This window comes from Muriicola sp., assembly GCF_049669965.1.
Lineage (GTDB): Bacteria > Bacteroidota > Bacteroidia > Flavobacteriales > Flavobacteriaceae > Muriicola.
Genome location: NZ_JBATLB010000033.1, coordinates 1 through 44,164, shown reverse-complemented (window position 1 = coordinate 44,164; position 44,164 = coordinate 1). Strand labels below are relative to the sequence as shown.

Here is a 44,164-nt window from a genome sequence, read left to right as displayed (position 1 = left end):
CCCTAAGACTCCTTTAGCAATTATAAAATATTGTTTTAACTATCCGTCACGCCCTGTTGAACCACCGTGACTATTCCCATCGGTAGATTGTTCGTAGAGGTTTTGGTCTTCGGCAGTATCGTTGGTGCAGGAAAACATAGAAGAGCTTAAAAGGGCTATGGCAAAAATACAGGCTAATTTTTTCATCGTTGTTCGTTTTAGTGGATTAAATTATTTGCTACTAAACTAGCCGGAGTTCGCAAAGCATATTGTATAAAAACCAATGTTTTAGTAAACCCATCACCTCTGTGAGGAAACCTGGCCTTTTTGAGAGAATTTTATTATTTAAGGGTAGAAATGGCGTTCCTGGAGAGCACCTTTTTAAGACTGTCTATATTGTCTTTATAGGTCTTGGAGAAGGGAAGTTGCTTTTTGCCGGTTTTTAAGGCACAGATACTTTTGCCATAGTTGATCCTGGAGACGTAGTCCATATTCAGGATATAACTCTGATGCACGCGAATAAAATTCTTTGGCAAGGAATTTTCAAAGGTCTTTAAGGTTTTAAAGGCACTGATTACACTGCCGTCTTTCATGATAAAATCGGTCGCGTTATTATCAGCCTGAAGATACAGGATCTCGTCTGTATTGAGATATTGAAAATCTTTATATGATTTAAGGCAAAGGGTATGAGAACTTACCTCTTTTGGGTGTTGTTTTTTGAGCCGCAGCAGGGTTTTCCGAATGTCTAGTTCATTATAGGGCAACAGCCAATAATCATAAAAACCATTTTTTATAGCGTGATAGGCATATTCCTTGCTTTTCGCGATCCCAATGATCAAGGGGAGTTCATTCATGTATTGATGCAATTCAGACACCATCATGAAATAATCCATGGCCAAATCGTTCAAATTAATAAATACCAGATCCGGTAAGTGTTTTAAGATAGCATTGATACCTTCCCTGCTATCTAGTACCCTGTCTACACAGACAAAATCACCATGATCTTCCAGATAGTGCTGTAGTTGCAAATTGGAAGTGGCGTCTGCATCAATTATGGTGTATGTGTACTCCATAGACAGAACATTGTGGGAAAAGTAATAAACCTTTGTGAGAAAGGACTATATATTTCCCTTAGAATATATATGGTTTTGGTAGCTAATATACTGAAAATCAGTATAAAAGAAAGAATATTCTTACAAATGAAGAAAAAATATAATTTCCAGGCTAAAGTTCTGGCTGATATGCCCCTACAGCGGGCGATGTATTTCGTTCTCTTCCAAGGAGATCAAAGGGTACTAATAAGGCGGCATCCAGGTCTCCTATTCCAGCTGCGGAAGAGTTCGGATTTATTCGAAAATCATTATCTACCGCATCCAGAAAATTCACAGCCGTATTGAGGAGAACAGTATCATACATACTGGTATCCGCAAAATCATAGAGGGGATTACTGGTGAATTGCCCGCCCGTATCCACAAATTTTAGCAGTACATGAGAAAATAGAAAGTTAAAATCAAACTCCGCCGTGCTTAGGAGTGTTAGTTCTCTGCTGGTATTTCCATCAATGATGCAATTGATAAAATCTGCTTTTAGTAAATCCGCTCCTGAAGGGTTTCCTGAGTTATCAATTTCATAGGAATCGAGCTTTAAAGCCGTACCTGTTCTGAAACTATTACTCCAATAATTGGCAATGGTGGTATGAATAAAACTATAGGTTCCACCCAGATTACAATACAAGCTGTGACTTCCAGAATTGCCCAGAATAAGGTTCTCTGCCGTGATGGAGGTATTTCTAGCCCACAAATTAACAAGTGTGCTATTGTAGACTTGTGAGTTCCTGATTCTCAGCGTAGGGGAGGAGGCTCCGGGGTTGCCCTCCGCCAGGATACCTATGGTCGCATTTTTTAAGGTAAGGTAGGAGATTTCGTTTTCCACACTACCGGGAGCCAGCCATAGGGTGCCCCATTGCCCGGGGACATCAGAAAATTCGGGTTCTAACCTATCTCCTTCGAATATGACCTCTTTATCTAATAGGACAGGGTCGTCGCTTGCGGATCCAAGGATCTTTATACTCCCGCCACTACCCACAAGAATTCCCGAATCTTTGTGAAAATGCAATCGGGCACCTTCCTGAATACTTAGTGTCTTCCCTGCAGAAACGGCTGCATATCCGTAGATAACATAAGGCTTCTCATTGGTAATATTGAGTTCATCATCGGTTAAAATAAACCCTTCTATCCTCAATTCGTTGCCTTGCTCATCTAATCCCAGCAACAAACTCTCTTTACTGCCATTGGCCAGGGTGGAAGGATAGAGGAAAACAGCATCCTTTACAAGAGTTACCAGCGGGATGCGTTGTTCATTCGCTCCGCTATCGAAAAGGAGATCGTCAATATATAAGAATTCAGTAAGGTTATCTGGTGCAATATCGTAGGTAGTTTCAATAAAAATATACAAACTATCGCGTGCATACAATGGAACATTCACAAAAGAGTTCCCGGCCACTCCTTCTACGTTGAGCCGGTATTTGCTGTTATCCCCATCCTGAAGCCTAATACTTGGAATTTCGATATCCTTACCGCTTCGGTTCAACACTTTTAAGCTATATGTGCTGCTTCCAATATTGGTAAAGACCGTATCGAGAAAGACTGTATCTTTTGAAAATTGAAGATCGCCATTGCTTGCGTCAACCTCAAAATCTTTTCTGCAGGAGGATACCCAGCTAAGGCAGCTCACCAGAACAATTATGGTTACAAGGTAGCGGACAGACACAGACTAGGAGTTTTGGGTGTCAATAAAAATAGCACTGACCTTCTCTGATATCCTCATAGGCTTAAAGGTCAATGCGTTTAACAGGCACCATTGGGTTTCTGATCGCAACAAAGGTGCTTTTGAGTTTTGGTTGGTCATTGTCACCACCCTGGTGGAGATAGCCCCTTCAGACTTCTCAATATGAGTGCTCATTAAAACGGTATCTCCCAGCTTTGCAGAGTTCTTATATTCAATAAGATGTTGTTTTACCACCCAAATGGCTCCTTTGCGCATGGCTTCGGGAGCGCGCGACTGCCAATGTGCCTTGGAAATGTCCTGTATCCATTGCACGTAGCGAACATTATTCACATGTTCCAGATCATCCAGATCTTCTTCCGTAACTACCCTGGTCATTTCAAAGGTCATTTATTCCTTCTTTTTAAGTTGTATCTCAAACAGCGTATCCCAATTCTTTCCGGTCACAAAAAAGGTTTTACGGCCAGGATGGTAGGCAATACCATTGAGCACATCTAGTTTTGCATGCTGTTTTACCTTTTCTTTGAGTCCGCCGAGATTTACTACCCCCTCAATGGCCCCACTGCCGGCATCAATAATCATCATACTTTCTTTTTGCCATACATTGGCATAGATCTTCCCATCTACGTATTCCAGTTCGTTGGCTTTGTTGAAAATCGACTTATTCGTAACGATCTGGATATTGTCTTCTTCCACTAATGTCTCAGGATTTAGCAACCATATGCGTTCGGTGCCGTCGCTCTTATAAATACGTGAACCGTCATTACACAGACCCCAGCCTTCTTTGCTTTGGCCATATTGAAAACGATCTATTTGTTTGAGATCGGATACACGGTAGAGGAACCCAAGCTTGCTTTGCCAGGTAAGTTGGTATACTTTGTCATGAAGCAAGGTAATCCCTTCGCCAAAATATTTAGTATCAAGGTCTACCTGTTGGTATATGCCACCGGTCTTAAAATCTAGTTTTCGGATAAAAGATTTAGCCCCACCTCCAGAGCCCGTACTCTCATAGAGCGTATCCTGATAGAACTCCAGTCCCTGGGTAAATGCCTTTATATCATGAGGATATTCATTGATGATCTCATAGGTGTACAATTCTGGTGCAGCGGGGGCCAGGATCTTTATGTCTGTTTCAACCACTATTGGGTTTCCTTCCGATCTGAAATGAACTTTTATGGTTTGTAATCCTAATTTGGAGCCTTGTAAGACCAATTGGTCATTCCGGAATGGGATCTCTTCTCCCGCTATCGTAAACCGAATAGAATCTATTGGTAAATCCTTTCTATTTTCAATGACCGGGCGGATGGTATCGAATTGCTGGAATTCCTTTTCGCCTGAGGTAAATTGAAGTGAAAACAAGGAAGAAGGGTCTTTCTCCCCTCCGCAACTAACAACAAAAAGGATCAGGCCATTAAGGATAAAATACTTAATGAAATTCATAGGCAAGAGTAGATTTAAGGCAAGTTAATTTAATAATTTAAGATTCTAAAACGATTGTCTCAAATTTAAAAGGTTGTATATTTGCATGAGGCAAGTCCTACACGACCAGCTCCTGTAGAATCCCCCAGGGTGGGAACGCAGCAAGGGTATATGGTTGTAGCGGTGCGATGTAGGTAGCTTGCCTTTTTTTTGTGCCCAATAGCGAGCAATCTCCTCTCCAATTTATTGTTACCTCTTGTTTGTCCCCGCTGTCAAATATTTGTTTCTTTGTGAGACATATGGATAAGATTGTTGTATTGATCACAGGAGGTTCTTCTGGCATAGGGAGAGCTATAGGGAATTACCTGAAAACCAAGGGATATACCGTCTACGGTACGACGCGTGATCTTAAAAAGAACGCTGCCTTTTCGGATTTTGAACTATTTGAGCTCGATGTACGCAACACGGATAGCATACAAAAGGCACTGGGATTACTGCTGACCAAAGAAGAACAGCTCCATGTATTGATCAACAATGCAGGGGTTGGCATAACCGGACCCATAGAGGAAACCCCCAATGAGGCCATTCAAAATGCCTTTGAACCTAATTTTACAGGGCCCTTGAACATGATGAAAGCTACTTTGCCCATCATGAGAAAACAAGGGAAGGGACGCATTGTCAATATTACCTCAATTGCAGGAAAAATGGGACTACCGTATCGGGGAATTTATTCTGCCAGCAAAGGAGCTCTGGATTTGGCCACCGAGGCTATTAGGCTAGAAACCATGAATTTTGGGATCCATATAAGTACTCTTGCTCCTGGCGATTTTGCCACTAATATTGCCGCGGGCCGCTTTCATGTGCCTGTGAAGGCTACCTCACCCTACAAAACCCCTTATGAGCAAACCTTACAAATGATCAACGAGGATGTGGATACGGCCGGGGATCCTGTTGAAGTTGCCAAAAAAATTCATAATATTCTTAAGAGTCCTTCACCAAAAGTGCATTACAAAGTGGGCAGTTTTATGCAGAAATTTTCCACTGTCCTTAAAAATATACTTCCCGGTAAAGTTTATGAGAACCTATTGCGAAACCATTATAAATTGTAGCTTTGTATCGCATTTTATTAAATGTTAAGACAGATCGTTAAGCAAAACATAGAACTATGAAATTTTTTATTGATACCGCGAATTTAGATCAGATTAGGGATGCGCAGGAATTAGGCGTGCTAGATGGTGTAACCACCAATCCGTCACTTATGGCAAAAGAAGGGATCACCGGGAGAAATAATATCCTTAAACACTATGTAGATATCTGCAATATTGTAGACGGAGACGTCTCTGCTGAGGTAATTGCGACCGATCTAAAAGGAATGATCAAGGAAGGAGAGGAGTTGGCAGAGCTTCATGATCAAATTGTAGTAAAGGTACCAATGATCAGAGACGGGGTAAAAGCCCTTAAATATTTTTCAGATAAAGGCATCAGGACTAATTGTACCCTTGTATTCTCAGCAGGACAAGCTTTGTTGGCCGCTAAAGCAGGTGCCACCTATGTGTCGCCTTTCCTTGGAAGATTAGATGATATTTCTACGGATGGACTTAATTTAATCGCAGAAATCAGGCTAATCTATGATAATTACGATTTTCAAACTCAAATCCTTGCTGCCTCTATCCGGCATACCATGCACGTAATAGATTGTGCAAAATTAGGAGCCGATGTAATGACCGGACCACTTTCGTCTATTGAAGGCCTGTTAAAGCACCCGCTTACAGATATAGGTTTGGCAAAGTTCCTGGAAGATTATAAGAAAGGAAACTAGAAGAGTCTCTAAGTTCCGTTTAAAAAGGATTGTAAATATTAGCAAAGGCATCAACAATTACCCCATTCCTGGCAATGATCGTCTTGTTGGGGTTATAAATTATTAGAGTCTGTACTGCCTTTTCATAATTATTGGTCCAGAATTGTTCGGAATGTTCTAGTTTATTGGTGTCTACCATACCTTTCCATTTGCTATGATCTGTACGTAGGTTGATACCTATAAAATGATATTCCGGATGTTCTTGTTTCAATTCTGTAACCCTTTTGGTAATGTTCTTGAAATGCCCAGGTTCTGAACCAGACCAGAAATAGAATACCACCGGCCCCTTATTTTCAAGATCATTCAATTTTACTTCATCCCCATTATAGGTGTATAAGGTGAAATCCGGGAGGGTCTTGGTGGGCTGCATATTGATGATACCTTCATATAAGGTATTGATCTCCTCATTATGGACGTTATTGTGAGATAGTCTTTTAAAATCCTTTATGAATATTTTATTGTGTTCCTCCGTATCGTGTTTTAAGAGATAGTCTATCGCTACATTTCTAAAAAGATTATCACGAAGTTCTTTTTGGGTGATCAGGCTGTCTATAAGCTTTAACTTATGCTCATTAAAATGTAAATGCCTGCTGGCCTTTTCAATATCTTCACAATTAGACTTACACATAGTATAGGCTAAGTTTCCGAGGTGAAACTTCATAAAATTATAATAAGGTCTTAGGTACGTAAGATCTTCATCATTGTAATTTACCTCATTGCGATATCCGTAGAAGGAATCGGGTAACTGATGTATTGCTGGCTCGCCGCTGCGTCTTCTGTGGTAGAAGGGGTAGGCCTCCATAGAAATATTGGAGCTGTAAACTATAAAGGATTTCGCCAAATCAAATGCCTTTGGCGATATTTCAAACTCGGTATTTGTTTGTTCTAATAATGCTAATTTGTTGTTTTTCAGAGAATCGATTTTTAACCGAAACTCTTCCGGCTCCAGTTCGTACATGGAGTTAATTAGGAATTCTTCTTCTTCCCGCAGCAGGAACATTTCCAACATAAAATTGTTGATCTCCTCTCCTTTTCCGGAAAAGACCAATGACTCATCAAAATCAGATGTATTTAAACGTACCTGCAGACTGTCTCCGTTCTCGAGGTACACATACTGTAGTTCCGGGTTGTGGTAAAAATGGTGAAGTCCTTCTGAAACGGAATCTAATTTAAATACAAAGCGATTATCTGCATCTAATTTTACGGAATCTAAGGCCTCTTCTCCTTTAAAGAGTACTACCTGGTCGCTGGTTGGATTTACAATCTCCCCGGCGAAAATAACATACTTCTCATCACCTTTATCTCTTAGGCAACTTCCTGCGATCAAACCAACAAGAATATAAAGTAGATATTTATTCATGTATAATCAGCACTTATTATAACGACAAATCTAAGCATTGCAAGGGGTAGGGCTTGTTAATAGGGCGTTAAAAATGAATAATAGAATAAGAGTTTCGATGTAAACCCAGAAAGAAAGGTTTATTGGCACAACGCGTTATTTTGACTACTTTTGCAAAAAAATTTAAAAAAATCTGATATGCTGTCTGTTTCAAATTTATCGGTACAATTTGGCAAACGAATTTTGTTCGATGAAGTAAACGTTAGCTTTACACAAGGCAATTGTTATGGGGTCATTGGAGCAAACGGAGCCGGTAAGTCTACTTTTTTAAAGATACTCTCCGGTTCAGTAGATCCTACATCGGGGCATGTTCATCTGGAACATGGAAAACGAATGTCTGTCTTAGAGCAAAATCACAACGCCTATGATGAAAACAGCGTTTTGGAAACAGTGGTTATTGGAAATAGGCCCTTGTACAAGATCAAAAAGGAAATAGATGCCTTGTATGCCGACTATTCTGACGAAAATGCTGATAGAATAGGGGAATTACAAGTCACGTTCGAGGAAATGAATGGTTGGAATGCCGATAGTGATGCTGCAGCACTGCTCTCCAGTCTTGGGATCAGGGAGGAATATCATTTTACACAAATGTCTGATCTAGATTCCAAACTAAAAGTAAGAGTTTTGCTGGCGCAGGCTTTATTTGGATCTCCGGATGTATTGGTGATGGATGAGCCTACGAACGACCTAGATTATGAAACTATTGAATGGCTCGAAAACTTTCTGGCCAATTATGAGAACACCGTCATCGTGGTATCTCATGACAGGCATTTTCTAGATGCTGTGTGTACTCATGTGGTAGATATCGATTTTGGGAAACTCAATCTGTATTCCGGGAACTACACTTTTTGGTATGAAAGCAGCCAGCTTGCTGCCAGACAAAGAGCTCAGCAGAATAAAAAGTCAGAGGAGAAAGCCAAAGAATTACAAGAATTTATCATGAGATTCAGTGCCAATGTGGCCAAGAGTAAACAGGCCACCTCTCGCAAGAAGATGCTCGAAAAACTAAAAATTGAAGATATTAAACCCTCCTCTCGCAGATATCCCGCCATTATATTCGACCGGGAACGAGAGGCAGGAGATCAGATCCTGAATATTGAAGGCATGTCTGCCAGCAGTGATGATGGTAGTTTGTTATTTGATAATTTAAATCTGAATCTGGCCAAAGGTGACAAAGTGGCTTTACTCTCAAGAGATTCCAGGGCTACAACGGCCCTATATGAGATCCTCAACGGCCATAGAAAACCAGATAGTGGAAAGTTTCAGTGGGGAGTTACCACTGCTCAATCCTATCTGCCGGCAGATAACGCCTCTTATTTTACGGAAAATATAAGTTTAGTAGATTGGCTGAGACAGTGGGCAAAGACTGAAGAGGAGCGGGAAGAAGTTTATCTGCGTGGCTTTCTCGGGAAAATGCTTTTTAGTGGGGAAGAAGCGCTGAAAAAATGTACCGTATTATCCGGGGGAGAAAAAGTGCGCTGTATGTTGAGTAGGATGATGCTTCTCAGGGCCAATGTTTTAATGTTAGATGAACCCACCAACCATTTGGATCTGGAAAGTATTACCGCCTTTAACAACTCTCTGAAGAATTTTAAGGGCACCGTATTGTTTACTACGCATGATCATCAGTTTGCGGAAACTGTGGCCAACAGGATCGTGGAACTAACTCCGAAACAAACAATAGATCGCTACCTGAGCTTTGATGACTATATGTCCGACAAAAGTATCCGGGAACAGCGCGAAAAGATGTATGCAGTGCCGGTGTAACTGCAAGTTTTAAGAACAAAAAAAAGCATTCATATGAATGCTTTTTTTTGTACCAGCTATTACGCATTGAAATATTTGCTATTCCAAATGGCGGGATTAAAATTCTTGCCCAACGCAAATCCGTAAAAGATGACCACAGAAGCAATGGACTTGAACATAAAGAAGTAAACTATCCAGAACTCTGCCTGTGAACTACTTTTGGAAAACAGGCCTTCAGGAACCATCAAGGTGATCAGATAAGCGATCATAAGGACTATAGCCGTTAGATTGACTATATTCTTGAAGGGCCAGGCAAATACCTTTCTCAAAGGGTGAAGGTCATTTCCCCAGCGGTGTATCAAATAGAAATAATCGTTGCCTATGGGAGCAAACAATAAGGGATCGTCCTTATCTTCTAACCTGAATAACTTAGAGGGGGCTATGATCTTAAAACCTTCTATTGAAATACGGTGTGACCTTTCAAGTGCTTTGATCCTGGAAATGCCTTCCTGCGGGATCTCTCCTTTAAAATATTTAGAATCGAGAAAACGAAGTCTGTAATCTATACAAATCTGTTTTATTTGATCTATGTGATATATCTTATTAGTTTCGAGCAGATCAAAATCAAAATTGTTTGCAATACCCTTTTGTCCTCCAGCAAGTTTTTGATGAATGCGTTCCTCATTTTCAGAGTCTTTTTGTAAAAGCGCATAGACATTTTTGATCAAATTAACCTGGGCCTCTTCTTTTTGGGTAAGCAAAGAGAGTTTCTCCTCAATATTGGTTCTTTTAAATAACATTCTTTTTCTTTTAGCATTTTGAACAAAAATAAAGATTAGTAAATCTCAAAACAACTGTATTATAAAATTTTTAATATGTTAATATTATGTTAAATTCGTTCTGGGTTTTCTGCTAATCCCATTTTTCTTGATAGTAGATTGTATATTGTCGAACTTATTGACCGTTTATCGATCACTAAGCCCCAATATTTTTCTATGAAATCCTATTTATTCTTTGCTGTTGTTGTGTTCCTGCTTAGTTCAGGATCATTGAGTGCACAGTCGGATAAAGGACAATCAGATTTCAAGAAAACGATCTATACCAGTACCCTTGAAGCGGGGAATTACACTACTCTTATTTCTGCTTTAAAAGCCACGGACTTAGATTTAACACTCGATGGAGACGCGGCCTTTACGATCTTTGCGCCTTCGGACCTTGCCTTTGGGAAACTTTCCGATGAAACCATGAAACATCTTTTGCTCCCAGAAAACAAAAAGGAATTGAGGGAAATGGTAACCTATTTTATGGTCGCCGGGTCATTATCGGCCTCCAAGATTTTAAATGCTTTGGTACGAGGAAATGGAAAAACTACTTTTACCACGGTACAGGGGAAAAAGATTAAGGCCTCTATTGATGGGATCGATATAATTCTCACAGATGGATTTGGGAATAAGGCAAAGATCACAGTGGCCGACAACGATCAGTGCAATGGTATTATCCATACCATAGATAGTGTACTATTGCCGAAACCGCTCTAGAATATCAGCGCAGTTCTGCGCCTAATTGTTTTTCGTACGCCTCTTTGATCTTGTTCATGATCTTGTCTATATGTTTATCTGTAAGTGTTTTAGACTCGTCCTGAAGTGTAAAACTTACCGCATAGGATTTCTTCCCCTTTGGCAATTTATCTCCAGTATAAACATCAAATAAGGAAAGATCCTTCAGTAGATTCTTTTCGGTACGATAGGCAATCTCTTCCAGGTCTTTAAAAGGGACCTCATTATTTAACATCAAGGCAAAGTCTCGTCTTACCGCCGGAAATTTAGGAATAGATTTAAAGACAATTTGTTGCCTGGAAGCCAGTTTGCGCAATGCGGCCCAATCAAAATTTGCAAAAAGTATCTCCTGTTTCAGATCAAATATTTTACGTATGCTTTTATGGACAACTCCTAAATGCACTAAAGGAGTATTATCCTTTACGAGCTGTATGCCTTCTGAAAATTCGCTGGTAACCACGCCCACAGAACTGTAGTCGCGAAGTCCCATTTTTTCAAGGATCTGTTCTACCTGTGCCTTTAGAAAATAAAAATCGGAGGTTTTGGATTTCGCAGTCCAGCTTTCGGCAACCCGGTCACCCGTGATTAACAAGCTTAGGTGTTCTTTTTCCAGATGACCCGAATCGGTTTTATGATAGGTCTTCCCAAATTCGAAAAGCTTTAAGTTAGGTCGCTTTCTGTTGATATTATATGATGCCGCTTCCAGCGCAGAAAAGAGCATGGAAGTTCTTAGCACAGATAATTCTGAACTTAAGGGATTAAGGATTTTTACTGAATCTTTTTCCCATTCAGCATCCATTGCTTTGGCATGGTCCGGATTACTTAAGCTATTGGATAAGATCTCATAAAAGCCCTGGGCTGCTAGGAGGTCCCCAATATTATTCTGCAATTTATGATCTTCAAATCTTGAAGTAGGAGCAATAGAGGCGTTTAACTTTGGCTCAAACTGAATATTATTATATCCATAGACCCTCAGTATTTCCTCTATGACATCCACCTCGCGCTGCACGTCTATTCTGTAAAAAGGAATCACAAGGCCTAAGCCTGTCTCGGTTACACTTTTCACTTTGATATCCAAAGAGGTAAGTATGGACTTAATAACGTCCTTAGGAATTTCTTGCCCAATGAGTGCATTGATCTTCTCAAAAGTTAAAAAAACCTGGTGATCTTCTTTCTTTTTTGGATAAAGGTCCACGATGTCTGAAGTGATATCTCCTCCGGTAAGTTCACAGATAAGTAATGCTGCTCGTTGTAAGGCATATTCCACATTGTTGATATCTATGCCTCGTTCAAAACGGAAGGAGGCATCTGTGTTGAGCCCATGTCTTTTGGCGGTTTTTCGAATTGAGATAGGGTCAAAATATGCACTTTCTAAAAAGATCGATGTTGTATTCTCCGTTACCCCCGTATTGATTCCCCCAAAAACCCCTGCAATACACATAGGTTTTTCGGCATCGCAAATCATAAGATCGTCCTTATCTAAAATGCGTTCATCCCCATCCAGGGTCATAAAACTTGTTCCTTCCTCAACTGTTCTCACAATTATTTCCTTCCCAAAGATCCTGTCTGCATCAAAGGCATGCAATGGCTGTCCCAGCTCGTGTAAGACGTAATTTGTCACATCTACCACATTATTGATGGGCTTTAGGCCAATTGCTTTTAGTCTGTTCTTTAACCAACTCGGGGAGGGCTGCACGATGAGATTGCTGATAGTTACTCCACAATATCTGGGAGCTTTTGTTTTATCCTCTACCTTAACGGCCATTTTTAAAGAGCGGTTGGCCACATTAAAATTACTGATGGAAGGCGTCATCAGTTCTTTTTGTACCCCCTGCTGCCGCAGTCCTGCTTTTAAATCTCTCGCCACCCCATAATGACTCATGGCATCGGCTCTGTTAGGAGTAAGGCCAATTTCAAATACTTGGTCATTTTCAATCTCAAATAGTTCGGCAACCGGCGTTCCGGGGACCAAACTGGCTTCAAGGATCATTATTCCGTCATGACTGTCTCCAAGACCTAATTCATCTTCAGCACAGATCATTCCGGCACTAACTTCCCCTCTTATTTTACCCTTTTTGATTACCAAGGTCTCTCCATTACTCATATGCAATGCAGTCCCTATGGTAGCCACCGGCACCTTTTGTCCCTTTGCTACATTAGGGGCCCCACAAACAATCTGAACGGGCTCTTTTGTGCCAATATCTACTGTGGTAAGTTTTAATTTATCGGCGTTTGGATGTTTAATGCAAGTAAGTACATGCCCCACAACAACCCCTTTGAGTCCGCCTGGTACGGATTCGAAATGAGTGATACCTTCTACCTCCAGTCCAAGGTCGGTTAGGAGTTCTGAGATCCGGGTAGCTTCCCAATCGATCTGAATGAACTGCCGTAACCAGTTAAGAGAAATTTGCATTGGTTAGTCTTAAGCGATCAAAGATAAAACAATGGTTTAACACAGTCAATGCCCACCACAGGTTTCATCACAAAATTTATAAACCTTGTTTATCTGTAATTGCGATATTTGTAAATCAATCGTGGAAAATGAAAAAATATAATCTTTTACTAGTTATTCTATTAACTCTTTACGGTTGCAAGGAACCTTCAGCCTTAAGCCTATCAGAGGGTATCTGGAGGGGTACCATGGAAGTGCAGGACGGAGAGATATTACCCTTTAATTTTGAAATAAAAAATGGAAGTGATGGCTACACCATGGAAGTATTCAATGCAGACGAAGTATTGAATATCGATGATATTTTTATAGATAAGGACTCTATAATCATTAGAATGCCCGTATTTGAAGGATATATAGCCGGGACCTTCTCCAACAGCACCATTACAGGGAATTTCATAAAGGAGAGCCTCGATAGAGTGGTGCCTTTTAATGCGAATTTCGATGATCATAAAAGGTTTGTGACTTCAAAACCTCCTGCCATAAACATTAGCGGTAACTGGGAAGTTGTTTTTAGTAAGGGCACAGAAGATTCCTATGTTGCACAAGGAATCTTTAACCAGGAAGGCGAAAAGGTAACAGGAACCTTCCGCACTACTACGGGAGACTACAGATATCTCGAAGGAGCAGTAGATGGGGATTCTCTAAAACTCTCAACCTTTGACGGGGCTCATGTATTCCTTTTTCTGGCCAGTCTATCTGATGGTACCATGAAAGGAACATTTTATTCCGGGAACCATTATCAGGAGCCGTTTGAGGCCGTACTCAACGAGTCGTATGAATTACCCGATGCCTATGAGCTTACGTATCTCAATGAAGGTTATGAGAAATTTAATTTTTCATTTAAAGATATTAATGGGAATCTCATTTCCCTGGATGACCCTCAATATCAGAATAAGGTAGTGATCGTTCAAATTATGGGCACCTACTGCCCTAACTGTTTGGATGAGTCCAAATTCCTGGTTAATTATCTAAAAGAGAACGATCAGGATGATCTGGAGGTTATAGCTCTGGCCTTTGAATATGCCAAAACCGAAGAGGATGCTTTTAAGGGAATTAAAAGACTCCGTGACCGACTGGGAATTTCGTATTCCATACTCTTGGCGCAATACGGTAGTGCGGATAAGAAAACAGCCAATGAAAAATTACCTATGCTGAACCATATACTCTCGTATCCTACCACTATCTTCCTGGATAAAAAAGGAGAGGTAAGAAGAATTCTTACAGGCTTCAATGGCCCTGCTACAAAAGGAAAATACATCGAATTCAAAAAAGATTTTGAAGCATTTACAGCTTCACTTATTGCAGAATAAAAAAGGCCTATCGAACTGCGATAGGCCTTTTTTGGTGGCAAAAAAAAATCAAATGATGGTTGATTTACCCAACCAGATATTCTCTTTGTTCAGGATGAGATAATCATCAGAATCCCTGATATTTCCTGATATAAAATCACCAATATGGTTAGTTCCATACTTGCTGGTGGTACTCAAATCTGGCGATACGATCCCTTTTTTGATTGACTTCAGTACGGCTATGACCACTGCTCTCGACTCTTCATCGAGTTTAAAATGATCGAGCAGCATGGCAGCAGAAAGAATAGAAGCTACCGGATTTGCGATGTCCTTTCCTTTGGCCTGCGGATATGAACCATGAACAGGTTCAAACAAGGCATGATTCTCACCTATAGAAGCAGAGGGGAGTAACCCTATGGAACCCCCAATGGCACTTCCTTCATCAGACAATATGTCTCCAAACATATTTTCGGTGAGGATTACATCGAATTGGCTGGGATGCAACAAGAGTTGCATAGCCGCATTGTCAATGAACATGAAATCGAGCGTTATATCCGGATAACTCTCTCCAATTTTTTTCACAACTCTTCTCCATAATCGAGAAGATTCTAAAACGTTGGCTTTGTCTACAAGCGTCACCTTTTTTCTCCTACCTTTCGCTGCTTTAAAAGCAAGATGGGCAATTCGGCTAACTTCCATTTCCGTGTAGGTGCAGCTGTCTGTTGCTGAGGTGCCATCCTCACTAAGTTTTTTTTCACCAAAATAGATCCCACCGGTAAGTTCTCGGAAAATGACAAAGTCTGTTCCGGTGATGATCTTTTTCTTTAAGGGTGACTTATCCATTAAGGTTGGAAATACCTTTATGGGCCGAATGTTGCAAAACAGTCCTAATTCTTTCCTTAGTCTTAATAAGCCTTGTTCCGGACGAACTTTGGCATCCGGATTGTTATCGTATTTCGGATCTCCTATAGAGCCAAAAAGTACGGCATCTGACGCTTTACACAGAGATAAAGTCGACTCCGGGAGTGGATCACCAGTCGCATCCATGGCAGCAGCCCCTATCTTTGCTTCAGAGAAAACAAATTCGTGCCCAAAGGTCTCTTCAACCGCCTGAAGGCACTTTACAGCTTGAGCCGTCACTTCGGGCCCAATACCATCACCATGTAATAAGGCAATTTTTATTTTCATACTTAGGCTATACTTTCGATGTTAATTTTGGTTATTTCCATAATTTGATGAATATCCTCGTCCAGGATTTCTTTTTTTCTATCCGCAAACCGCAGGAATTGCTCATAGACAACATCTAACTGTACTTTGGTTAACTCATAGCCAATGTTCTTGGCCCGGTACGCCAACGCAGCTCTACCGCTGCGGGCAGTAAGTACAATGGAGGAATGATCTACACCAACATCTTCAGGATCTATGATCTCATAGGTTTCCCTTTTCTTTATTACCCCATCCTGATGGATTCCGGAACTGTGTGCAAAAGCGTTGGATCCTACTATGGCCTTATTAGGTTGCACCGGCATCCCCATTTTTTCTGAGACCATAAGACTGGTGCTATATAGCAATTTGCTGTTGATACTGGTATCCAGATTTAAATAAGGGTGCTGTTTTAAGATCATGACAACCTCTTCCAAAGAAGTATTGCCTGCTCGTTCGCCAATGCCATTTATGGTACATTCTATTTGACGGGCTCCGTTGACGACCCCTGCGATAGAATTAGCTGTTGCCAGGCCAAGATCATTATGGCAATGACAAGAAAGGATAGCTTTGTCTATATTCTTGACATGTTCGCGCAGGTATTTCATTTTTGCCCCATATTCTTCCGGCAGGCAGTATCCTGTAGTATCTGGGATGTTTAACACGGTTGCACCGGCCTTGATCACTTCCTCGCAGACTCTGGCTAAAAACTCATTGTTTGTTCTGCCGGCATCTTCCGCGTAGAACTCTACATCTTCAACAAAGGTCTTGGCATAGCGCACGGCCTCTACCGCGCGTTCCAGAATTTTTTCTGGCGTGGAGTTGAATTTGTATTTGATATGGGAATCTGAAGTGCCAATACCCGTGTGTATTCTGGGCCTTTTGGCATACTTTAATGCCTCAGCGGCTACTTCAATATCTTTTTTTACGGAACGCGTAAGGCCGCAAACCGTTGCGTGCTTCACTACTTTGGCTATTTCATTGACCGAATTAAAGTCGCCCGGACTCGATATAGGAAAACCAGCTTCAATAATATCTACTCCAAGAGTGTCTAGTCTTTCAGCAATTACTAATTTCTGTTTGGTATCTAATTTACAACCAGGAACCTGCTCACCATCACGCAGTGTAGTATCAAAAATGTATACTTTATCTTTGCTCATTATAATTACTTAATTTTAGTCACCATAACGAATGTATGGCAACCATTTAGAACCAATTTCATGACTGTGAGGCATTTACAACGTTAATATACTTTTTAAGGTAGTTAAACCATTGAAATACAGCACACTAAGCATACTATTTTACGATGACAAATGCCAATAAAGATGCCCTATTTGTATTGGTCAAATCTCTTTCTAAATCGGAGAAGCGCCAATTTAAGCTATATGTAGGAAGATTAGGAGTGAATACCGATGCCAAGTTTCTGGCCTTGTTCAACCTTTTGGATAAGATGAAGCGCTATGAGGAAAAAATAATCCTGGCTAGTGGCATTGTAAAAAAAGCACAACTTTCTAACCTAAAGGCACATCTGTACAAACAGATCCTGGTGAGTCTGCGTTTAAACCCTGTGAATCAGAATATTAGGGTTCAGATTAGGGAGCAATTAGACTTCGCGACCATATTGTATCAGAAAGGCCTGTATAAGCAAAGTCTTAAGATTTTAGATAAGGTAAAGTCGACTGCCATTGACAACGAAGAAAAGAATATCGCCTACGAGATTGTAGAGTTAGAAAAGATCATAGAAACCCAGTATATCACAAGAAGTATTCCGGACAGGGCAGATGAGCTGGCCTTGCAAGCAAAGATGTTATCGGAACAAAATGTGATGACCAGCAAACTGTCTAATCTTTCACTTCAGTTATACGGCATGATGCTTAAAGTGGGCTATGTGCGCAGCAATGATGACCTGCAGCGGGTAAAAAAATACTTTGAAGCCCACCTACCTAAGTACGATATCAATGAGTTGGGGTTTCGTGAGAAATTATGGTTGTATAAGGCGCATTTGTGGTATAGTTTTCTGATACAGGATTTTCTGTCTTGTTACAAATATGCTAGCAAATGGGTAGACCTGTTTTATGAATATAAAGAGATGATCCATTTAAATCCGGTATTTTTCCTCAAGGGGAATCACTATTTGCTGGAGTCTCTTTTTTACGTAAAATACGCCTCCCAATTTGAGTTGGTGCTTGCCAATCTGGAAAAGACGGTTGCCGAGAAAGACTTTCCCTCTAATGATAATATTAGCTCCCTGAGTTTTTTGTATATCAATTCAAACAAACTCAACCTCCATTTTCTAAAAGGCACATTTGAAAAGGGATTGTATCTGGTAAGGATCATTGAGTACGGGATTAATAAGCATCGCGACCGGATAGATGAGCATCATATCATGATCTTTTACTACAAAATTGCCTGCCTGTATTTCGGCGTGGGAGATAATAAGAATTGTATTGCGTACCTCAAGAAGATCATCAACAACAAAAACCTTAAAATGAGGGAAGATCTTATGTGTTTCGCACGGGTACTCAGTCTGGTAGCCCATTACGAAGCGGGGATGGACTATCATTTGGAGGTGCAGTTAAAAAGCACGTATAAATTCTTATTAAAGATGAACGATCTTCATGCCGTTCAAAAGGAAATGATAAAATTCCTTAGAAATTTAGGATCCATTTACCCCAATGAGTTACGGGCAGAGTTTCAAAAGTTATATGACAGTTTAAAGAAATATGAGGATCACCCTTATGAGAAAAGAGCCTTTTTGTACTTAGATATCTTATCCTGGCTCGAAAGTCATTTGGAAAATAAGCCTGTCTCACAGGTTATTCGTGAAAAGGCCATGGCAAGTATTCGTTAATTCATTGTTTTATAGCAAACAAACATCCCAAAGCGCGTCTGTGGGAGGATCGGCCACAAAAGAAATCATTTCCTTTTTAACGGGATGTTCAAACCGTAGGCTTCTGGCATGAAGGTGGATGCCACCATCGGGATTACTTCGGTCGAAACCGTATTTTAGGTCGCCTTTAATTGGGCAGTTAAGTGCCGCCAGCTGGGCTCTTATCTGATGGTGTCTGCCGGTTTTTAGTAAGATCTTCAAAAGAAAATAATTGTCTAATTTTTTGATGACCTCATACTCCAATTCTGCGCGCTTACTATCGGGTATTTCCTTGGGGTATGCATACGATTTATTCTGTTTTGGATTTCGTCTTAGCCAGTGTACAAGGGTGTCTTTTTCCTTTTTTGGGATATTCTTTACCAGGGCCCAATAGATTTTTTCTGCGGCTTTGTCTGCAAAGATCTTATTTAATCTGCTGAGCGCCTTTGAAGTTTTGGCAAAGACAACGATGCCGCTGGTGGGCCTGTCTATCCTATGCGCAACACCTAAATAAACTTGCCCGGGTTTATTGTATTTTACTTTAATATATTCCTTTATGTGCTCACTTAGGGGCAGATCTCCGGTCTTATCGCCTTGTACAATATCACCCACCCGTTTGTTGACGGCTATTAGGTGATTGTCTTCATAAAGGATCTGAAGATTCTGGGCATTGGAAGTAATTTTATCCGGTATCAATAGTATGTTGTTGGCGTCATAATAATGAAAGGAAGTTTTAAGGCTATATCGCGCCTTTTGGGAAGCCTTTATTTTTAATACTGTTCCTCCTCACTTGGGAAGTCCTTACTTTTCACATCCTGGACGTACTGTGATATTGCCTCGCTCATTTCGTCGTAAAGATTCATATACCGTCTTAAGAAACGCGGATTAAATTCATGGGTCATTCCAAGGAGATCATGGATCACAAGTACCTGTCCATCGGCATGTTTCCCACCGCCTATCCCAATGGTGGGTATGGAGATACTCTCTGAAACCTTTTTTGTCAGGGCCGCAGGGATCTTTTCTAAGACTATGGAAAAGCAACCTATTTTTTCGAGCATGCGGGCATCTGCCATTAATTTCTCTGCTTCGTCGGTATCTTTAGCTCGTACGCTATAGGTCCCAAACTTATAGATAGATTGTGGTGTAAGACCTAAATGTCCCATCACGGGGATGCCGGCGTTGAGGATCCTTTTGACGGATTCCTTTATTTCTTCCCCACCCTCCAGCTTAACGGCATGGGCACCACTTTCTTTCATGATGCGGATGGCAGAGCGCAGTGCTTCTTTGGGATCACTTTGGTAACTTCCAAAAGGAAGATCTACCACCACAAGTGCCCTGTGAACAGCCCGGATCACCGATGAGGCGTGATAGATCATCTGATCCAGGGTAATAGGCAGGGTGGTTTCATGTCCGGCCATTACATTGCTGGCAGAATCGCCCACCAGGATGACATCCACATTGGCAGCATCTACAATTTTAGCCATCGAATAATCATAGGCCGTTAACATGGAGATTTTTTCTCCCTGCTTTTTCATTTCTACGAGCGACTTTACCGTTACTCTTTTATATTCCTTCTTTGCAATAGACATAGTGATACATTAGCAGGCTAAATGTAAGGAGATTTGGTTAATTCGGGATTAAGCAGCCTCCCAGTTTTACAAAAATCCTTACTTTAGGAAGATTTCTCTTGTTAAATAACTGTCTGTATGCGACTTATATCTTTGTTATTATTTTCATTTTTGATCACGGTAACTTCTGCTCAGGAAACTGAAGAATTAAAAGTTGAGAACGCCATTAAAACCTTCTTTCAGGGATTTCACAGACAAGATTCAACCGCAATCAGAGCTGCGGCAAACGGTGCCATCCGTATGCAAACCATTGGGAAGAATAAACAGGGAGAAGATAGTGTCAGGACAGTTTTATTTGATGATTTTATACGCTCCATAGTTAAGATCCCGGATTCTGTTCATTTCGAAGAACGAATTTTGTCTTATAATATTCAGGTAGACGGAAGTATGGCCCATGCCTGGACACCTTATGAATTTTGGTTCAATGAAAAATTTAGTCATTGCGGGGTGAATTCTTTTCAACTTTTTAAAGAAGGCGATACATGGAAGATTCTTTCTATTATGGACACGCGCAGAAAGGAAGGATGCTATTAATTGTCTGATTAGACCTACAAGGTTCTATGATGAGTTAGTTCCCATCCCTGTACTTCAATAATTTTCATTCCGTCCAATCCCTTTGATTGTCTGCAATATATCAATGCAGGTGACATCCTGTCAGTTTTCTGTAGTTGGCATTATGTTTGACCATTCATTACCGATTTGAAGTAAGATACTACTAATATTAAATAAGATAAAATGAGCAAAATTATTGGAATAGATTTGGGGACAACAAACTCATGTGTTTCCGTTATGGAGGGTAATGAACCTGTTGTGATTCCAAACGCCGAAGGAAAACGCACCACACCATCTGTGATTGCTTTTGTAGAAGGTGGCGAGATAAAAGTGGGAGACCCGGCTAAAAGACAGGCTGTAACAAACCCACATAAGACCATATATTCCATTAAACGTTTTATGGGGAATAAATACTCTGAATCTAAGAAAGAGGCAGAGCGAGTTCCTTATAAAGTGGTTAAAGGAGATAACGATACTCCAAGGGTAGATATAGACGGTAGATTATACACTCCTCAGGAATTATCTGCCATGATCCTTCAGAAAATGAAGAAAACAGCGGAGGATTACTTAGGGCAAACCGTTACCAGAGCAGTGATCACCGTACCTGCCTATTTTAATGATGCACAAAGACAAGCCACTAAGGAAGCAGGAGAAATTGCCGGACTTAAAGTGGAACGGATCATTAATGAACCTACAGCTGCTTCGTTGGCTTATGGTTTGGATAAAAAACACAAGGACCAGAAAATTGTGGTGTTCGACTTTGGAGGTGGAACGCACGATGTATCTATCCTGGAATTAGGAGATGGTGTATTTGAGGTGCTTTCAACAGATGGGGATACCCACCTGGGAGGAGATGATGTGGATCAGAAGATCATTGACTGGTTGGCAGATGAATTCAACAAGGAAGAAGGCATAGACCTTAGAAAAGACGCCATGGCTTTGCAACGTTTACGCGAGGCAGCAGAGAAAGCCAAGATAGAATTGTCTAGCTCAACACAGACAGAGATCAACTTGCCTTATGTAACTGCCACTGCATCCGGACCTAAGCACTTGGTGCGCACACTGGCACGGGCCAAATTTGAGCAATTGATCGCAGACCTGGTTAAAAGGACCATAGAGCCATGCCAGACAGCATTAAAAGCAGCAGGCCTATCAAAAAGTGATATCGATGAGATCATTTTAGTAGGTGGTTCAACAAGAATTCCAGCCGTACAGGAAGCTGTTGAAAAATTCTTTGGAAAAAAACCATCTAAAGGAGTAAACCCGGATGAGGTTGTAGCTGTTGGAGCTGCTATCCAGGGGGGAGTACTTACAGGGGACGTAAAAGATGTACTGTTATTGGATGTAACACCTTTGTCCTTAGGAATTGAGACCATGGGTAGTGTTATGACCAAATTGATAGACGCCAATACTACTATCCCTACTAAAAAGTCACAAGTGTTCTCAACCGCCGCAGATAATCAGCCATCTGTTGAGATCCACGTGCTTCAGGGGGAAAGACCTATGGCAGCGGATAACAAAACGATAGGAAGATTTCACCTGGATGGAATTCCACCATCACCCAGAGGAACTCCTCAAATTGAGGTAACCTTTGATATCGACGCTAACGGGATCATCAAAGTCTCTGCCACCGATAAAGCCACGAACAAGACACAAGATATCCGTATTGAGGCGTCATCGGGGCTTACGGAAGAAGAGATCAAGAAAATGAAGGCAGAAGCTGAAGCAAATGCCGAGGCCGATAAAAAAGCCAAGGAATCAGCGGATAAGCTGAATGAAGCAGATGGTATGATCTTTCAGACAGAAAAACAATTAAAGGAATTTGGTGATAAATTGTCTGATGACAAGAAAAAACCGATCGAAAGTGCCCTGGAAGAGTTAAAAAAGGCATATGAAAGTAAAGATATTGCCGTCATCACTCCGGCCTTGGAGAAGATCAACGAGGCATGGAAAGTAGCTTCAGAAGAAATGTACAAGGCGCAGGCTGCTTCTCAGGAAGGACCATCGGCTAACGGTGAAGCTCCTACAGAAGACTCAGCTAAAGAAGGAGATAATGTAGAAGATGTTGATTTTGAGGAAGTAAAATAGTACTTTTGATTATTCGATTAAAAAGGGGCAGTAACTACTGCCCCTTTTTTTTTCGGCATGTATTTTGTTTTTCAATGTGGAAAGAAGCTGTAATTTTACGCCTATGAAGTATCCTTTTCTTAAGATCCTGAAATTAGAACTGGTCCTTACAGTACTTCTGCTGTTAGCGGGCAGTATTGGTTATGGGCAGCTGCCAAAGGTATTTACAAAAGCCGATTTTGACCTTAGAGGAAAAGTAAAGTCGTGTTTAGTGATTACGGATTATGGCAAAGAAGACTTTGAATTCAATAAAGAAGGCTTACTTACCAAGGTTACCACTCTGTACAGTGATACGGATTATGACATTAGCTATTACAAATATGTAAAAGGTCACTTAAAGGAGAAGCGCGTAGAGAACTACAGGGAGGATAACCTGGACAAGCAAACCTCTATCGCCAATATTTATACGATCGATTCGGTTCAGAACAAGATCACAAAAGAGCTCGTATATTCCTATCAGAACGAATTTTTGGAACAAAACGAATATTTCTATGATACTGCCGGATCATTGACCCTCATTAAAAGAAAGAATAATGAAGGTATCGATGAGATACAGATTTCCCTGGACAGCATTGATGGTGAAAAAACCCAAACAACAATGACCAATGGGATCATAGAAAAAACAATCCGCTGGTCCGTACAGGCTAAAAAGAAGGATAGACTATACAATATTCTTGAAAAGGATTATGTAAACGGGGAGCCTTACAAAGCCACTGAGATGTTCCAGGATTCGCTGGGTAAAACATATCATGAAATTCTTTACTCCTACGATATAACAAAATCCTCCTTTGTAAAATCGAAAGAGTTTTTTTATGAATACGATGAGAACGGTTTTATATCCAAACAAAAGACGCTGGCAAATAATCAGGGGACCAAACAGGAATATATCTACCAATTTGACGCCCATCTTCCCCCTAACTGGATCAAACAGATCATCACGCCGGCCAATAGTTACACCACTAGAAGAATAGTCTATTACGAAGAAGAATTGCCCAAGGAATAGGGGAGTTCCCGCTAGGTAAGTTTACAAAATCGTTTATTTATCTTTTGAGCATTCAATCAAAGCGAAGAGGGCTTTGTTATGAATAGCTACTACTTGCGAACGATAGTATGCCTTGGTTTTGTCAAGACTTTCCGCTTGCAGTTCTTCTTCCGTGCGAGATTTACGATCTTTCAGAATGTGTAAAGCCTTGTCGCATTGAAAAAGTGTGGCTAGTTCCCGTATAGCATTTTCCAGATCTGCGATCTCCATTTCGGCTAATCGTTTAAAATTCAATTGCTCCTCCAAAATATGCTCCTTGGCTATTTGGTCTTCCAGACTCTGCATCTCTTTCGCTTCTGGTTCTAAAGATTCATTTGAGCCCGTGTCAAATTCCTGTGGATCATCCAGGGAACACATATCCAGACTTTCAAGTAATTGATGGGCATTCTCAACGGCCTTTTTGGTGTAAAACCGACCCATATCCCATTTTGTCTGACTCAAAGAGGCCTCCAGGTTTTTAATTCCTTCTAATGCAGGGTTCATGGATGCCTGGCATCCGCAGCTTTCAATTTGGGCTTTTGCCTTTTCAAAAGCAATCAATGCACGCTCGGCATAATATTGCTGATGTTCAAAATTATTAGCGCTCATGGATTTTTTTGCATGGGACAGGCTGTATCCTGCCGTAGAATAGGCATTGGTACAGTTAGCTTGTGCAATTAAAGCGAAAAGGAAGCACGCAAACAGGGATAGATAATTTTTCATGGGTAGGTTTAATACAGTTTGAGATCTTAAAATGTATAATTCTTGATGGGATGCTACAACGCCGAAGGAGATGGCTATATTGTTCTTAAAGTGCTATTTGTTAAAGAATTAGATGAAAGGATAAGATATGGGATAATGTGCTTACTTTCCTTTGGTTAATTTGGCTTTGTTCTCTTTCCACTCTTCGGGCAAAATGCCATAACAACAGGTATTTCTTTTATATCCATTCAGGAGATAAACATTTTTACGCAAAATACCTTCTAAAATGCCTCCAAGCTTTTCAACTGCTTTTCTGGATTGCAGGTTTCGTTCGTCAATTCGGAATTCAACTTTTTCAAATTGAAGAGCTTCAAAGGCAAAATCGATCATAAGGATTTTAATCTGGGTATTTACACCGGTACCGTGAAATTCGCGTCCCAACCATGTGCAACCAATATGTAATACCTTGTTCTTCCAGTCTATATTCATAAAACGGGTGCAACCAACGGCACATTTGTGGACTTTGCTGTATATCAAAAAGGGGATAGACGCTCTTAGATCTCTTTGTTCCAGGGCCAAAGCCACATAATCTTTAAAGGCATCCTCAGATTCAATATCAGACGGAGAGTACTGTATCAACTTAGGCTGTAGCGCAATGGGGATCAATTGCAGGGAATTCTCTAACGAAAGTGGCATAAGCTTTACATAAGCATTCTCCAGGGCTATATCCTCTAGATTCATGGCAGCTTGTTGATTATATCTTTCTTGATCTCGTGACCCCCCTCAAAGAGTTGAATTTGCTCTCGTCCTTGAAAAAGAAGCTCCATTTTTTTTCGTTCCTGTGCTATACGCTCTTCAGTTAGATATACATCGGTATTGCCCATGATTATCTTAACCTGGCACTGGTCATCAAGATGACTCAATTGTTCCCTTTTCAGTTCATTAGGAATTCCTCCGGCATAGAGTAATAAATGATGACATTTTATTTGTCTGTGTGCCACCCAACGCATAGCAACGGATACTCCCTGTGAAAATCCAAATACTACCAGACGGCACTGCTCTGGCACTGCTTCGTTGGCCATAACGCCATCCAGGTAAGACAGTAGGTTGGTAGTCTCAGAAGCGGTGTTTTCTTTTGTCAGCCAGCTGGCACCTACGTGTTTGTATTCTCCGTTCAAATAGTATTTTGAAGGCGCCTGTGGGGCAATAATATAATGTTTCTCCGGATCCAGACCCTCAAAGTATTTTAGAAAATATCGGCTTAAAAAACCAATACCGTGGAATACCACCCAGACGTGAGAGGTTTTAGGAGAAAGTTTATTTAGGGTTGTATAAGTGTTCTCTGTTAGATAGGATATGTTTTTTTCTTCCGTCGCCATTTTACAAGTTGGGATCTGTTTAGTTGCTAATGAATGCTTAATTTTGCCAAAAATAAGTAAATGGATAACTACAAAGAGAAAATCTTAAAGGTCTGTAATGAGATTCGCAAAAATACTTTAATGGAGACCCTGGATATAGAATATGTAGATGTGGGGGAGAATTACCTCATCGCAAAGATGCCGGTTACTCCCAAAGTACATCAACCGGATGGCGTGTTACATGGAGGTGCCACCGTTGCGCTGGCTGAAAGTGTTGGGAGTGCCGCTTCATACGTATTTTTAGATGGGCAATCCTTTTTTGTTCGGGGGATAGAGATTGCAGCCAATCATGTTCGCAGTATTAGAGAAGGCTTTGTATTTGCCCGGGCAACTATCATCCATAAAGGAAGGACCACCCAACTATGGGAGATCAGGATCACAGATGAAGAAGATCGGCTAATTTCGCTTTGTAAACTCACCACCATTGCCTTACCCAAAAAGTAATTCCTTTAAGCACTTAATAGAGGAAGCAGCTATTCATTTTAAGAATAAACTGCCGGGAGTACTTTTTAAAAATCCCGGTGAAAATAGTGTTCAGGCAGTTTTTCAACATGACGCCCGCATCCATGAGGTCACCAATTTCACAGAAAGGGGCTTTGTCTTCGGACCTTTCTTAAAAGATTCCCTACCCATTCTGATAAGGCCCGACAGTGAGGTATCGGCCGTATTTAAGGCTGCTGAAAATAAAATCGATCCCAAGGAAATTGCCGTAAAGGAATTGTCTTCTGAGGAAAATCGATACAAAAAGCTTGTTGAAAAGGCCATTGAACAGATAAAGTTGGGAACTTTAAAAAAAGTGGTCCTTTCCAGGAAACTCGAAGTGACCACGACATCCACTCCCTTAGAGATTTTTCAAAGAATGTTGCAAAGGTATCCCCAAGCGTTTTGTTATTATTGGTTTCATCCAAAAGTGGGCACCTGGGTTGGAGCAACCCCTGAAATTCTATGGAGCCAAAGAGGGAAAGAATTTGCTACTGTTGCCCTGGCTGGGACGCTCCAAAAATCTCAGTTTCCTACCCCTGGTTGGGGAGCAAAGGAAAAAGAAGAGCAGCGGTTGGTAACATCTTACATTAAAACTGCTCTTTCAGCTCATGTTGAAAAGATGCAGATCTCTGATGTTGAAACTATAGATACCGGTAATTTATACCATTTAAAAACTACTATAAGCGGCCAATATGACCCTGGAAATACCAAGACCTTACTTCATTCCTTACATCCTACACCTGCTGTTTGTGGCATGCCTTTGGAGGCAGCACGTTTATTTCTGTTAGCACATGAAAACTATTCCAGAGGATATTACACCGGGTATCTGGGAGAGCTAAATATGGGTACGGAAACGTACACCCGTTTGTTTGTGAACCTCAGATGTATGGAACTTAAGGAGCAGAAAGCGATCATTTATGTGGGCGGCGGAATTACTGAAGACTCACATCCAGACCGGGAATGGGAAGAAACAGTGGCTAAAAGTAAAACCATGCTCCAGGTCGTATAGAATTATGGGATAAGATTGGGAAAGCAATATGCTGCATCGTATTTTTGCAGGCCTATGAAACACCCGAGTATACCTTCTGCCCAACTCTTAGTTCAGTATTGCAAGGCTGTAGAGATATCACAGATCGTGATTTCTCCGGGCTCAAGGAATGCACCGCTGATCATTGGTTTTACAGAAGATCCTTATTTTGATTGTTACAGCATCGTTGATGAACGATGTGCTGCTTTTTTTGCCGCCGGAATGGCACAGCAATTAAAACATCCGGTAGTGGTTCTATGTACCTCCGGGAGCGCCTTGCTCAATTATTATCCTGCGGTCGCAGAAGCTTTTTACAGCGGCCATCCACTTGTAATTATCTCTGCAGACAGACCTCCCTACAGAATAGATATCGGAGACGGACAGACGATACGTCAAGACCATGTTTTTGAAAGGCATATCGGGTATTCGGCTAACTTACAGCAAGATGTTACCCATGCAACAGGAACCGTTAAAACCTATGATGCTTCCAGGATCCCGGAAGACGTTTCTCTTAAAGAAATGCAACGGAAGATCAATGAATTCAACCAGGAACAACTATCCATGGCCCTTAGAACAGCTTTTGAAAAGCGCCTTCCTGTTCATATTAATGTGCCTTTTGAGGAGCCCCTTTACAACACCCAGGACCACAGTGATGTACAACAAGAAATTAATATTCGCATAGCGCCCAAGCACAAGAAAGTAGAAGATGTCTCGGTGTTTACCGGGAAATGGAACACAGCCAAGAGAAAGATGATCTTGGTAGGGGTATTACCTCCAAATGAAATGGATATGCGATGGCTGGATGCATTGGCCGGAGATCCTTCGGTGCTTATTTTTACAGAAACCACTTCCAATCTCCATCATCCCAATATTCTGCCAAGCATAGATAGCATCATAGCACCCATAGAAGAATCAGAAGATAAAGAAGAATCATTTAAGGCGCTACAACCAGACATTCTACTGACCTTTGGGGGATTGGTGGTCTCTAAAAAGATCAAAGCTTTCTTACGCAGATACAAACCCGCAGAACACTGGCATGTTCATGAACAAAGGGCCAATGACACTTTCTTTTGTCTCTCTCATCATTTTAAAAGCAAGCTTAACACCTTCCTGGAACAATTTATCCCGGACATAAACATCGTTCCCAGTGCATATAGGGACCAATGGTTGGGTATCCGAGATCATTATACCCGGCGTAGAAAGGCATATGTAGATATCATCCCATTTTCGGACATGTGGGTTTTTGATAAACTTATGGAGCAACTTCCTAAAAGTGCTATGATACAACTTGCCAATAGTTCAACGGTACGTTACGCACAGCTTTTTAATATGCATAATGGCTTAGAGGTATATTGCAACAGGGGTACCAGTGGAATTGATGGTAGTACCTCTACAGCTGTAGGGGCTTCATTGCATAAGAAAACCCCCACAGTATTGATCACAGGGGATCTTAGTTTTTTCTATGACAGTAATGGATTGTGGAATCAATATCTGCGTTCGGATTTCAGGATCATACTCATTAACAATGGGGGAGGAGGTATTTTTAGGATATTACCCGGAAAAGAAGATTCTAAGAATTTCAGGACGTTTTTTGAGACTGCTCATGAGTTGAATGCCAAACCCCTATGCGAGATGTACGCTATAGAATATCAATTAGTATCCGATAAAACTGAATTATTAAAAGTCCTGGAACACTTTTACGAAGCTTCAGACAGACCTAAACTTCTGGAGATCAAAACGCCGGCTGAGGTGAACGATCAAATTTTGCTTGCTTACTTTGATTTTATATCTTCAAACTAAGTAATATTCTAACATTGAACGAATACGTATGGCTAATAAACGAGATGAATTAATTGTAAAATACGCCGCACACCTAAAAGACAGATTTGGCGTTGAGCCAGACATGTCCTTGTTAAAAAAGGTCGCAATAGGTTTGGGTCCTTCTATTTATAACAGGGATTCTGCCAATGTTTCTGGTACCGATGAAAAAGAGCTGGCTACCGTAAAGAATAATTTCCTAATAAAGAAACTAGGTTTGTCTGAAGATCTGCGTTTGGACGGGGCCATCCAAGAAATAATGACTACCTACGGCGTTTCTGAGCGTACCAAATACCGCGCGGTGATCTACTACCTGCTCACTAAAAAATTTGGCAGGGAAGAAGTGTATAAATAAATAACTGTAATCTCAGAGGTCAGCGTCCGAACCAAAAGACCACAACATCTGAGTTGCTTCCATAAATTATGATAGAATTAGGCAATTACAATAAACTCACCATACTTAGAAGCACCAGCGTTGGTCTTTTTCTTGGCGATAAGGATGTGGACGACCTTCTGCTTCCCAATAAATATGTTCCTGATACTTTTGAGATTGGAGATGAGATAAACGTCTTCTGCTATCTGGATCATGAAGAAAGACCCATCGCAACTACGCTGCAGCCCTTTGTAAAACGAAATGAATTTGGCTTTTTAAGAGTGGCCGAGGTAAATGAAATTGGAGCCTTTTTGGACTGGGGTCTGGAAAAGCATTTGCTGGTGCCTTATGGGGAACAAAGAACTAAATTGGTAGAGGGCAATTGGCAGGTGATCTATTGTTATCTTGATGAACTCTCCTTCCGACTGGTGGGTTCGAGCAAACTTTCAAAATTCCTGAATAACGAGGAGCTGCATCTGACCGTCAATGAGGAAGTAGATCTGCTGGTTTACAGACATTCCGAGCTAGGCTGGGATGTAGTGGTCAATGGTCGCTGCAGGGGACTCATCTTTCACAGTGACATCTTTCAACCTATTGCAGAAGGCGACCAGTTAAAAGGGTATGTGAAGCAAATACGACCAGACAAAAAACTGGATATTACACTTCAGCCTCTAGGGGCAAAGGCCTTAGAGCCTGCGGCCCAATTGATCTACCAAAAGTTACTGGAAGAAGGTGGCCATCTAAAACTACATGACAAGTCGAGTCCTGAAGAAATAAAGAACTGGTTTGCCATGAGTAAAAAAACCTTTAAAAAAGCCATAGGTACCTTGTATAAAGAGCACAAGATAACCATCAAGGAAGACGGTATTCACAAGGTCTGAGGTAGCCAATAAAAATCTTGGAGAGTTGGCTTTTTGCTCATCTTTAAATAGGGAGTGAATTTAATTCTCTAAATACTGTGTTTTATTTTTTTGATTGTTAGCTTTTTAGTTATATTTAGATCCCACTTTTTAAAAAACGTTTATATGCCATTTATTGAAGAAAGTGACTTGCTGGAACTGCACAAAGACATTGATAAAGCTCAGATCATAAATGAGCGATTATTAGATCAAATAAAATACAAGAACAAAGAATTAAAGCGCAAGAAAATACAGCGTAATATTTTTGCGGGTATTACAGCACTCTTCCTGATAGCCTCTCTCGCCATTACTTCATTTACGGCAGGTGTATTTACAAATAAGCAAAATTTGGAAGCCAATAGCCTAAATGTTCCTGTTGATAGTATGCAGGTAGTTTTAACTAGAATAGACAATTTAAAGAAGCAAAATAGGGAATTGAGCCTGGTGAATGAATTCTACCTGGCTAAAAATTTTCTTGAAAAGGAAACCATATACTCCGTACAGATAAAATCCTTTGTGGAGAACAACCTTACCCTTTCATCACAGTCTTTAAACAATACTTTATTTGTAAAGACCAATCCTTTTTATTCTTACTCCCTGGGGAATTTTGAAACCCTGGAGGAAGCCCAGAAATTCAGAAAGCAATTAGTGAGTATGGGATTTGAAGATGCCTTTGTTGCCTCTTACAAAGAGGGCAAACGTCTGAAGATAGAACCTGCCAATTAATATTATTGAAAACAAAAGCCTGGCTTAATGCGGTTCGTTTACGGACCCTGCCTTTGTCTGTTTCCGGAATTCTGATAGGAAGCGGTCTTGCGGCTATGTATGGGGCAACGGACTGGACCATTTTTTTTCTGGCCCTGCTCTCTACGCTTGGATTACAGATCATTTCAAATCTTGCCAATGATTATGGCGATGGCATTAAAGGCACCGATAATGATGAACGCATCGGTCCAAAACGCGCCTATCAAAGTGGAGAACTCTCCAGTACAGAACTTAAAACAGGTATTCTGATAGCCGTAGTACTTACTTTGCTTTGTATAGGAATACTTTTGTACCAGGCATTTAATGGGCTACCCGAATTTTTTCTGCTGTTTACTGTCTTCGGAGCACTCGCCGTATGGTCGGCCATACGCTATACGGTAGGAAAGTCTGCCTATGGGTACAAAGGTTTGGGAGATCTGTTTGTTTTTGCATTCTTTGGGCTCTTAAGTGTGTTGGGGTCTATGTTCCTGTTTACCAAATATCTGACGTTAGCCGCAGTACTTCCGGCAATTGCGATAGGCCTTTTAAGTACGGCCGTATTAAATCTTAATAATTTGAGGGACCACAATTCTGATGTACAGGCCGGAAAGTTCACCCTGGTAGTAAAATTAGGGATGCGCCGGGCCAGACAATATCATTATCTGTTAGTGGTTGGTGCCTTCCTCTGTATGATTTTCTTTATTGCGCTTAATGCATCCCAATGGTATCAGACTTTGTGCCTGCTTGCCTTTGTTCCTTTAGGGCTGCATCTGCGAAAGGTTAGCGGGGTAGTGGAGCCAAAGAAATTTGATCCGGAGCTTAAAATAGTGGCTTTAAGCACCTTTTTTATGGCCCTATTCTTTTATCTTGGGTTTAATATTTTTTTGTAAATTTGAGAACCATAACCTTCGTAAAACCCCATCCATTTTGGAACAAGCCATCAAGATTCTTATAGTTGAAGATAACGTGATCATTGCAGACGACATGCAATCGATGCTCGAAGAAATAGGGTATGAGATCGTGGACAATGTCATAGTCTATGAGCAAGCAGAAGAGGTCCTCAAAAATAACCATGTAGATCTGGTCCTGATAGACATCATATTGGCATCAGACAAAACAGGGATCGACCTTGGAAAACATATCCGCGAAAAATATAATATCCCATTCATCTTTGTCACCTCCAACTCAGACAGGGCAACGGTAGAAAACGCCAAAACTGTTAAGCCTAATGGATATCTGGTTAAACCTTTTGAACAACAAGATCTTTATACTTCGATAGAAATTGCCTTGTCCAATTTTGATTATTCTGAAAAGTCTTCTGGCGATGGCTCATCACCCGCCAGGGAAGAACAACTTGTCTCCAATTCTGTTTTGAAAGACTCGATCTTCGTAAAGAAACAACATCTGTATTATCGGATTCAATTTGAGGACATTCAATTCATTAAGGCAGATAATGTTTATCTGGAAGTAAATACGGTAGACAAAAAATTTCTGGTAAGATCTCCTCTGAAAGATTATTTAGAGAAGTTGCCAAAGCACAAATTCTACAGGGCCCATAAGTCGTACATTGTGAATGTGGACCATATCGATGCGATCAACTCTAAAGATATCATGATCAATAATACCCTGATCCCTATATCCAAGGAGTTCAAGGAGTTCATCATTTCTGCGATGAATTCATAAACGCTTCACGGCTAGGATACAATTGTTCCGAAAGATCGGGTTTAACACCGCTCACAACAGCTTCATTAACTTTTACAACATTCATTTGAGATTGTAACTTCTTGAGGGTACTTTGGTATTCAACAATAGAAGTTAATTTTTTTCATTTTCATATAGTGTTCTCGTTAAAAGGGCCTTTTCTGTAAAGTTGAGGTCCTTTTTTTATGTCTGCCAGACAGCAATGAGACACAAGATCTCCAACATCCATAAAATCCTGAAATAATCGACGAAATACATTTCATATACAGCTAGTGGGGTTTTCACAACAGAAAAGAGGCCATTCACAACAATTCTCAAAAACCTGTTCCCCTTCCATGTATTTTTGAGGCGTTCCCAGGAACATCCCAAATCTTACCATTTTTAAAACCTTATTAAAAGACTATGCAGCAATGTATGGTCTTTTTTATGTTTTGAGGGCAGGTAGCATAAATTGCAAGCTTTACCTGCTTTCATTTTTTTAATAGAAAAAGAGTGAACTCAGATGGCAATAACAACGGAGTTCTAAATAACCACACAAACCCTTCGGTTTACAACAATTATTTAGCAAGACCGTTAATTTATGGTAAGTTTGAGAGGTATTTTTAAAAGAGTTTTTTTCTCGAATAAATTTTGATAAACACATTATTACAAGGTACTAGGCATGTTATGGCAAAAAGGCTTGGCACGATTCTATGTTATATTTTCTCCCTAACCGTAGGATTGGGGATCGCGCAGGAAATAGAACCTCTTGAGGCCGATGCCCTTATCCAATTCCAAAATCAATCTACTGTTGAGGATAGGTTTACCTATTTCTTCGCCACCGTAAACCGCTACAATAGTCATTCTGCCTATGACTGGTTAGACACAGTAGATCGCTTTACTAAAAATTCTGAAAAAGCAAAGGATTCTCTCGCTATTAAAAAATACCAGCTCATACAATCACAGATCTTTTTTGATATTGGCGATTACGAAAAGAGTGTTTCCCTCTCTACTAAGTTATACAGCAATAAGCATAAGCTAGATCTGAACTTCAAAGAAAAACTACTCGATCTTCTCGATGCTAACTATTCCCGCCTCCAATTATATGACAAACAGGTAGAGATAAGAAAACAAAAAAGAGAACTGGGATTAACGAATAATATCTCTTTCTATGACATCTATTCCAGTTTAGGCCTGCACAGACAGGCTATGAGGGATTATATCATGGAAAATCAAAAAACGGTGGCAGACAATGATTTCTATGGGTTGGCGCAATACCACAATTCGATTGGAAATTATCTTCTCTTAGACAAATCAACCTCTACAGCCCTTACAAATTTCTCCAAGGCCAAAGGGTACATAGAGGTCTTTCAAAATGACATGAGTTCGGTTAAAACAGAAAGCGAGATCATTCAGGGTAACCTCCTCAAAGGCATCATTGATGGGAACATTGGGAAATGCTACGTGCAAATGAATCAGTTCGACAAGGCTATACCTTATCTGGAAACGAGCATTTCCACTATTGAGGAAAATAATATTGGAAGATCTTCTTCAGAAGCTAATGAAAATGTGTTGGCTTTGGCCGAAAGTCATTTGAGGATGGACAGGTTAAAAGTTGCCAAAGACTACCTGGACATCGATTTAGAACTAACCAAGGCCAGCCAGATCGTTAAAAAGAATAAATTATACGCTGCCTACTATGATCGTATGGGCGATTTTAAAAATCAAGCCTTATACCTTCAAAAGAATGTTCGTATTCAGGACTCACTGGAAGTAAATGAATCGTCCATAAAAAGACAACAAATAGCCGCAATCATTGCACAGGAAAATCTGGAGGATTCGCGCAGGATGAACAATCAGATGAAATTAGAAATGGCGCAGAACAGAAGTGAGATGGAAGCTATGGATGAACGTACCAATCTGGTATTCATTTCGCTAATTTTCACTTTATTGGGATTTGCCGGATTGGTATTCGCCTATTTAAAAAGTATTAAGAACCAACGTCTTATTGCAGAACAAAAACATATTATTGAAAATTCTCTTATTGAAAAGGATTCCCTCTTAAAAGAGATCCATCATAGGGTAAAGAACAATCTTCAAATGGTTTCCAGTTTGTTGAGTCTGCAGACAAAGAATACACGCAGTAAAGCTGCTATTGAAGCCTTGGAAGAAGGAAAGAGCAGGGTGAAGGCCATGGCTCTGATCCATCAAAAATTATATCAGAATGACGACCTGTCTGTGATAGAGATGCAAGGGTATATAGAAAGCCTGGTAAACAGTGTGCAATCTGTCTTTAAAAAAGGCGGACATAGTATAAATATTACGATTGATGCAGAAGGGGTGGAACTAGATATAGACAGGGCCATTCCCTTTGGACTTATCCTTAATGAACTGGTCTCTAATTCATTTAAATATGCTTTTCCGGAAGACAAAGAAGATGGGAGGATCTATATTCATCTTCGTAAGAACGGGGATCAGGGCTTTTTTGAATACACCGATAATGGGATTGGACTACAGGAAGATTCTGAGGAAAGGGCCAGTTCTTCAATGGGAATTAGACTCATGAACAGACTGGTAAATCAGTTGCAATCCACTTTAAATATCGACAAATCTACAGAAGGGGTGCGTTTTTGGTTCAATTTTAAATAAATTAGGACCAAAAACAAACACTCATGAAGATCACTTTTCTTGGTCATGCGTCTCTTTTGGTAGAATTGAAAGATCACACCATCCTGGTTGATCCTTTTATTACGGGCAATCCCATGGTGCCAGACACCCTTTCCATCAAACAATTAAAGCCAGATTACATATTGCTTACTCATGCGCATCAGGATCATGTGCTGGATGTTGAGGAAATCGCCAAACACTCCAACCCCAAGATCATCAGTAATTACGAAATCGCCACTTATTTTGAAAAGAAAGGACTACGGGTGCATCCCATGAACCACGGGGGTAGTTGGTCCTTTTCTTTTGGGATGGTAAAATATGTTCAGGCCGTACACACCTCCTCTTTTGCAGATGGTTCTTATGGTGGTCAGCCGGGGGGATTCATTCTTAGCGCAGAGGGAAAGACCGTCTATATTGCAGGAGATACCGCCCTGACGATAGACATGAAACTGATCCCTATGCAATTTAGTTTAGACCTTGCTGTGCTGCCCATAGGAGATAATTTCACTATGGGTATTGAAGATGCTGTACTGGCGGCCGGCTTTGTGGAATGTTCCAAAATTCTCGGTTATCATTATGACACTTTTGGCTATATTGAAATAGACCATAAAAAGGCCAAGGAGACCTTCCAAAAAGCTGGGAAGGAATTAAACCTGCTTGCGATAGGAGAATCTATGAACATCTAATTAGACGACCTCACTCCTCAACACCAGATAGTGTAACCATTTGGGAAAGAATCGCTTTACGTAGACCCCGAAAACCTCCTTGCCACCAATATAGACTTCGAACTTTTTACGTGCTACCGCATGCATCATTTTCTTTGCGAAGACAGCTGGCTCCATTCCTTTGGATGTGGCATGATCATTGGCACTTTGAGGACTACCGTCTGCCGTAAGTGCATTAACCGCCACATTGGTTTTTATAAATCCCGGACATATCAGGGTAACCTGAATGTTGTCTTGTACATGCTCCATTCTCAACACGTCAAAAAATCCGTGTAGCGCATGCTTGGCGCCACAGTAACCCGAACGAAACGGAGACCCAAAACGCCCCATTAAACTTGTGATCGTCACAAAGTGGCCTTTTCGTTGGGTAATAAAATGTGGTAGCAAGGCTTTTGTTAATGCCACCGTCCCCAGGTAGTTGACGTCTATGAGTTTTTTGTAGACCTCAAACTGTGTATCGGCGAGTAAAGAACGCTGACTGACTCCGGCATTATTTATTAAGATATCTATAGTTCCCGTAGCCGCTATGGCCTGGTTTACCAAGGTAGACATCAAATCAAAATTGTCTAGATCCATTGGCAGAAGGTGTACCTTTTCAGGATCTTTACAGCGGGCCTTCACTGCCTTTAGGCGTTCTTCGTTTCTTGCAGAGAGGATCAAGGTATTTCCGCCTGCACTCAATTCATTGGCAAGTGCCTCTCCAATCCCGGAAGAGGCTCCGGTAATCCATATCACCTTCCCGGATATAGTTTTCATGTCACATTTATTAGAGGCAAAATATAACTAAATTTGCATCAATTCTGATGAAAGCTACATACAAAAGACACATACTCACCTTTAAACAACCCGGAGGCACTTCCCGGGGTGTTTTAACTCAAAAGAGCACCTGGTTTTTGATCCTCTTTAATGGTACGCAGGTGGGCATTGGCGAATGTGCAATGTTCCGTGGACTAAGTATGGACGATGTCCCGGACTATGAGACTAAACTGCAATGGGTCTGCGATCATATAGACCAGGGCTTAGAGACCTTGTTGCCCACTTTATCTATGTATCCAAGTATACAATTTGGGCTAGAACAGGCATTCAGATCGTTTGCTGCTGAGGATCCATTTCTCCTTTTTCCTTCAGAATTTACAAAACAAGGAATGCCTATTCCAATCAATGGACTTATCTGGATGGGCGATAAGGAGTATATGGAATCGCAGATCCGCCAGCGAATAGCAGACGGGTTTAGATGTATAAAACTGAAGATCGGGGCGATCGATTTTGAAACAGAATTATCTTTATTAAAAGGAATACGGGAACGTTTTTCACCGGAAGAGATTGAATTAAGGGTGGATGCGAATGGCGCATTTGAAAAAGAAGATGTGTTTTATAAGTTAGAGGAACTGGCCAAGTTGGTCATTCACTCTATTGAACAACCTATAAAACCTGGAAATCTATCTTTAATGAAACAAGTGTGTGATAGTGGGATGCTGGATATTGCGCTCGATGAGGAATTAATTGGAGTGGTAGATGAAACAAAAAGACGTGAATTGCTACAAATGGTAGCCCCGCAATATATAATACTGAAACCAAGTTTAGTTGGCGGGTTTAACGGAAGTCAAGAATGGATTACATTAGCAAATGAAAGGAATATTAAATGGTGGGTAACCAGCGCGCTTGAAAGCAATATAGGATTGAATGCTATAGCACAATGGACCTTTACCTTAAAAAACCCTCTGCCGCAAGGCCTTGGAACAGGAAGTCTCTTTACAAACAATATTGCAAGTCCATTGGAAGTTTCTGGCGGCACGTTATGTTACAATACGTCTAAAAAATGGGAAAATAATTTAATTGAGAATTTATGTATATAGAGCAGGCATACAAAGGTCTTAGCGATAGTTGGCGTTATTTAATAGGAATATTTGGTGTCTTTATAGTTTGGCAGTTTATTGGTGCAATTCCTTTATTGGGTGCTTTAGCTTTAAAAGAAGGAGGAATGTCTGCTATGATGAGTGGGGACATAGGTTTGATGTCTCAGGTTTTAGGATCAAACACATTTTTGTTTTTATTGCTTCTGACATTTGCCATTGGGTTAATAGCGGTTTTTGTCTGCGTAAAATTCTTACATAAACAATCGATAACTTCTTTAACAACGGCAAGAAAAAAAATTGATTGGAAGCGTATTTTCTTTTCATTTTTTATTTGGGGGTCAATTTCGGCAATTTTTATTTTTTTAGACATTTTTCTAACTCCTGAAGACTATGCATTCAATTTTGAACTTATTCCATTTTTGATTCTTTTCATAGTGGCCATTTTAATGATTCCAATACAAACCAGTATGGAGGAATATTTTATAAGAGGCTATATGATGCAAGGGCTGGGTACTGCTACCAAGAATAGGTGGTTTCCTTTACTGTTTACCTCTTTATTATTCGGTTTTATGCACATATTGAATCCAGAGGTGGAGAAATTGGGTTATGGTATTTTAATTTTTTATATAGGCACCGGACTCTTTCTGGGGATCATCACATTAATGGATGAAGGCCTGGAACTTGCCTTGGGTTTTCATGCGGCCAACAATCTTTTTGGTGCCCTCTTAGTGACGGCAGATTGGACAGCCTTTCAAACAAATTCGGTCTACAGGGATATTTCAGATCCAGTGCTAGACTGGGATATTCTGGTACCTGTATTTGTAGTATTCCCAATCTTACTCTTCTTCTTTGGCCGTAAATATGGGTGGAAGGATTGGAGAGAAAGATTAACAGGCAGTGTACCATCCAGAGAGGTATTCTTAGAAAGCAACACAAATGGATAATCCTTCTAATAGTATCCATCCGCATTTTGCCCTGCAAGGGTTTCATTATACGTTGTCCGAATTACAAGATGTGGCTTATAGCCTTATTAAAGAAGGAGATAAGGAAGAACAGCTCATTGGCGACTTTTTGATGGATTGGATCTCTCCGCATGATTCGATCCTTGTTAAGACATCGGGTTCTACCGGCACCCCAAAGAATATTTCTTTATCCAAACAGGCAATGACCAATTCTGCGCTATCTACAGGGAAGTATTTTGGAATAAAGGAAAAAGATACCGCATTGCTTTGCCTTTCAGCAAAACATATTGCGGCAAAGATGATGCTGGTACGGGCCATGATATTGGGATTATCCCTGGATTATACACCCCCTTCATCCTCTCCGCTCAGTGGTTTATTAAAGACCTATGATTTTTGTGCCATGGTCCCGTTGCAATTGGAAAAGTCGCTAAAGGACATTGCTAACATTAAAACACTCATAGTAGGGGGTGCCCCGGTTTCCGGAGAACTAAGGTCAAAACTAAAAAATTTGCCTACCCATATCTTTGAAACCTATGGCATGACTGAAACCTGTTCTCATATCGCTGTGAGGCCACTTAATAATTTCGATCCCAAGGATGCCCAAGGATCCTCAGATTCTTTTTACGCTTTACCTGGGATCAAAGTTGCTCAGGACGACAGGAATTGCCTGCAAATACACGCCCCTTCATTAGGGGTCGATTCCCTTACTACCAATGATGTGGTTACCCTAATTTCTGACAGGGAGTTTAAATGGTTAGGCCGTTGGGACCATGTGATCAACTCCGGAGGGGTTAAACTCTATCCGGAACAGATCGAAAAAAAATTAGGTCCACTAGTAAAAGCCAGTTTTATGGTCACGGGAATTCCGGATAAGGAATTGGGAGAAAAATTGGTGCTGATTGTAGAAGGCAAGGTCAATAAAACATCTTTGAGAACGGGTATCGAAAAGTTGACCGATCTTAAGAAATATGAAAATCCAAAAGAAATTTATGAGGTTGAGAATTTCCTGCGCTCGGAAAATGGCAAATTGCTCAGAAAGGAAATCAATACAATGCTTTTGGCTCAATTAGGATAGTTGTGCATGGTCTCATAGGCCTTTTCTTTCAGATAGGATGCATCTTCTTCCGCCAGTCCGCCATTATAAGGGTTTAGCCTGGGATCTTTTTCATAAATGGCTGCATAGAACATGGCAGAAGCCAGAAAAGTGCCTTCCACACTGGGGTGTATTCCGTCCGGATTATATAAGGCAAGCGTATTTCCAGGATCATTCAGGATCTCTTGAAAAGCCAATCCTACCGGTACAATGGTACCCGAGACCAAGGGTGCTGTAGTCTCATAGGTTGTTTTAATGTCAGCTAACATTGCTGGTTCGGCCTCATAGGCCCAGGTCATAAACAGGAATAAACGGGTGGTTGAATTGGGTATCTTAAAGCGCAATTCCTGCATTCCAACGGTAGCTTCTAAATTATTATTAGCCGCTACAGAGGTGTTTTCCTGGAATACCATAATATCCCATTCCCTTTCCGCCATTTTGGAAAGGGTAGTTGCATCTTGGGCGTGTTGACTCATTGTGGACCCATCCACAGTTATCTTTTCAACAACCGGGTTATAAGGCAGCTCTATTTGGGTAAGAAAGCCTTGAAGATAAAAAGGAATACCATTGTTGTAATTGGTATGGCTGTTGCCAATAAAAAGAACCTGTGCGGGTTGAAAAACCGTTTCAACAGGGTTTTCTCCCTTCGGCGCAGAGGACTGGGAACATCCAAAAGAAACCAACACCACAGCCGTGATGCAGAGAAATATTTTCTTCATACGGAAAGATACAGAATTTTAGATTCAGCTTAAAAAGGTGTAATTTCAAACTATCATTACGGTGTAAACAGCTTTTGTTATTTGCGCCTTATAAATAACACTAAAACAGTTGGTCTAATGAGGTATATACTTTTCTATTGTTTCCTTTTAATAACAAGTATGATGGGTGCACAACACATACTTCCTGAGAAGGAACGTGCGCGGGTTGTGGATGAAATTCTTGCGGAACGCTTTGATGTGCTCTTGCCCCAATTAATGGACAATGCAGGCATGGATATGTGGATCGTCATTTCCAGGGAATACAATGAAGATCCGGTACTAAGGACCATGTTACCTGCTACCTGGCTCAATGCACGCCGCCGTACCATCCTGCTTTTTTACAGGGATAATTCAAAAAACACCATGGAGAAACTGGCCGTTGCCCGTTATAATGTGGGGAAGAATATTGCTTCTGCCTGGAACAAGGAAGAAGAACCAGACCAGTGGAAGCGACTAATGCAACTTATAGAAGAGCGAGATCCGGAAAAAATAGGACTCAATTATTCCATGGATCATAATATTGCGGATGGTTTGGACAAAACAGACTATGACGAATTTATGCGCTACCTGCCTGCGAAATACAAAAAAAGAGTAGGCTCTGCCGAACAATTGGCCGTTCGTTGGATAGAAACTCGCACAGAGCGCGAAATGGTTATATTCAATCAGTTGGTAAGCATTACACATAACATTATAAAAGAAGCATTTTCTGAAGCTGTTATTACGCCCGGAATTACAACAACCTCTGAGGTAGAATGGTGGATGCGTCAGAAAGTTACAGATCTTGGACTGGAGACCTGGTTTCACCCCACGGTAGACATACAAAGGTCTAATGAAGAATTAGTAAGTCATCTTTACTCATTTTCGGGTCGTCCGGAAGACATGGTCATATTGCCGGGAGACCTGCTGCATTGCGATTTTGGGATCAGCTATCTGCGACTCAATACAGATTGTCAGGAATTGGCATATGTGCTCCGCCCGGAGGAAACCCGGCCCCCGGAATTCCTTGTCGAAGCTTTAAAAAAAGGAAATAAAGTTCAGGATTTTCTAACGATGAATATGAAAAAAGGACTGACAGGGAATCAAATTCTTGCTTCGGCCCTTTCTCAATCAAAGGCCGACGGCTTACAACCTGCTATCTACACGCATCCATTGGGACTTTACGGACATTCTGCGGGTACCACCATAGGCATGTGGGATTCCCAGGGAGGGGTCATGAAAGACGACGGAGATAACTACCCCCTAAATCCTAACACCGTTTATGCTATTGAGCTGAATGCCACGGTAAATATTCCCGAATGGAAAAGAGACATTCGGATTATGCTTGAAGAAGCCGGATTTTATGGGCCGGAAGGATTTAGATATGTAAATGGCAGACAAACAGAATTATTGCTTATTCCACGCATTCAAACACATCAGGGAAATTGACATTATGAAGGTTTTTCCATTGCTTATAATTTTTGTCTTTATCAGTGCTGGCATCTTTGGGCAGGACCCGGATGTGAAGAATACTACCATCATTTGGGATGCCTCACTTTCCATGAAAGACAGGGATCTGCAGAAGGATTTTTCCATTTTAGAGAAAATTTTTGTCCGGGTTCCGGATCAGGAAGTACAATTGGTCATATTTAACAGTGTAACCGAAGAAAAGACCTATCAGATCAAAGATGGCAACTGGCAGGCTCTAAGGAAGGATCTTGAAGCTGTGGTATATGATGGGGCCAATGTCTATGAGCTAATCAATAAGGTCTCTAAATATCCGAATATCTATTTATTTACCGATGGAAACAGAGTATATAACAAGGATGCACCCAGTTTACCGGCAAAAAGCTATTTGATCAACAGTTCCCCGAATAGAGATGAAGAATTTCTAAAAAGAACTGCTTTGATCAATCGAAACAGGCTAATGGATTTTGCCGCTATTTTACCCGAGAATATAGGCAGCTTAAAAAAGAAGGAATCAGGGAATGTCATGAATATCAAAGGCAAGGTGTATGTAAATAATGCCCCTGCCCCGGATGTGGTCATTTCGGTGAAGGGGATTTCCAATGCCATTAGGTCGTTGCCCGATGGAAGTTTCAATATTGAGGCACAAGCCGGAGATAGCTTACTGGTGTCTAGTAGAGTGAACAATACGTATAAGGTTGTCCCAATTGAAGGAGAGGAGACCTTGTCTATATTTTTGGAAGCTAATGTGGTCTCGCTAGAGGAAGTCGTATTGGTAGAAAAAAGACAGGAAGCTGCCAAACTGGTTACTACGGCCTATGGGAAGGAGAATGAAGATAAAATTGGCTATGCTGTTCAATCCATAGACGATGAAAGCATAACACCTATTCAGACGGATGTTTCACAAGCAGTATTGAATAAATTCTCTAATGTAAATCTTGGAAATACGGACGATCTCAGCAAAGCAACCATGCGCTCTAATACCTCCATTCTTGGAAATAATTATGGGCTCGTAGTGATAGATGGCGTACCTCAACGACAATCTGATTCTTCACGCGGGGCTACCTCTTCCAGTCAGACAGGATTTGACTATGTAAATCCGGACAACATCGCTTCAATTTCCGTTCTGAAGGGATATGCGGCCACCAATAAATACGGTAGTTTGGGAGCCAATGGGGTTATCCTGATAACAACGAAGTCGGCCACGACTGCCGCACAAACAGGAGCACCAACAGACCTGGCAAGGCTTACGGACAATATCTACTCGGAGTCCAATGAAAACCTTGCAGCCTCTATTTCGGAAATTAGAAAAAAGCTGGAGCGCACGTCATCATTATCGGAAGCCTACAGTTTGTATATAGATATGCGTTCTGCTAATGAGAGTAATATGAATTTTTTTTATGAATGTTATGACTATTTCAAATCCAGGGATAAGGAGAAAGCAGCAAGCATAATTACATCAGTTCTGGAACTATTTCCAAATGACCTGAGTACGTTAAAAGGAGTAGGTCTTGCCCTGTCATCCCTGGGATATTTTGAGGAGGTTATACGTATCAATAACGAGATTTTGGGGTCCAATAAGAACAATGTTCAGGCGTATTTAGATATTGCCCTTGCAACACGCGGCTTACAGA

The 44,164-nt window shown here is 40.8% G+C and carries 41 protein-coding genes and 1 other RNA gene; 25 read left to right on the top strand and 17 right to left on the bottom strand.

Going from position 1 to position 44,164, the window contains the following annotated elements:
• Window positions 1–39 precede the first annotated feature (39 nt).
• From WBM49_RS02330 to WBM49_RS02310, 5 genes are all read right to left on the bottom strand, one after another.
• Window positions 40–186, bottom strand: coding sequence for a hypothetical protein (locus WBM49_RS02330; protein WP_424370454.1), 147 nt, complete (start codon window positions 184–186; stop codon window positions 40–42).
• Between the two features lie 134 nt (window positions 187–320).
• On the bottom strand, window positions 321–1,052 hold the full coding sequence (locus tag WBM49_RS02325; RefSeq protein WP_424370453.1) for a LytR/AlgR family response regulator transcription factor: 732 nt from the start codon (window positions 1,050–1,052) through the stop codon (window positions 321–323).
• A gap of 151 nt (window positions 1,053–1,203) precedes the next feature.
• The gene (locus tag WBM49_RS02320) at window positions 1,204–2,748 is read right to left on the bottom strand and encodes a hypothetical protein (protein WP_424370452.1); all 1,545 of its coding nucleotides are present in this window, start codon (window positions 2,746–2,748) and stop codon (window positions 1,204–1,206) included.
• A 3-nt stretch (window positions 2,749–2,751) separates the two neighbouring features.
• A complete protein-coding gene (locus WBM49_RS02315; protein WP_424370451.1) occupies window positions 2,752–3,153 on the bottom strand; it encodes an acyl-CoA thioesterase in 402 nt (133 codons plus the stop codon).
• Window positions 3,154–4,203: a glutaminyl-peptide cyclotransferase gene (locus WBM49_RS02310; RefSeq protein ID WP_424370450.1), complete on the bottom strand. Its 1,050-nt coding sequence runs from the start codon at window positions 4,201–4,203 to the stop codon at window positions 3,154–3,156. It lies immediately after the preceding gene.
• 88 nt (window positions 4,204–4,291) lie between these two features.
• On the opposite strand from WBM49_RS02310, the gene ffs reads away from it, so the two are divergent.
• The 3 genes from ffs (at window position 4,292) to fsa (ending at window position 6,001) form a co-directional block, all read left to right on the top strand.
• Window positions 4,292–4,390: signal recognition particle sRNA small type (gene ffs / locus WBM49_RS02305), an RNA gene on the top strand.
• Window positions 4,391–4,481: 91 nt separating this feature from the next.
• Complete coding sequence (locus WBM49_RS02300) at window positions 4,482–5,291, top strand: SDR family oxidoreductase (protein WP_424370449.1); 810 nt, start codon at window positions 4,482–4,484, stop codon at window positions 5,289–5,291.
• A 56-nt stretch (window positions 5,292–5,347) separates the two neighbouring features.
• Window positions 5,348–6,001 carry a fructose-6-phosphate aldolase gene (fsa, locus tag WBM49_RS02295; protein ID WP_424370448.1) on the top strand — a complete coding sequence of 218 codons (654 nt, stop codon included), beginning with the start codon at window positions 5,348–5,350 and terminating at the stop codon, window positions 5,999–6,001.
• Between the two features lie 19 nt (window positions 6,002–6,020).
• Here fsa and WBM49_RS02290 read toward each other — a convergent pair whose 3' ends face one another.
• Window positions 6,021–7,400, bottom strand: a complete 1,380-nt coding sequence (locus tag WBM49_RS02290) for a TlpA family protein disulfide reductase (protein WP_424370447.1) — start codon at window positions 7,398–7,400, stop codon at window positions 6,021–6,023.
• A 177-nt stretch (window positions 7,401–7,577) separates the two neighbouring features.
• Between WBM49_RS02290 and WBM49_RS02285 the strand changes: the two genes are divergently transcribed.
• Complete coding sequence (locus tag WBM49_RS02285) at window positions 7,578–9,206, top strand: ABC-F family ATP-binding cassette domain-containing protein (protein WP_424370446.1); 1,629 nt, start codon at window positions 7,578–7,580, stop codon at window positions 9,204–9,206.
• Window positions 9,207–9,265: 59 nt separating this feature from the next.
• Here the strand turns inward: WBM49_RS02285 and WBM49_RS02280 are convergent, their stop codons facing one another.
• Complete coding sequence (locus WBM49_RS02280; RefSeq protein WP_424370445.1) at window positions 9,266–9,985, bottom strand: hypothetical protein; 720 nt, start codon at window positions 9,983–9,985, stop codon at window positions 9,266–9,268.
• Between the two features lie 195 nt (window positions 9,986–10,180).
• Here WBM49_RS02280 and WBM49_RS02275 point away from each other — a divergent pair, with 195 nt between their 5' ends.
• A complete protein-coding gene (locus WBM49_RS02275; RefSeq protein ID WP_424370444.1) occupies window positions 10,181–10,723 on the top strand; it encodes a fasciclin domain-containing protein in 543 nt (180 codons plus the stop codon).
• Window positions 10,724–10,727: 4 nt separating this feature from the next.
• Here WBM49_RS02275 and pheT read toward each other — a convergent pair whose 3' ends face one another.
• Window positions 10,728–13,154, bottom strand: a complete 2,427-nt coding sequence (gene pheT / locus WBM49_RS02270) for a phenylalanine--tRNA ligase subunit beta (protein WP_424370443.1) — start codon at window positions 13,152–13,154, stop codon at window positions 10,728–10,730.
• Window positions 13,155–13,282: 128 nt separating this feature from the next.
• Between pheT and WBM49_RS02265 the strand changes: the two genes are divergently transcribed.
• Window positions 13,283–14,503, top strand: a complete 1,221-nt coding sequence (locus tag WBM49_RS02265) for a TlpA disulfide reductase family protein (protein ID WP_424370442.1) — start codon at window positions 13,283–13,285, stop codon at window positions 14,501–14,503.
• Window positions 14,504–14,551: 48 nt separating this feature from the next.
• On the opposite strand, the gene leuB is transcribed toward WBM49_RS02265, so the two are convergent.
• Window positions 14,552–15,670 (bottom strand): 3-isopropylmalate dehydrogenase, encoded by a 1,119-nt coding sequence (gene leuB, locus WBM49_RS02260; RefSeq protein WP_424370441.1) that lies wholly within the window; start codon window positions 15,668–15,670, stop codon window positions 14,552–14,554.
• A 2-nt stretch (window positions 15,671–15,672) separates the two neighbouring features.
• Complete coding sequence (locus tag WBM49_RS02255) at window positions 15,673–16,845, bottom strand: 2-isopropylmalate synthase (protein WP_424370440.1); 1,173 nt, start codon at window positions 16,843–16,845, stop codon at window positions 15,673–15,675.
• A gap of 146 nt (window positions 16,846–16,991) precedes the next feature.
• Here WBM49_RS02255 and WBM49_RS02250 point away from each other — a divergent pair, with 146 nt between their 5' ends.
• The gene (locus WBM49_RS02250) at window positions 16,992–18,536 is read left to right on the top strand and encodes a hypothetical protein (RefSeq protein WP_424370439.1); all 1,545 of its coding nucleotides are present in this window, start codon (window positions 16,992–16,994) and stop codon (window positions 18,534–18,536) included.
• 9 nt (window positions 18,537–18,545) lie between these two features.
• Here WBM49_RS02250 and WBM49_RS02245 read toward each other — a convergent pair whose 3' ends face one another.
• Both WBM49_RS02245 and panB read right to left on the bottom strand, forming a co-directional pair.
• Entirely contained in the window at window positions 18,546–19,247 is a 702-nt protein-coding gene (locus WBM49_RS02245) for an RluA family pseudouridine synthase (protein ID WP_424370455.1), read from the bottom strand.
• A gap of 77 nt (window positions 19,248–19,324) precedes the next feature.
• A complete protein-coding gene (gene panB / locus WBM49_RS02240; RefSeq protein WP_424370438.1) occupies window positions 19,325–20,143 on the bottom strand; it encodes a 3-methyl-2-oxobutanoate hydroxymethyltransferase in 819 nt (272 codons plus the stop codon).
• A gap of 117 nt (window positions 20,144–20,260) precedes the next feature.
• On the opposite strand from panB, the gene WBM49_RS02235 reads away from it, so the two are divergent.
• The 3 genes from WBM49_RS02235 (at window position 20,261) to WBM49_RS02225 (ending at window position 23,864) form a co-directional block, all read left to right on the top strand.
• Complete coding sequence (locus tag WBM49_RS02235) at window positions 20,261–20,716, top strand: nuclear transport factor 2 family protein (RefSeq protein ID WP_424370437.1); 456 nt, start codon at window positions 20,261–20,263, stop codon at window positions 20,714–20,716.
• Window positions 20,717–20,917: 201 nt separating this feature from the next.
• Window positions 20,918–22,822, top strand: coding sequence for a molecular chaperone DnaK (gene dnaK, locus WBM49_RS02230; protein WP_424370436.1), 1,905 nt, complete (start codon window positions 20,918–20,920; stop codon window positions 22,820–22,822).
• Window positions 22,823–22,925: 103 nt separating this feature from the next.
• Complete coding sequence (locus WBM49_RS02225) at window positions 22,926–23,864, top strand: hypothetical protein (RefSeq protein ID WP_424370435.1); 939 nt, start codon at window positions 22,926–22,928, stop codon at window positions 23,862–23,864.
• A 33-nt stretch (window positions 23,865–23,897) separates the two neighbouring features.
• Here the strand turns inward: WBM49_RS02225 and WBM49_RS02220 are convergent, their stop codons facing one another.
• The 3 genes from WBM49_RS02220 to WBM49_RS02210 form a co-directional block, all read right to left on the bottom strand.
• Window positions 23,898–24,605, bottom strand: coding sequence for a hypothetical protein (locus tag WBM49_RS02220; RefSeq protein WP_424370434.1), 708 nt, complete (start codon window positions 24,603–24,605; stop codon window positions 23,898–23,900).
• Between the two features lie 141 nt (window positions 24,606–24,746).
• Complete coding sequence (locus WBM49_RS02215) at window positions 24,747–25,325, bottom strand: GNAT family N-acetyltransferase (RefSeq protein WP_424370433.1); 579 nt, start codon at window positions 25,323–25,325, stop codon at window positions 24,747–24,749.
• A complete protein-coding gene (locus WBM49_RS02210) occupies window positions 25,322–25,963 on the bottom strand; it encodes an alpha/beta hydrolase (protein ID WP_424370432.1) in 642 nt (213 codons plus the stop codon). The genes WBM49_RS02215 and WBM49_RS02210 overlap by 4 nt, the downstream gene beginning before the upstream one ends.
• A 60-nt stretch (window positions 25,964–26,023) precedes the next feature.
• Between WBM49_RS02210 and WBM49_RS02205 the strand changes: the two genes are divergently transcribed.
• The 10 genes from WBM49_RS02205 (at window position 26,024) to WBM49_RS02160 (ending at window position 36,379) form a co-directional block, all read left to right on the top strand.
• Window positions 26,024–26,446 (top strand): PaaI family thioesterase, encoded by a 423-nt coding sequence (locus tag WBM49_RS02205; RefSeq protein ID WP_424370431.1) that lies wholly within the window; start codon window positions 26,024–26,026, stop codon window positions 26,444–26,446.
• Window positions 26,427–27,494, top strand: coding sequence for an isochorismate synthase (locus WBM49_RS02200; RefSeq protein ID WP_424370430.1), 1,068 nt, complete (start codon window positions 26,427–26,429; stop codon window positions 27,492–27,494). The genes WBM49_RS02205 and WBM49_RS02200 overlap by 20 nt, the downstream gene beginning before the upstream one ends.
• 54 nt (window positions 27,495–27,548) lie before the next feature.
• Window positions 27,549–29,312: a 2-succinyl-5-enolpyruvyl-6-hydroxy-3-cyclohexene-1-carboxylic-acid synthase gene (gene menD / locus WBM49_RS02195; protein WP_424370429.1), complete on the top strand. Its 1,764-nt coding sequence runs from the start codon at window positions 27,549–27,551 to the stop codon at window positions 29,310–29,312.
• Between the two features lie 28 nt (window positions 29,313–29,340).
• Entirely contained in the window at window positions 29,341–29,685 is a 345-nt protein-coding gene (locus tag WBM49_RS02190) for a DUF2853 family protein (protein WP_424370428.1), read from the top strand.
• Between the two features lie 68 nt (window positions 29,686–29,753).
• Window positions 29,754–30,584, top strand: coding sequence for a CvfB family protein (locus WBM49_RS02185; RefSeq protein WP_424370427.1), 831 nt, complete (start codon window positions 29,754–29,756; stop codon window positions 30,582–30,584).
• 144 nt (window positions 30,585–30,728) lie between these two features.
• Window positions 30,729–31,328 carry an SPOR domain-containing protein gene (locus tag WBM49_RS02180; RefSeq protein ID WP_424370426.1) on the top strand — a complete coding sequence of 200 codons (600 nt, stop codon included), beginning with the start codon at window positions 30,729–30,731 and terminating at the stop codon, window positions 31,326–31,328.
• A gap of 5 nt (window positions 31,329–31,333) precedes the next feature.
• Complete coding sequence (gene menA, locus WBM49_RS02175; protein WP_424370425.1) at window positions 31,334–32,236, top strand: 1,4-dihydroxy-2-naphthoate octaprenyltransferase; 903 nt, start codon at window positions 31,334–31,336, stop codon at window positions 32,234–32,236.
• A 37-nt stretch (window positions 32,237–32,273) separates the two neighbouring features.
• Entirely contained in the window at window positions 32,274–33,029 is a 756-nt protein-coding gene (locus WBM49_RS02170) for a LytR/AlgR family response regulator transcription factor (protein WP_424370424.1), read from the top strand.
• 684 nt (window positions 33,030–33,713) lie between these two features.
• A complete protein-coding gene (locus WBM49_RS02165; RefSeq protein WP_424370423.1) occupies window positions 33,714–35,675 on the top strand; it encodes a sensor histidine kinase in 1,962 nt (653 codons plus the stop codon).
• Between the two features lie 23 nt (window positions 35,676–35,698).
• Window positions 35,699–36,379: a metal-dependent hydrolase gene (locus tag WBM49_RS02160; protein ID WP_424370422.1), complete on the top strand. Its 681-nt coding sequence runs from the start codon at window positions 35,699–35,701 to the stop codon at window positions 36,377–36,379.
• On the opposite strand, the gene WBM49_RS02155 is transcribed toward WBM49_RS02160, so the two are convergent.
• Entirely contained in the window at window positions 36,380–37,174 is a 795-nt protein-coding gene (locus tag WBM49_RS02155) for an SDR family oxidoreductase (protein ID WP_424370421.1), read from the bottom strand.
• Between the two features lie 47 nt (window positions 37,175–37,221).
• On the opposite strand from WBM49_RS02155, the gene WBM49_RS02150 reads away from it, so the two are divergent.
• Genes WBM49_RS02150 through WBM49_RS02140 form a run of 3 tightly spaced genes read left to right on the top strand, consistent with a single transcriptional unit; the run spans window position 37,222 to window position 40,311 of the window.
• On the top strand, window positions 37,222–38,274 hold the full coding sequence (locus tag WBM49_RS02150; RefSeq protein WP_424370420.1) for an o-succinylbenzoate synthase: 1,053 nt from the start codon (window positions 37,222–37,224) through the stop codon (window positions 38,272–38,274).
• Window positions 38,265–39,218: a lysostaphin resistance A-like protein gene (locus WBM49_RS02145; RefSeq protein ID WP_424370419.1), complete on the top strand. Its 954-nt coding sequence runs from the start codon at window positions 38,265–38,267 to the stop codon at window positions 39,216–39,218. The genes WBM49_RS02150 and WBM49_RS02145 overlap by 10 nt, the downstream gene beginning before the upstream one ends.
• Complete coding sequence (locus tag WBM49_RS02140) at window positions 39,211–40,311, top strand: AMP-binding protein (protein ID WP_424370418.1); 1,101 nt, start codon at window positions 39,211–39,213, stop codon at window positions 40,309–40,311. The genes WBM49_RS02145 and WBM49_RS02140 overlap by 8 nt, the downstream gene beginning before the upstream one ends.
• On the opposite strand, the gene WBM49_RS02135 is transcribed toward WBM49_RS02140, so the two are convergent.
• Window positions 40,299–41,048: a DUF4886 domain-containing protein gene (locus WBM49_RS02135; RefSeq protein ID WP_424370417.1), complete on the bottom strand. Its 750-nt coding sequence runs from the start codon at window positions 41,046–41,048 to the stop codon at window positions 40,299–40,301. The two genes, WBM49_RS02140 and WBM49_RS02135, sit on opposite strands and share 13 nt — an antisense overlap.
• Before the next feature lie 117 nt (window positions 41,049–41,165).
• Here WBM49_RS02135 and WBM49_RS02130 point away from each other — a divergent pair, with 117 nt between their 5' ends.
• Both WBM49_RS02130 and WBM49_RS02125 read left to right on the top strand, forming a co-directional pair.
• Window positions 41,166–42,512 carry a M24 family metallopeptidase gene (locus WBM49_RS02130; RefSeq protein ID WP_424370416.1) on the top strand — a complete coding sequence of 449 codons (1,347 nt, stop codon included), beginning with the start codon at window positions 41,166–41,168 and terminating at the stop codon, window positions 42,510–42,512.
• A gap of 4 nt (window positions 42,513–42,516) precedes the next feature.
• Window positions 42,517–44,164: TonB-dependent receptor plug domain-containing protein (locus WBM49_RS02125; RefSeq protein ID WP_424370415.1), on the top strand; the 1,648-nt coding region annotated here is incomplete at its 3' end.

Bases quoted from the DNA above. Each gene is read 5' to 3' on its own strand.
- WBM49_RS02330 (WP_424370454.1), bottom strand. From the start codon at position 186: ATGAAAAAATTAGCCTGTATTTTTGCCATAGCCCTTTTAAGCTCTTCT.
- WBM49_RS02325 (WP_424370453.1), bottom strand. From the start codon at position 1,052: ATGGAGTACACATACACCATAATTGATGCAGACGCCACTTCCAATTTG.
- WBM49_RS02315 (WP_424370451.1), bottom strand. From the start codon at position 3,153: ATGACCTTTGAAATGACCAGGGTAGTTACGGAAGAAGATCTGGATGAT.
- WBM49_RS02310 (WP_424370450.1), bottom strand. From the start codon at position 4,203: ATGAATTTCATTAAGTATTTTATCCTTAATGGCCTGATCCTTTTTGTT.
- WBM49_RS02300 (WP_424370449.1), top strand. From the start codon at position 4,482: ATGGATAAGATTGTTGTATTGATCACAGGAGGTTCTTCTGGCATAGGG.
- fsa (WP_424370448.1), top strand. From the start codon at position 5,348: ATGAAATTTTTTATTGATACCGCGAATTTAGATCAGATTAGGGATGCG.
- WBM49_RS02290 (WP_424370447.1), bottom strand. From the start codon at position 7,400: ATGAATAAATATCTACTTTATATTCTTGTTGGTTTGATCGCAGGAAGT.
- WBM49_RS02285 (WP_424370446.1), top strand. From the start codon at position 7,578: ATGCTGTCTGTTTCAAATTTATCGGTACAATTTGGCAAACGAATTTTG.
- WBM49_RS02280 (WP_424370445.1), bottom strand. From the start codon at position 9,985: ATGTTATTTAAAAGAACCAATATTGAGGAGAAACTCTCTTTGCTTACC.
- WBM49_RS02275 (WP_424370444.1), top strand. From the start codon at position 10,181: ATGAAATCCTATTTATTCTTTGCTGTTGTTGTGTTCCTGCTTAGTTCA.
- pheT (WP_424370443.1), bottom strand. From the start codon at position 13,154: ATGCAAATTTCTCTTAACTGGTTACGGCAGTTCATTCAGATCGATTGG.
- WBM49_RS02265 (WP_424370442.1), top strand. From the start codon at position 13,283: ATGAAAAAATATAATCTTTTACTAGTTATTCTATTAACTCTTTACGGT.
- leuB (WP_424370441.1), bottom strand. From the start codon at position 15,670: ATGAAAATAAAAATTGCCTTATTACATGGTGATGGTATTGGGCCCGAA.
- WBM49_RS02255 (WP_424370440.1), bottom strand. From the start codon at position 16,845: ATGAGCAAAGATAAAGTATACATTTTTGATACTACACTGCGTGATGGT.
- WBM49_RS02250 (WP_424370439.1), top strand. From the start codon at position 16,992: ATGACAAATGCCAATAAAGATGCCCTATTTGTATTGGTCAAATCTCTT.
- panB (WP_424370438.1), bottom strand. From the start codon at position 20,143: ATGTCTATTGCAAAGAAGGAATATAAAAGAGTAACGGTAAAGTCGCTC.
- WBM49_RS02235 (WP_424370437.1), top strand. From the start codon at position 20,261: ATGCGACTTATATCTTTGTTATTATTTTCATTTTTGATCACGGTAACT.
- dnaK (WP_424370436.1), top strand. From the start codon at position 20,918: ATGAGCAAAATTATTGGAATAGATTTGGGGACAACAAACTCATGTGTT.
- WBM49_RS02225 (WP_424370435.1), top strand. From the start codon at position 22,926: ATGAAGTATCCTTTTCTTAAGATCCTGAAATTAGAACTGGTCCTTACA.
- WBM49_RS02220 (WP_424370434.1), bottom strand. From the start codon at position 24,605: ATGAAAAATTATCTATCCCTGTTTGCGTGCTTCCTTTTCGCTTTAATT.
- WBM49_RS02215 (WP_424370433.1), bottom strand. From the start codon at position 25,325: ATGAATCTAGAGGATATAGCCCTGGAGAATGCTTATGTAAAGCTTATG.
- WBM49_RS02210 (WP_424370432.1), bottom strand. From the start codon at position 25,963: ATGGCGACGGAAGAAAAAAACATATCCTATCTAACAGAGAACACTTAT.
- WBM49_RS02205 (WP_424370431.1), top strand. From the start codon at position 26,024: ATGGATAACTACAAAGAGAAAATCTTAAAGGTCTGTAATGAGATTCGC.
- menD (WP_424370429.1), top strand. From the start codon at position 27,549: ATGAAACACCCGAGTATACCTTCTGCCCAACTCTTAGTTCAGTATTGC.
- WBM49_RS02190 (WP_424370428.1), top strand. From the start codon at position 29,341: ATGGCTAATAAACGAGATGAATTAATTGTAAAATACGCCGCACACCTA.
- WBM49_RS02185 (WP_424370427.1), top strand. From the start codon at position 29,754: ATGATAGAATTAGGCAATTACAATAAACTCACCATACTTAGAAGCACC.
- WBM49_RS02180 (WP_424370426.1), top strand. From the start codon at position 30,729: ATGCCATTTATTGAAGAAAGTGACTTGCTGGAACTGCACAAAGACATT.
- WBM49_RS02165 (WP_424370423.1), top strand. From the start codon at position 33,714: ATGGCAAAAAGGCTTGGCACGATTCTATGTTATATTTTCTCCCTAACC.
- WBM49_RS02160 (WP_424370422.1), top strand. From the start codon at position 35,699: ATGAAGATCACTTTTCTTGGTCATGCGTCTCTTTTGGTAGAATTGAAA.
- WBM49_RS02155 (WP_424370421.1), bottom strand. From the start codon at position 37,174: ATGAAAACTATATCCGGGAAGGTGATATGGATTACCGGAGCCTCTTCC.
- WBM49_RS02150 (WP_424370420.1), top strand. From the start codon at position 37,222: ATGAAAGCTACATACAAAAGACACATACTCACCTTTAAACAACCCGGA.
- WBM49_RS02145 (WP_424370419.1), top strand. From the start codon at position 38,265: ATGTATATAGAGCAGGCATACAAAGGTCTTAGCGATAGTTGGCGTTAT.
- WBM49_RS02140 (WP_424370418.1), top strand. From the start codon at position 39,211: ATGGATAATCCTTCTAATAGTATCCATCCGCATTTTGCCCTGCAAGGG.
- WBM49_RS02135 (WP_424370417.1), bottom strand. From the start codon at position 41,048: ATGAAGAAAATATTTCTCTGCATCACGGCTGTGGTGTTGGTTTCTTTT.
- WBM49_RS02130 (WP_424370416.1), top strand. From the start codon at position 41,166: ATGAGGTATATACTTTTCTATTGTTTCCTTTTAATAACAAGTATGATG.